The sequence below is a fragment of the Candidatus Dadabacteria bacterium genome, assembly GCA_026705445.1.
In the GTDB taxonomy this organism is placed as follows: Bacteria; Desulfobacterota_D; UBA1144; order Nemesobacterales; family Nemesobacteraceae; genus Nemesobacter.
The window spans coordinates 1-57,671 of the sequence record JAPPAR010000013.1; the positions used below are offsets into that span (position 1 = coordinate 1).

A 57,671-nucleotide genomic window follows, 5' to 3' on the forward strand; every position below is an offset into this window, starting at 1 on the left:
CATGGCTGCTGACCCTAAAAACCCTTCCATATCCCTATGCGGTGAGAAATGCGGGTTAGTTGGAATTTCCCGTAATAACCGTAAGGCGACCATAGCTAGCTACGGTGAAATCCGGATAGTCTTGGCGAATCTGCGAATGTACATCCTTGTTGTCTTCAACAAAATACACGAATTGGTCAGAGAGGTAAGGAACAACACATTTCATAGTGCTCATGATAGCCTCGGAATCATGAATACCATCATCGATAAAAATATCGATCCTGTCATCTCCCAGAATGTTTCTCAAATATTCGTGATTGTTTTTATACTGATCAAAATAATACAGCTCCGGGTAGTTGTGTATAAAAGCACCTAAGCGCCTTAAGTTGCCGACATTTCCCCTGAAATATTCCAGATCAATATCAAGACCTATCACCCGTCCATTTTTAAACAGGTCACACCAGATAGCAAGCCCTGTACCCCTTAAGATACCAAGTTCTATAAGGGTGACAGTGTGGGAAAGACAGCCGGAAACAAAGGGGGCTAAATGCTCTGCATACTTCTTTCCGTAACCATGATACAACATACGATCCCCACCCTGCAGAAATCGCCGAAAGAGCTTAGCCCTTTCATGTGAATCATGGTGGTCACTTATAACTTTACGTTGCAAACCTCGTATGTATCCCCCATATTTTGCCTCGGTTTCGATCAGCCATTCTACTTGCCCGGGTTGTCCAATGTTCTTTTTGGAAAAATATCTCCGCCTTTTTGCCCAAATCCTAGCAAAGTAAATTTTACGTTTAACAAAACTTTTAAGACCCAAAAAATAGTTCCCCCCTTGAAGTTAAATAAAAACGCCAATCTTAGTCGACTAAGTCAGGCAGGTACATCGGCGAGAAAACAGACCCTGTTGTTCCGAGAGGTTACGGGCAGAAACCTCTTCTTTCTATTTGATTAATTCCCTTATAATTCATGTCGCAAAAATTACCTGACAAGGAAAAATACTTATGAGGAAGAATAAAACTACTGATTGACGTAAAGCCTGCAACTCTTACTGACACGGTGTAGCCATACAAATCCGTATCCCTCGAAGAATTCGTCAACAGCTTTCTTGGATCCCGCCCAGCGCCCATAATCATCGATTATAAGCACACCTCCTTTTTGAAGACGAGGAAACAGAACTTCAAGCTCTACTTTCGTACTTTCATACCAATCCGTATCCAACCTCAAAATTGAGATTTTCTCAGGAAGATTGCTTTCTACTGTGAGAGTATCTTCAACCTTGCCACTGATTAATTTGAAGTTGTTTGTACCAACTTCCTTGCTAAAATTACTCGCGACTTTATCTTTTGTCACATAATTCCAGTCCGTTATTCCCTGCGGCTTCTGTTTAGCCAACCATTTATCTCTTACGAGCGAAGAGTTCTTTAACTCGGGGTTTTTTTCTATCAGGTAGTCGTCCTCGGTTGGTTCACTCATCCCGGCAAAAGTGTCATACCCCCATATTAACCTATCAAGATTAAACGCTTTCAGCATCAGACCACAAAGTATCAGGTTTCCCCCTCTCCATACCCCGCATTCAACTATGTCACCCTCTATGTTTTTTTTTGCTATCCATTCGACCGACTGTATTAAGGCCCACTGACGACTCCTTGAAGTCATAGTGTATTTTGAGCACGTGGCCATAATATCAAGGTGTTCGTTCGTCGCTTCCGGTGTAAATTCACTTTTTGGTGTACCGAAAAGATGTTCCTTGAGCATTTTTTTGACTTTCTTTAACATACTTTATGTGATCACCCTCCATGCTCATGCACAGAAAAATTTCCATCTTCAAGTTCAATAAGATCGTGCGACCTACGCCGGACCCATATTCCATTTTCCACCAGAAGAACGACCAACTGATCGCCGTTCATTAATGCCACGGGCGTGGCGTCTTTTCTGTCCGCATCTTCTCGCGCCCCTTTGGCGAAATCACTGGTCGTAATAATGAGCCCCTGTTCATGGACCGCAAGGCTTCCTCTGACCTCCCGAACTACATGCACCGGAACATTGTTTTTCCACCTCTTTACCTGAACTGCCATTCGTGTACGAATAACTCCACCCACAAGCAGCGTCCCACGAACATCAATGCCACCGTCCCCAGTCTTGTTTGTAACCTCGATCTCCTCAAAACCCATTTCCCCAAGTAGTCTTGCGACCAGTTTCTCAAACGCCTCCCATTCCATTTTAAGGAGCTTTTCATGCAGTTCCTTCCGTACCTTCTTATTATGCCTTTCTATTTTAAGAGGAAGACTCGTGGACATCCATTTTGAAAGTCCAACCAGCCCACTTCCGTGTTGTGTGAACCGAGGCTGCTCACCTCTACGCCTAGACCGCTTTATTGAAGTCAATATCTGCGCATTCATGGATAACTCGGGAGTTTTTCCCTTGCTCGACAGCCAACCCATTTCAACGGCCTTATCGGTTATTTCCCGGTAATGCATCGGCTGGCGGTCGGCGAAGCGCTCAAGAACCATCTGCGCAGAGTCCATAAAGGAAAAAGAAGTTTCTCTTTGTGTCTCTGCAACCTGGTCACCAGCAGTCTCAGTTATGGTTTCTGGCCTAGTTTCGCTTGAATAATCCGCTTTCCTCAGTCCGAAGGTTGCAGGCGCATGGAGAACAAACGGGGATGTATCTCCATTTTTCTTGATATGCGAATAAATTGTAGCACCTACTGTTGCCTCCGGGGTTTTCCCCGAGATCTTCCAGAGTTTTCTTGAGAGGATGCGCTTCGTTATCTCTTTCACATGGAGCGGCGTGCTCGAGTTTTCCAGTACAGCTATGATTGCTTCACGTATGCTCATCGTCTTGGATCATCTTTCACAATGCACCCGTTACCAGTGACCACGTTAAACACAACCCCTTTTAAGCCAGACATTAATCCTTGCACCCTTGCCTGCCCGCCCCTCAGTTGCTATCCAGCAGTATGTCTCTATTGTCCAAACGCCACTTGGCCGCTTCAACAACGCCTTTGGAAAAGAAATGTGAATATTTTACTGTCAAGGCTTCAAAACTATATTCAAGCTTTCCGCAGTCACGGAGAATTTTGAATCCTTTTTGGAGTTCTGAACTGCAAACCAGCTTAGATAATGCCTTTATGTAACCTTCCCGTTCAATCATCTGCCGGGTCCGCACAGCAAAAGACCCGATGCATTTTTCATAAACCTCTATTGTCTCATCAACTTCCCGAAGAAATTGTTTCTGTGATAACATCGCACTGCAAAGTTTACCTTATTCGGCAGTGATGAGTGAATATCAGCGGACATGTGATTGCATGTCAGCCTAGCAATCAGTATCATTCTTGCCAGTTTGCCTCCGGACATACGTGGAAAAAGACACTCTGTAGACAATCCTAAAAACTGATGGGCCATCCATTAAAACACATATCCATCCGGGTTCCTTGGCATGATTCCGGGTGGGACGGTAGTGTCTGCTCCGCGCCAAAACTAAACGGTTCCTGTCTCAAACTGAAGCAAATCGCTGAAAAACGAAACGACGATGCAGAAGAATCAATAGCAGGAAAAAGCATAAATGATATGCCGGAGAAAGACTGGCCACCGTGCATCGCCGAGCGTGCGGGATTTATGGCGCCATTTGAATATGCTTCCTCTCGCAACCATCCTTACAACTCCGGCCCCGAAAGCAGCCACGGGCACTTCAGGCCGACTCAGTTGCGTCATCCGCCCTACTCAGCAGCGACCGTTCCCTTCAAGTGGATGCTTGCCGAGGAAATGGAGTCTATCGGAAAAATCTACGAAATTGATGTCCGAGAAGACCGCGAACCCGATTTAGGCTTTAAGACTCCGTGGGTTCAGAATCACCTGAACCAGACTGCCCTGCTTGACTGTTTCGCCGACCATGTAAAACCCGAACGCTCACTCTGCTTTTTCTACGCCAAGCAGGTGCCTTTTCTGGAAAGTCAGGCAAATGGACGCATTCTGATCGGTCTCGGGCGAGTGCTGCACGTAGGCGACGTGCGGGAGTATGACTACTCTACCAAGAAACTTCAAGGTAAATTACGCTCGGTTATATGGGAACGCATGGTGCAGCACTCGATCCGCCCGGACTTTAAAGACGGGTTTTTGCTTCCATACCACGCGGCCATAAAAAAAGCGGCTGAAGACCCGGAATTTGATCCTGCCGAAATAGTCGCTCTCTCGCCCGCCGACCGGATTTCCGAGTTCTCATACGCCTCAGAGATTGTAAGCCATGACGGCGCCATAGCTTCACTTCTTTCATGTACCGAGTCGCTCAGGAAGGCGAAAGACGTTTTGCCGGGACCGTGGGAGCAGTGCCTGCGGTGGATTGACGCGAGGCTCGGGGAACTATGGAAAGCAAGAGGCCCCTGTCCAGGCCTCGGTTCTGCACTGACCGCGTTCGGACTGGAGCTTGGCACTTTTGTTGCCCGTGCCGTAGCGGAAAAAGCGGGTGACAACGCCGACCCCTGGCCGTTGATTGAAAAGACATTCGCCGAACCCGAAAAACATCTGCCGAAAAAACTGGCGAAAAACATCGGAGAAACTCTGCAGAAAAAATGGTTTCGCCTGCCTGACGAACGCCGCGCCCTGCTCAAACTCGTAAGCCGCTTCGAGATCAGTTCGGAGCAGGCTACGAGGCTCTATGTTCAGGAAGAGCGCTCCAAATCCGGGATAGATGTTTCGGACGCGACGATCCTTGCTAACCCCTACCTGCTCTACGAACTGACGCGCCTGACCCCTGAACCCGTAAGCGTCTACACGGTCGACCGGGGTATCTTTCCTGATGACGTAGTACGCAAGGAACACCCGCTCCCGAAACCGTCGGCCCTGGATGCCGGAACGGATGCCCGTCGCGTGCGCGCTTTCGCGATCAAGGTTCTTGAAGACGCGGCCGCCACGGGCAGCACGCTGTTACCAAGGGATCAGATCGTTCTCGGTATCCGCGGACTCGCTCTCCAGCCATCTTGCGATGTGGACGCCGACCTCATGAATGTCGCCAAAGATGATTTCGGAGACGCGATAAGCGAATTCACCATGGCTGACGGAGCTCCCGCTCTCCAGCTGGGCAGGCTGACTGAGGTAGGAAGAACCATCAGAACGGCTATAGAAAAGCGCATCAAGGGTAAACGCCTCACCGTAACAGCAGATTGGAGAAAGATGCTCGATGAAGCCCTCGAAAACCAGTCGGACGCAGGCACCGGCGAACCTGATGAGCCGGAAGAACTTGCCCGGAAAGAGAAGACGAAAGCACTTGAAGAACTTGCTCAATCCCGTTTTTCCGTGCTGATCGGCCCCGCGGGGACCGGCAAGACCACATTGCTTTCAGTCCTCTGCTCCCATCGGGAAATAAAAAACGGCGGCGTCCTTCTTCTCGCTCCTACGGGAAAAGCGCGAGTGCGGATGGAGCAGTTTACTAAAGTTCTTGATCTTAAGGGATACACAATCGCCCAGTTCCTGAGTCCACACCGCTACGACAGCGCGACCGGTCGCTATCGTCTTTCGGATAAACCAACCGATGTCGGCGCGCACACGGTAATTATTGACGAAGCATCCATGCTTACCGAAGAAATGCTCGCCGCGCTCATCCAGGCACTGAAGGGCGTTCATCGGCTCATCCTGATCGGCGACCCTCGCCAGCTCCCGCCTATCGGAGCAGGTCGCCCGTTTGTTGACATCGTCAAGCATCTCGCGCCGGAAAACGTCTCCAGAGAGTTCCCCCGCACAGGCCCCGGTTACGCAGAATTGATCATTCGCCGCCGCCAAACAAGCGAAGAGCGCGAGGATACGCAGTTTGCCGAGTGGTTCAGCGGTTCACCGATTGCGGCAGGTGAGGATGATGTTTTTGACAAAGTGACAGGAAACGTCCAGAACCCCTATATCAGGTTCGTTCAGTGGGAAACGGCGGACGATATGCGCTCACGGTTAATCGACATACTGGTAAGTGAACTTAAACTCCCTGGCGGCTCTCAGGCACTGAAAGGAGCCGATGACATCGCAGGCTTTGACGCCACCCTTGGAGGCAAGGACTGGAACGGCATGCGATTCTTTAATCCCCGAAGAAACAATAACCCCGGCGCTGCGGAGACTGCGGAGAGCTGGCAGATACTCTCGCCGGTACGATCGGCGACCCACGGTGTGCCCGATCTGAACCGCTTCATTCACAAGCAGTTTCGTCATGCCATGATCAATGAATCACGCAAAAAAGGATGGCAACGGAAGTACCCTGAGCCCAAGGGGGAGGAGGAAATAGTTTACGGAGACAAGGTAATAAACCTTGTGAATACTGACCCTGGGCTCCCGTGGAACAAACATCGCGGGATTTACCCGAGAAAGGATGATCCTTATATAGCCAACGGCGAAATCGGCATGGTTGTCGGTTTCTTCAGAAAAAAGGGAGCTCCTGATTTCCGCTGGAAACTGGAAGTGGAATTTTCTTCGCAGCCCGGATTCAAATATGATTTCACCAGTCGCGACTTTGACGAAGAAGGGAATCCGGTACTTGAGCTTGCCTACGCGCTGACTGTACACAAATCCCAGGGAAGCGAATTCGGCACCGTCATTCTCGTGTTGCCGAACCCCTGTCGCCTGCTTTCACGCGAGCTGCTCTATACAGCGCTTACGCGCCAGAAGGAACGGATTATCATCCTTCACCAAGGCCAGAGATCAGAATTGCGAAAGTATTCCTCGGATGACCGGTCCGAAACAGCGCAACGCCTTACCAATCTTTTTGTCTCTCCATCGCCGGTCGAGATTGACGGTCGTTTCTTTGAAAATCACCTTATTCACCGCACCACCCGGGGGGAAATGGTACGTTCCAAGTCCGAGGTGATTATCGCCGATCATCTTGCCAACAAAGGCATTGAATATGCCTATGAACAGCCCCTTACAATAGACGGGATCACCAAATACCCGGATTTCACCATTGAGGACATGGAATCAGGCTTGACATTTTACTGGGAACACTGCGGAATGCTGCATGTGCCAAGGTACCGTCTCAGATGGGAAGAAAAACTCAAATGGTACCGAAACCACGGCATTTTACCGCAGGAAGAGGGGGGCGGTCCGAATGGCACGCTGATCATTACCGACGAAGAAGATGGAAGCATTGACTCGGCGAAAATTGCTGCCATTGTCATGGATATGCTCTATTAGCCCCCTGAACGAAAAAGATGCATCTTCAGTACGTTTTTACTCTGCGTTATCAGGTCTGGAATCCAGCATAGGAGGAAAGCTCAGACTTTTAAACTGCGAACGGTTACATTTTGTATAATCCAACTGAGGATTTATGTGAAAGCAGCTACCTTTAAGACCGCCTGATGCCACGTATCTTCGACAATATTAAGCAAAATCTCCACCCGGCGCTGGCCGAAACCATGGAAGTTTCCGACCGCGCAGACTTCTGCGTAGGGTACTTCAACCTGCGTGGCTGGCGAACGATTGATCAGCACGTCGAAAAATGGAAGGGGGGAGAAGGTAACTGCTGCCGTCTCCTGGTCGGAATGCAGCGCCTCCCCCAGGAAGAACTGCACATCGCAAAAAGCCTCTCGGCAGAAGAAGGACAAATGGACAACCAGACCGCATCCCGGCTTAAAACGAAGCTTGCGGAGGAATTCAGGGAACAGCTTACTATAGGCGCTCCGAGCAACCAGGACGAGGCGGGGCTCAGAAGACTGGCCAGACAGATAAAAGAGAAAAAGGTGATCGTCAAGCTGTTCCTCCAGTACCCTCTTCACGCCAAGCTCTATCTGCTGTTCCGCCCGGACCCCGTAAACCCGGCGGTCGGCTATCTCGGTAGCAGCAACCTTACCCTGCCGGGTCTCTGCAACCAGGGCGAGCTGAATGTCGACGTCATGGACCACGATGCCTGCCAGAAGCTCGCCAAGTGGTTCGAAGACCGCTGGAATGACCGGTGGTGCGTGGATATTTCGGAGGAGCTTGTCAAAGTCATCAACGAGAGCTGGGCGAGGGAAGAATTGATTCCGCCGTTTCACATCTACGTGAAAATCGCCTACCACCTCTCGCAGGAGGCGAGAACCGGCCTGAGCGAATTTCGCATTCCCAGAGATTTCGGCGGCAGACTCCTTGATTTCCAGACGGCGGCCGTGAAGATCGCGGCGCATCATCTGAACCGCCGCGGCGGGGTCATTATCGGCGATGTCGTGGGGCTCGGAAAGACGCTCATGGCAACTGCCCTTGCCCGCATTTTCGAGGATGATTACGGACTTGAGACGCTGATCATCTGCCCGAAGAATCTGGTCCCGATGTGGGAAAGTTACCGGGAGGAATACCGGATGCGCGCCCGCGTTCTTTCAATCAGCCGCGTGATCAGGGAACTGCCCGACACACGTCGCTACAGGCTCCTCATTATAGACGAAAGTCACAACCTCAGGAACCGCGAAGGCAAAACGTACAGGGTTCTGCATGAATATATAAGGAAAAACGACAGCAAGTGCATCCTGCTCTCGGCGACTCCTTACAATAAAACATACTTGGACCTCTCAAGCCAGCTCCGCCTGTTCGTACCGGAAGATGAAGAGCTGGGCATCCGGCCCGAGAGACTGCTGCAGGAAATAGGAGAGACCGAGTTCCTTCGCCGACACCAGGCACCCGTCCGCTCTCTGGCGGCATTCGACAAATCGGAATACGCCGACGACTGGCGGGAACTCATGCGTCTCTACCTGGTGCGCCGAACCCGAAGCTTTGTTCGGGACAACTACGCGATGACCGACCCTGAAGACGGGCGGAAGTACCTCACGTTCGCAGACGGCACCCGCTCCTACTTTCCGACACGCGCTCCAAAGACAGTACACTTTGACACAGACGAGCAGTATTCCCGGCTTTTCGCCGACGACACTGTGGACACGATAAACGGACTGGAGCTGCCGCGCTACGGATTGGGTAATTTTATAAATAATGTAATACCCCCCCCCGTAGCGGTCCGGGGCCGGATGAGTCGAGAGTTCTAGATGACCTCTCGCGCGCAGGAAAGCGCCTCATGGGGTTCTGCCGCACCAACCTCTTCAAACGGCTTGAAAGCAGTGGCCACTCGTTTTTGCTTTCGGTAGAGCGCCACCTGCTCCGCAACTTCATCTACATCCACGCCATTGAAAACAAAAAGCCGCTTCCGATCGGAGCGACCGACGCGGGACTCCTTGACTCCCTCTCTTTTGACGGGGATGCGGAAAGTGTCAGTGGCGGTCTTTTTGACGACGGGGAAGGAGAAGTATCCTCTGAACTGAATGCAGCGGAGATGCCACGGACGGAGGAGGAGTTCCGAAAACATTCTGCCAAGGTTTACGAAGTATACTCCGACCGGTACAAGGGGCGGTTCCGATGGCTGGGTTCCCATTACTTCACGGAAGACCTGGAAAAGGATCTCAAGGCCGATTCCGCGGCCCTGCTCAAACTGCTGAAGCGATCCGGCAACTGGGACCCATCCTCAGACGCCAAGCTGGACGCACTTCACAAGCTGCTCGCCAGCAAACATCCCGACGAAAAGATATTGGTCTTCACCCAGTTCGCCGATACGGTCCGTTACCTTGAGGATCAGCTAAACGCCCGAGGCATGGAAGGGTTAGCCGCCGTCACGGGGGACTCGGCAGACCCGACAAAGCTTGCCTGGCAGTTCAGCCCCAGAAGCAACGAGAAAGAGGGAAGCGTCTCACCCGAAGACGAACTGCGTGTGCTGGTGGCCACGGATGTGCTGAGCGAAGGGCAGAACCTGCAGGACTGCGCCATTGTCGTAAACTACGACCTGCCGTGGGCCATTATCCGCCTGATTCAGAGAGCCGGGCGCGTCGACCGCATCGGACAGCGAGCCCCTGAGATATTGTGCTATTCCTTTCTCCCGGCCGAGGGAATCGAGCGCCTGATCCGGCTTCGGGCGCGCGTGCGGAGCCGTCTTGACGAAAACGCCGAAGTCGTGGGAACAGACGAGGCTTTTTTCGAGGACGAGGGACACCGTGTAGTTTCCGACCTCTACAGCGAACAGGCCGGAATTCTAGACGGCGACGACGATACCGAGGTCGATCTCTGTTCCTATGCCTACCAGGTATGGCAAAACGCGATAACGGCCGACCCGTCCCTAAGGAAAAAGATCGAGGATATGCCGTCCGTCGTCTACTCATCGAAGCACTACAAACCGAAACCCGACCGGCCAGACGGCGTTCTGGTTTACATGCGGACCACCAGGGGATACGACGCTCTCGCCTGGGTTGACCGCCATGGCAGAAGCGTTACCGAGAGCCAGTTCGAAATCCTGCGGGCGGCCCGGTGTCCGCGCGACGCACAGGCACTTAACCGCAGCGACAGGCACCACGAACTCGTGCGGAAAGCGGCGGAACACATCTCAAGTGAGGAAAGTCAGGTAGGCGGCCAGCTCGGACGCCCTTCCGGCGTACGGTTCCGCGTTTACGAACGCCTAAAGAACTACTCGGAAACCGTCAGAGGAACGCTGTTTGACACCAAGCCGCTGCGAAGAGCGATACAGGATATCTATCGCTATCCCCCGCTTCCGACCGCGATAACCACGCTTAACCGGCAGCTGCAAAGCGCCATCTCCGATGAAGACCTGGCCAAGCTGGTCATCGCCCTGAGAGAGGAAGAGCGGCTTTGCGTAGTACATGAAGAAGACGAAAGCCGGGAACCGCAGATCATCTGCTCCCTCGGGCTGGTTAACCGGGAGGAGGGTTGAAGATGCCGATCACCCTCGACAGAGACAAGGCCAGAGAGCATCTTGAGAATTTCAATCTCCGGGCACTTTTCATTGAGGAGCTTGGCTGGGACCACAGACGCGGAGACATGGAAGTCCGAATAGACGACCGCTCTTTTACCCTTGAGAAGGTCGCCCACAAGCGAGGCATGGTCGCCTACCAGTACACCACCGAATCGGACGAGAAGTTTCCAGATTACTCCACCCGACGGAAAATTGAGAGGTTTGTCGCCAGAACAGTCCGAGAACATTTAATAGTCTACGCTACCCAAGAAAGAGACGCACAGTACTGGCAGTGGGTAAAACGCGAGCCGGGGAGACCGGATCAGAACCGCCTTCACATCTACAGCAGAAACCAGTCGGGAGAAGCCCTGATCCAGAAGCTTGAACATATAGCCTTCACGCTTGATGAGGAAGAAGATCTCACCATAGTGGATGTCTCCGGCCGGGTGCGTGCGGCATTCGATACGGAGAAAGTCACCAAGAAATTCTACGACCGCTTCAGGGAAGAACACAAGACCTTTCTGGGATTGATCGACGGCTTCAAGGCATCGGACGACCGGGAATGGTACGCTTCGCTGATGCTTAACCGGATGATGTTCATCTACTTCATCCAGAAGCGCGGATTCCTGGATGATGACCGGGACTATCTGCAAAATCGCCTGAACCGCATGAGGGCATCCCGCGGCAAAAACCGATTCCAGACTTTCTATCGCTTTTTCTTGTTACGCCTGTTCCATGAGGGACTTAATCAGCCGGAGACTGCTCGTGACTCCGAACTTGCGGAGCTTCTGGGGAAGATTCCATACCTTAACGGCGGTCTTTTTGATTTGCATGAACTGGAACGTGACAACAAAAACATCGATATTCCAGACGAGGCGTTTGAAGGGATATTCAAGTTTTTCGACGCTTATCAATGGCATCTTGACGACAGACCGCTCCGTGACGACAGAGAGATCAACCCGGATGTGCTGGGCTATATTTTCGAGAGGTACATCAACCAGAAGCAGATGGGCGCTTACTACACCAAAGAAGATATCACCGGATACATCTGCCGCAACACCATAATCCCATTCCTGTTTGATCAGGCCAAAAAAGAATGCCCCATAGCTTTTGAACCTGGCGGCGGTGTCTGGCGCCTTCTGACTTACGATCCGGACCGCTATTTCTACGAATCGGCACGCCACGGGATAACTCATGACATTAACGAAAACCGGGATCTCGCTAAAACGCGCGAACTTCCGGATGATATCGCTGCCGGTCTGAATGATATATCGAAACGCACAGAATGGAACAACACGGCTCCTAGAGACTACGCGCTACATACCGAGACCTGGCGCGAACACATCGCCCGCCGAGAGCACTACAATGAAATCCGAGCTAAGATCGTTGCCGGGGAAATCGTATCTATAAACGATCTCATCACTTACAATCTCGACATCGAAAAATTCACCCAGGATGTTATCGCAGGAAGCGAAGGACCGGAGCTGGTCCGGGCCTTCTGGAAAGCTATTTCGGAAGTTTCCGTTCTTGACCCGGCTTGCGGTTCCGGAGCGTTTCTGTTTGCGGCACTCAATATTCTGGAACCCGTTTACATCGCCTTACTAGAAGCCATGCGGGGCTTTCTAGATGATCTGGAGCATTCCAGACGCAAGCACCATCCCGAGACTCTGAGCGATTTCCGCAAACTGCTTGAGCGCATCGATACGCATGCGAATGAACGCTATTTCATCCTGAAGTCTATAATCGTTGGTAATCTCTACGGCGTTGATATCATGGAAGAGGCCATAGAAATCTGCAAACTGCGTCTGTTCCTGAAGCTGGTCGCACAATTAGAAGACTATGACCAGATCGAACCACTGCCAGACATTGATTTCAATATCCGCCCTGGCAACACCTTAGTCGGCTTCACCTCCCTTAAAGAAGTAAAACGGAATCTATCCGCCGATATGATCAATCAGTTATCGCTTCCTGAGATCGAGCAGCGGGCCGAAATCGCCGGACAAACATACCAAGATTTCCGCAGAATGCAGACTGATTGTGACATGGATGTCCTTGCGCTTGCCAATACGAAGTTAAGACTGCGAGAACAACTCGAGGGCTTGCAAACGAAACTGGACAATTATCTGGCGCGCATATACGGCATAGACACCGAAGACGAGGCCGCCTACGTGCAATGGCGCTCCAGTCATCAATCCTTCCACTGGTTTGTTGAATTCTACGACATTATGCAAGATGGGGGTTTTGACGTGGTAATTGGGAATCCTCCTTACGTTTCCGTCAGAAAAATTCCCTACGAAATTCTTGGTCCCTTAGCGCAAAAATTTTCCGATATTTATGGCCATTTCCTATCAAGGTCTCTGGTTCTTACTGTTCCCGAAGGACGATGCGGAATGATCGTCCCGTTGTCCATAACCTTCAGTCGAGACTTCAAGGCACTTCGAGAAAATCTTTCCAATTGGGGAGCCGCTTGGTTCTCATCCTATGATAATATACCGGCAGCACTATTCGCAGGAGTCAGTCAACGTTGCACGATCTGGATCGGACATAACTCGGGCACCGAGATTTTTGCTGCTCCAATGTACCGATGGCGTACATTCTGCCGTCCACACCTTCTGACAAATTTATCCTATGTTCCCGTGAAAAACCTAAATATTGAGGAATTGGGGTTACCAAAAGTCGCGGAATTGTCGCATACATCTGTACTGAGCGCAATATCATCGACAAAACTAAGAAAGTATCGGGCAGCTATCTCCGAAGGCAGCGGGAATAAGGCGTATCTTAGTTTTTCACAGTCAGGAAGGAATTTTATCTCTGTGTTTCTTGAAGATCCACCGTGTGTTGATGCTGTTTCGCTTAACAACATCACCCCATCGAAAATAGGGCGGTTAACTTTTGCAGATGATGAGCCAACATACGCTGCATTGGCCGCCACAGCCGGGGAATTTTATTTCTGGTATTGGCTTGTGCGAGGTGATGGTTTTGACGTCACTAACTGGGTAATTAGTGACTTTCTCAGAGTTCTAGATTTCCTTCCGCCCGAGAATTATGAATTCCTGATCGAATTGGGGCACATGCTTCACTTTGAGCGCAACGAGTGGTTAGTGTTCAAGAAAAACGCCGGGCGATACGTAGGAAACTTTAACTACAGAAGGGCGTTCAAGATCACGAGGCGAGCAGACTTGTTAATCTTCGACGCCTTGTCCTGCAACCGGAAAGAAGCACTTGCAATTTTCGGCTATGTGCAACGGATACTGGCAATAAATGAATACGCTGGAGAAAAAGGAATACCCGGAACAGTGAAAGCGCGGTTTACTGCTAGCAAGAGAAAAGCGGTGGAAAACGATCAGCTGTTCTCAAAAATTGATTCTCACTTGGCAGAAAATTTTTCCTTCACAGAAAAAGAAATGGAGTTCCTTATCAATCATGATGTGAATTTGAGTGCCTATTACGAACCAAAAGGACGGTAATTCCGAACGAAAAGGGGCGAATTCAGTCGTAATATGCACCAGATAAAAAGTTGGACAACTTACACTCTTTCAGCCTCGGTACCAACGAAAATGGAAACTTAACTCACACGCAATCGGTTTATTCCTGCATCCACTCTACAGCACACTTTTTGCGACCTTCCTGATAAAACTCGTCTTTTGCCTTTTTCATTGCGCACACAATGGTCAGGTTTTCTTGTTGTCTCGAAACCGCTTCTTCCCAAGACTGCACCTTCTTCTCGTAAGGAACCTGATCTTCCTTATCTAAAATACTTCTGGCTTTTTCCAATTCCCTTTCGGCAAGTTCCAGCGTATATCTATAGTCTTTCAAACGCTTTCCTACACTATACAAATGGAATTCGGCAACTGTCCATGACTCGGACCTGAAGGGGAAAGCTTTCTCGGTTCCAGTCATTTCTTTTACTTCTTCGCAAAACCTCTCTATGCCTCTGGGAGTAGATGTATCTTTAGCTTTAACTCTCTCTTTTCTTTTAGACCACCTATTTAGCTCGCTGCCTAACTCTTTCTTCCCCTTTTCAGATAAGACTTCTGCCTTAAACCCGCAAGGGGAGACAAACTCGTTGGAAGCAAAAGCCGTATGGGGAAAAATCACTCCTGCCAGTACCAGCGCAAGTATTGTTCTCATATGTTCACCTCTTTCGGGATGCTACCCGATAGGCCTCCCTTCATTCTGTAATATGCAACCAAGATAAAATTTGTGTACTCCAATACTACCAAGAAAGATAGCAAGTAAACCAGCTACAGTTTTTACTCCTCACCACTTGAATTTCAGGCATAACACAAACGAAATCGAATTACTCTCCTTTAAAAGCTTCATTTCAGCCTTGATTGCTTCCATCTTCTCGCGGATATCCCGAAATGCCTGATCACGTTCACTCACCGGCAGATAACACAAATCAATGTCCACGGAAAATCTCGGACAGTCATGAAAGAAAAAATTAATAGCCGTGCCGCCCTTCAATGCAAACACCTCCTTTGTCGCGGCAATTCGCAGCGTCTCAAGCAGCAAAGCAGATTGCTTTTCATAGCCTCGCATCATGGATTCACCCAGGTCTCGGGAACTGTTATCTTGAATCTTGAGTTCCAAAGCCCGCCGTTTACGACGTGACGGCCTCCCGAACCAAGTTCAATGGACTCCAGATTCAATTCGCCATACCATTGGTAATCGACAATTTCGGCAAGCGCGAGGAACAATCGCTTTGCCTTTACCGAACGACATGCGCGCAGAACGCTTTGCAGAAGCCCGGGACGCAGCGTGGACAAACCTTCCATAAGCTGCCTGGCCTCTTCAAAATCCGCACAGTTCGGCAGCAGATAGCAATACTCAAGCATGGCCCGTTCGGGCGCACTCGTCCTAAGCGAAAACTCTCCGACACGCAAATCTTCCAGACCCTCGGAAACCGGATCAAATAATGCGGGGGCATTGAAAACCTGCAGATTCCTGGCAAACCGTTGCTGCCTGAACCACCGGGGCAGACTAGTGTTCTGTCCGATGCCGAGATACAGGACAGGACTCTCTCCAAGCGGCAGGTAATGCAGGCGCCCATAATACCCAAGCGCCGTGCACGCCGCCGGATAAACCTCTCCGGGCCGTTCCCGCTGCAGGGCGTAGAGCGACCCTGACAAGGTAGGTTCCGTGCCCGCCCTTACCCAGGCTCCCCGCCCAAGGGAACTAAGCCAGCCGCTGCTTTTATATCCCTGAAGCAGCTGCGGAGAAACCCGTCGTGAGGACAGCCACTTGCTGGTCATGGGAACACCCGCAGGATTCTCAGCGAGAATGCGGTTGATTCTTGTTCCCCTGAGTGTATCTTCACCTGTTTTTAAGTAATCCATATCAATGACGCTGCAATTAGTGTAGCCCCGTGAACTAAACCATCGTAATTTAAAATCTGGAATACAGATAAAATTATATTTTATTTAAAAAGAACATTCTGGTCAAATGTCTTCACTTCCAAGTACTGCCTTTCCAGTATTCAATCTGAATGAATCGTAGTCTTTACGGTAATCACAACCCGGACAGAACACCTCGCGTTTTTGCGAATCTTCGTTTAACCGCACATCTAATCTGACAGTTTCACCCTTTGTCAGACATGTGGGACAGGGCGCTTCTCTTTCCGTGTAGCTACAAAGCCCTTTTCCGAAGTTCGTGCACCCAAGAAATATGGAATACGGCGGAGGATTGCTCCTTACCCTTCTTACAAGACCTCCCATCCATCTCCCCTGAACAAGTCCCTTGCTGAAACACTCAGGACACGGTCCGACAACATCCTCCCTCAAAACAGCATCATTGAACCTGACATCAAGACACCCGCATATCTCTTTTATCTCCGCTGTAAAGGATGACGGCTGAACAGACTGGTTAACCAGAAAGACTTTCTCTCTGGCCCTGGTCATGGCCACGTACATAACCCGCCTCTCCTCCGAATTCGGGTAGCCGTCTCCCGGAGGCAGAAAGACCGAGAGCAAGGGATCCTCCTCTCCGCAGCCCGGAAAGCCCTTCATGCCCGAATCCATTCCCAGCACGATAACGATATCATCCTCAAGACCTTTTGACCTGTGGATCGTCCTCCTGGATATCCTGAGATCGTCCCTGAAGGCCATAAGTTCTCTGTGGCTAAGGGGTTCAATTTCCCTGTTCTTCCGCCCCAGGATAAAAACCCCTTTTCTTTTGTCCGACCTTGGAATCAGGTTAAGAACCCTTTTCAGGTTATCGCTGTCATAACGGTCAACGGAACATATGTTGACGGCGGGAAAGTCGTCATCCGGCGGGCGGGAGCGAACGGATTTTCTGATCTGGGCCGGGTTTTTCTGGATAAACTCAGAAGCAACGTCGGATACCGGTCTGCACGTACGGAATGTCTCCTGAATCCTGTAAGTCTGCGGCTTAAACAGACGGACATCCCGCCCCGACATCCCGTCTTCCGCAACCAGAGGGCTTTCAGATTCGGAAAACTCTTTCATCGCCATGCTGTCTGAGCCGGTAAACCTGTAGACCGACTGCCAGTCATCTCCCACAGCGAAGAGACGGGAATCCGCAGCAAGTATGCGGGCGAGGAAATTCTTTCTGGCTTCCGAGATGTCTTGGAACTCATCCACAAGGACATACTTGTACCGATCCGGAAGCGCGCCATCCATCTCGGCGCCGCTTAAGTGGCGGACAGGCCCAAGGATCATGTCCTCAAAATCTATGGTGCCGTTTTCACGAAGAATCTCCTCGTAGGTCTCAAGTACCGGAAGGAAAAATCTTTTGAAAAGGCCGCTTCTGAACTTGTCGCGAAGGGAGTCAAGCCGCACGGAAAGACCCCCCGGCGAAAGATCGTTCGCCTTGGCAAGCTTTATGCATCTTGCGATCAGGCTGTACGTATCGTCCGAGTAAAGGGACTCAAGGCGTTTCTCTGTATATTCTTTTGAGGGAGGGTCATAGGAGATGCCCTTTTCCTCAAGCTCCCGGAAAATTTTCTCAATCACGGTGCCCTCGTAATATTCGTAGCTATAGGTAAAAAGAAAATCCCCTCCCCGCTCCTCATAGAATTTCTTTTTCTGTCGCACTGTCTCCGCGTAGCCTTCAAAGGGGGAGCTGCCGTCCCTCTGGATCGCGAAATGTTCATGCCAGAGATCTATTTCCGGATAATAGAAATCCGGGGTCATTTCTCCGTCGGGATGCGGCCTTTCATACTCGACTTTCACTCCCCTTATTATCAGGCTGTTTATGATAGCAAGCTCCTGCTGGGACCTGACCCAGTATCTTGCGTCAAGACTCGGTATGCGCTGCGCTCTCAGTTCCCCACCGAGCCGGAATGATTCTCTTTTGTAGGGATAGCTTGTAACAGTTTCGTTGTATTCCCTTTCATCCCGGACAAATTCTTCTATCTGGTGGTACGGACACTCGGCCCTGAACTCAGAAATCCATTTCCCGATCTCAGGATGCTTGACCTTTGCCCTCTCGATTATCCCAAGTACGTTTGCCGTGTCGAGAAGACCGTCTGAAGAGGATTCCGCAAGGGGGTCAAGCTTTCTTCTCCCCCCTATCCTCTTAAGCAGTTCAAGACCGAACCCGTGGAATGTGTAGACTTCGGGGCGGCCGACTCCGGGGACAAGCTTTTTTATCTTTTCTCCAAGCTCCTGCTCTATCGACTTGTTAAAGGCGAGAACCAGAATCTCCCGCGGGGCAGCGAGTTCTTCTCTTATCAGAAAGACATACTTGCCAAGTAGCGTTGTTGTCTTCCCTGAACCGGCTGACGCTATTACAAGCGTCCTGTAGGAATCATCGACTATGCAGAGTCTCTGCTCCTGGGTAAGGGGATGGGCAAACAGGGAGTCAAAAAGTTCTTTGTGCTTAAGCAACATAATCCCCTCTTTACTCATCAGTACTGACATCAATCACGCAGACTGATATTTTGCGGGATTCATCTTCTGACAGGACGGATTCTATGCTTTTTTTCAGTTCCTGAAAATCGCACGGCCGCATACCGGAAGGCAACGGGCTAGAGTACTTTTCGCCAAACCAGAACACCAGATAAATACCGTATCCCCCGGTGGCCGGGTCTCTCGTGTACAGGGCGATCAGCTGATTCCTTAGGGAACTCAGCAAATCCCTGCTTCCGTTCTTTTTAATCTCTATGGGAACACGAAAATCCCCGCATGAAGAAACCAGTATATCGGTTCTCCTGTCATTGACATACTGACCTTCGGGCTGGGCATCGATCCCCTTCGGAAGAAATCCTCGCAGATCCGAAAGCAGAATATCGCGACAGGAATTTTCATGCCTTGGGTTGTGCGGTCTCCCATGGGAATCTTCGTTCCAGTACTTGCGCCACTCATCCGTATTGTCCGTTCGAACTCTTTTGGCGATCTCGTTCAGCCTGTCCACCAGAAGAGCCGCAAGGTCAGCGACGTTGGCTGGCGCTTCGTTACTGAATGTCCGGCAGACCCGCTCGATGTCAGGATGCCGGTAACCGGCATCATTGCGGGTTGTCCGATGGACTTCCGACATCCTGGCCAGAACGTGATGACAACGTTCCAGAATCGGGTCGGCTTGAAGTCTCCTGAGCGCATCGCCTGATCCCTCATCGGCGGCAAGGTGTTCTATCAGGTCGTAAACAAGGCCTGAGAACTGCTTTTCAGGCGTAGTGACCCCGGGCTCAGGACTCAAAGCAGGTTCAAAGTAACTTCCGATAAGGCGGATCAGCAACTCCAGTTCGGGAATTTCAAGTTCATTCAGCAGGAACCGCCGAGGATTTCCAAGCGCCAAAAAGGCCGCCAGATGCCGAACCCTGGCTTCCCGACCCTGCGTAAAATTCTCTAACCGGTCTTTATATATTTCCGGGCTGACAATCAGACCCGCAGCGAGCCAGCGCGAGCGCAGGGCGACGTTCAGGCTCCCAAGCTTGAGCTTCCTGGCGACAAGCTCCCCAAGGGCATCCCTGTCGGCATACTTAAGGGCCGCCCAGAGCAGATAATCCATATTCCGAATCTGCTTCAGATTGCACTGAACCGGAAAGGATTGAAGCAGGGGCAGGCTTACAATGCGGCTGACCTGAGCATGGCTGTTATTTCGGGCGAGTTCCCGAAGCTTGCGAATATCCTCCATGCCGCTTCGAAAACCGGAAACGGCAAATCGTGCCTGAGTTTCGGCCACGATCTCAGGACGCGTCCTGACAAGCCGCAGGTACCATCTGGGTTCATAATTTCTGACGCGCGCGAGATAATAAAAAAGAAGCGCCCTGCTAATACAGTCTTCTCCCCATAGTGAGGAGTCTTGCGGCTCCGTTCTTTCGACTTCCGCCAGACCCGCGAGCAAAGGCAGTCCGACAGGGTGCGTTCTGCCTTTGCTCAGAAGATCGAAAATCTCATCGGCGCAGGGGATATCCTCCCGTTCAGTTGTGCCGCGAAGTCCCGCAAGCGCAGCCCTGGCCAGATCGCCGTGGCCGGGAAACCGTTTCCTGATATTCTCCGGACCGTAGCAATCCTTCCAGAAGTAATAGTTTTCAAAATATATCTCAGCGATTTCGTGAAGCAGTCCAGGGTGAGCGACGTTTGCGCGCAAGGCATCCCTGTTGGCATAAACATGGTCTATCCACCGGCTGTCTTCATTTTCTTCTTTTTCCACATGACTCCCCCCATCTTCTCTCCACGGAAGCCTGTTCTCCTCCCCCGTTTCCGCAAACAGACACCTCAGGACGTCAGATAAATTTTCACTGTTTCTCGTGGTTTCCCGGAGAACTTCAAGGGACAGTCCTTCGTTGCCGTTTTCATACTTGTGCGCCTGGGCGGCCTGCATGAGCAGAAACCGGGATGCTTGCGGGCGGCTCTCCTGCATTGCAAGAGCTCTTTTCAGGCACCAGAGACCAAAATCGGGTGGAGGAGTCGCCCCATACAGCCGCCCTTGCATATTGAGCGCGTGATAACTGAATTCAGCGGATTCGGGGCATCGGCGAAGACCTTCTTCAAAAACAGTCTTTTGAATATCAGGGGACTGTTCAAGCCAGGCACGTATCTGACTAGCCGGTTCCAGACAATATTCATCATGCTTTACATTCTCGGACAATCCGACACCGAGCCAGTCATAAAGACGCCCTCGGCCTATTCGGTTTCCATGCATCTGCAGGCCGCAAACCAGAAGCCTGAGGGGAAGATCATTGAGGAGCCAGGCGTCAAAAGCGGTTCGCAAACCGGAAATCCGCCGCCACAGACTGTCTAAAAGTTCCTCCACCTCAAGTTCATCCACCTCTGGATTCTCTAAAAATCTGTCACAAAAAGCAGATTGCCAGAACTGCCAGTATGTGCCTTCTGACTCCCGGCCTGTCGGCTCGTAAAGGTAATCCCAAATCTCAGATGGAGACAATTGCCGGGGGTAGAGTTTCAAAAGCAGCGTCCCGAGGAGTTCGTTGTCAGGGTCGGAGATGCTTCCGTCGTGAATATCCGCCAGCAATGCTTTGAGTCCACCCGTAATCTCCGAATCTCTCTGATAGCTGGAGATATATGCGTCAAGGGCTGATTTGTTAATGTAAGGCAGCCAGGTGTTGTCACGGACGATTTCCAGCAGAATCTCGGAGGAATCCGGCATGAATTCATATTGTTTCAAAACGTCTAATACGAACTCGGTTAATGCCTGATGCCGTTCGCTGCGGCGTGGGCTGGTCAGAACATCTCTGAAAACAGACTCCATTTCAGGAGTGGTAAGCGTCCTGTACACATTGACCACCGTGAACGCGGAACCTGGTCGGTACCTCTCACGGCACAGGGCTTCGAGAAGCGCCATATTCTCTTCATTCGACAATGCGCTGATATCTCCGTAGAGAAAGATGCCGACAGGATTGCGCTTGATGAGTTCCGCACGGATTTTCTCGCAATGGACCGCGAGCCACGCGCAAAGACCTCTCATCTGCGAGACCACGATTCCGTATTCTCCGGTAACCAGAGCGAGTATCCGCCGGGGTGGAACTCCTTTGTCAATCAGGCGGGCGAGGCAGCGCGCGCCGAGAAATTCGGCAATGCATTGATGAACGGGAACAAAACGACTATTATCGGATTCCGCCTCAAACAGCCCGGTTGAAAGCGCAGCACCGAGCGCCTCATCGTGGTAGTAGCTGAAACGGTCAAGATCCAGATAATATTCATCCGCGGAATCACAGCCCCGCGCGAATCCGGCGGACCCGCAAACCAGCGAAACGGCGCAGAGATACCCAGCGGCGTCAAGAAGCTGGCAAGTGGTAAACTGTTGTCCCTCCCTGTGTTCTTCATTATGCTCCCGGATCATCTGTGAACAGGCCTTCTCAAAAGTCTCAAGAAGATTTTCCGGCCACCCGCCATCTTTGACAACACTGCTGATCAGCAAGTTAAGATTCTGCGGGTTTGCCAGCAGTCCTCTCACTCCCCGTTTCCAGGCCGACGCGATGAATTCCCGGGCGTCGCGGATGTCCGGATGCCCGTCCAGGATACTGACGACATCCGAGTCCGTCAGGGGATCAAGGAGCAGGACAGTTGCTGCGGAATCTTTCGACACGCGCGCCAGGTGTTTCAGGTCGTTTTCCCCCAGCCAGTCCGCGCCTCGGCACGAAATACGAAAGCGTGGCCTTCCAAGCTTGTCAATGCGGCTGCGGATTTTATCAAGAGCAGTACGCGTGTTGTACGCGCCGGCGCGAATTTCATCAAGTCCGTCAATAAAAAGAGCCCTGTCCCGCCACTCGGGATGACTGTCCGGGTCAAGAGCGAGGAAATCGCGCGCAGTGATAAAGCACGCGTCGTCTCCGAGTGCTCCACATTCGGTCTTAAACGCAGTCGTTTTGCCGGAACCGGGGTTGCCCAGCAGCACATAGGCCGCGACGGAGCGAAACTCTTCCAGGGGCAGGGAGCCATTATTCCGGTCCGAATCCGGCGGCAGTATCTCCTTGCACGTGCGTGGGACGATCTTGTTCATCTTTCCTCAAACCACTGATTCACGGGCACCGTCAGAAACTCATGAAGCGGTACGCCGCCTTCTCCGACAAGAAGCGAACGATGGACACCGAAATTCCGCTTAAACGCTTCAATTCCCCCGAGACGCGCGGACTTCCGGCCGCTTTTCACTTCAACGGGAATAAGATGGGGGCCGCGCCTGAGGACGAAGTCGACCTCAAGCGATTTGTCCCGCCAGTAATGGACGCTGATATCGGGTGTCGCGGTGTTTGACATGTGAGCACCGACCGCACTTTCAACAATGCGTCCCCTGAATGTCCGGTCCGCCATGGCTTCTTCAAAGGAATACCCGGAACCGACAGTCATCAAAGCGGTGTTGAGCACGTTTAGTTTGGGGCTTGATCCCTTGCGAAGATGAGGTTTGTTATGATACTTCCCGAAACCTGCGAGGAGACCCACGTCCGACAGCAGGTCAAGGTAGCGCGCCAAGGTGGTCGTGTTGCCGGCATCCACAAGTTGGCCCAGCATTTTGGTGTACGAAAGAATTTGCCCTGAATAATCCGCTCCGTGTTCGAAAAGCCGTTTGAGAAGTTCCGGCTTGTCCACCCGCGTCATGGAGAGAATATCCCGGCCGATACTGGAACTGACGATAGCCTGGAGAATATGAGCGCGCCACCGGTCCATGTCCTGAACGAACCTGGCTGAGCCCGGGTAGCCGCCGAAATACAGGTACTCGTCCAGACTGAAACCGAAGGCTTTGGACATTTCCTCGAAGGACCAGTGCGCGACGCGCACAGGTTCAAAACGCCCGGCAAGACTCTCGTTAAGTCCTGACTGCATGAGCAGAGGCGCCGAACCCAGAATAACTGCGTGCAGAGGGCAATCCCTGGCGCGGTCGGCATCCCAGAGACCCTTCAAGGTCTGTGACCACTGGGGAATTCTCTGAATTTCATCCAGCGCCAGAACGAATCCCCGCCCGGATCGCTGTGCTTCGCGACGGGCCTCCTCCCAGTTCCGCACCAGCCAGTCTGTGCCGCGCTCATATGAAAAAACCGGAATTGTTTCTGATTCATCGTACGAACCACGCGGCCCCGGAGGCCGAGGTTCGTCAACCGCCAGGTAACGGCTCCCGAGATCTATCTGTCGAAGCGCCTGGCGCACTATGGTGGTTTTTCCGGTCTGGCGAGGCCCGAAAATGGTAATGATGTGATGGGGATGTTCGGCCAGTCGATCGCAAAGCGTGGCAACCTGAGAACGCTGAAAAGATTTCATACAGATAAAATTATACTATTGAGTAAAAGTAGTCAAGAGGACATTTCATTAAAGAAGAACAATATTCCATCAGGAGAGCGCCGTATCTCCCTGATCTCTGCATACCACTATGATGATGTCCTCAATGACCACTCTGTGGACAATTCAGTTAAAGCAGTAACTGATATGATAGAATAGAATAGTTCCCCGAAAAAAAGCGAACATGGAAAACATCGAAAAACAGACAAGGCAATCCTTTCAAAAAACAAAAAAACGGAAAACATACCTGCTGACGAAAACCTGTGTCGCCTTGACCCGGAGAACACGCTTGCCCGCGAAACCAGGGCGACGTCCAGGAAGGTTCATCAACAGGAACAAAGAAGCAGACGATGATCTTGCAAGCGTAACCAGCTTTCTACTCGGGATTTCGCGCCGAAATACGGTCCATCAGCCAGTACCGCCGAACACAGCAGCAACCGGGGATTTGCGGAGCCGGACCTTATGGTGTATGAAGGAGCGGTAAGTGAAAAACGAAGAGACGGGGGTGTCATGAAAACGGAGGAGAAAGGGGCGAAAAACGGGGCTGTCTTAACGGCCCTCGTGATCCTGAGCATTTTGTTTTTTCTGCAGGTTGCGGGCTGTGACCTGGAAGAGGACTGCCCGGTAAACTGCACGACCAAGGTTACGGACACAAGCGGGAACGTTATAGAATGCCATTGTCCTAACAACTGAGAGAATCCCTGTCACGGAAACCAGCATTGTGGCCGGAGCAGTATCCCGAGAGGCGGCAGAGACAAGCGAGGAGTGGAAAAAACCGGGCAATGGAAAAAAACATCTGATGCAGGCGACGCTGATCGGATTTAGCGCAATCCTTATGTGGTCGCTTCTGGCCCTGCTGACGGCCCTGTCAGGAGAGGTACCACCCTTTCAGCTCGCCGCCATGTGTTTTTCGGTCGCCACCGCCGTCGGGCTGGTCTCGCTTGCCGCGAAGCCGTCGGGTTTTCGAAACCTGCGCCAGCCCCTGCATATATGGTGTCTCGGAGTCGGAGGGCTGTTCGGTTATCATTTTTTCTACTTCACAGCTCTTCGCAACGCGCCGGCTGTCGAAGCGAGCCTGATCGGCTACCTCTGGCCCCTGCTGATCGTTGTCGGCTCAGCGCTCCTTCCCGGAGAGCGGCTAGACTGGCATCACGTAACAGGCGCACTCGCGGGTCTTGGAGGAACAGTGCTTATCGTCTCGAAAAACGGCCTTTCCTTTGATGACAGCTTTGCCCTTGGGTATGGCGCGGCCCTGCTTTCCGCCTTTACCTGGGCCGCCTACTCGCTTCTGTCGCGGCGCTTCGGCACGGTTCCGACCGATACCGTCACCGGGTTCTGCGCGGTAACCGCCGTTTTTTCACTCGTCTGTCATCTGGCTCTTGAACAGACTGTCTGGCCGCACGGGGCCGGACAGTGGCTCGCCGTCTCGGGCCTCGGCCTGCTGCCGGTGGGCGCAGCTTTTTACGCATGGGACTTCGGCGTAAAACACGGCGATATAAGAGTACTGGGCACCGCGAGCTACGCGGCGCCGCTTCTCTCAACCCTGATCCTTGTCGCATCAGGCGTCGGCCAGGCCGACTGGCGCATAGCTTGCGCCTGCGTCCTGATAACCGGGGGCGCGGTGCTTGCCGCAAAGGATATGCTGTCTTTACGAACTCGCCGGGGACAGGCCTCTTGACACTACATGCCTGTCATGGATACTGGCATGCAGCGCATCTCTTGGCAAAAGGAGGCGGAAATGAAGAAAAAATCCTCAAAGAGAAAAAACCGGAAAAAAAAGAATAACCCCGCCGGGAAAAAGCCGGCAGGATCATCAGTCAGCCGGGAGCAGACAGCCGAAGAGTCTTCCCGAAAACCCGACATCACAGATATCGACCTGCTTGAAGAAACAGACCCTGAGTACCACGCAAAAGCTCTCTTGATACTTAACGAGACAATCAGGGCTGAGCCTGAGAATTCTGACGCCCTGTATGACCGGGCGATAATCAACTCGGAAATGGGGCGTTACGAAGAAGCCTTTGAGGATTTTGACAGGGTAATACTCCTTGACCCTGAAAACGATCTTGCGTTTCTGGGGCGCGGAACCGTCAAAAGATGCCTCGGTCCCGACGAGGACGCACTCGAGGATTTTGACAGGGCCGTGAGACTTGATCCGCAAAACCCGGTCGCCTACCACGGCCGGGCACTCCTAAAAGACGGTCTCGAGCGTTACGAGGAAGCCATCGAGGATTTCGACGAGGTGCTGCGCCTTGACCCCGGATCCCCGTTTGTGCATCTTGACAGGGGCAGAACGAAATTCGGCCTCGATCGGTACGAAGAAGCAATTGCCGATTTTGATGAGGCGCTGCTCCTTGATCCCGAAGACGCGGAAGTCTACGCATCTAGAGCCCTTGCCAAAAGCAGGCTCGGACGCGATGAGGAAGCCATCGAGGATTTTGACGAGGCGATACGTCTTGACCCGGGTCTGCCTTGTATCTACAACGACCGCGGACTCTCAAAGCACAATCTCAAGCGGAGTGAAGAAGCTATAGCCGACTATGACAAGGCCATACGCCTCGACCCCGAAGATACGGAGGCCTACACCAACCGCGGGGTCGCGAGAACGGACTTGGGCCTCTACGAAGAAGCTCTGCCCGACCTTGAAAAAGCGGTGCTTTTTGAGCCCGCTTCCGCAGAAGTTTATTACAATCGGGGATTCGCCAGACTGGGGCTCATGCGGTTTGAGGAAGCGGTGGATGATTTCACGGCCGCGATCGATATCGACCCCGGGTTTGTAGAGGCTCACCGCGGACGCGGATACGCAAACGTTTCTCTTATGCGCTTCAAAGAGGCTGCCGGGGATCTGGATTATGTAATCGACGCAGACGGCGGAGAGGTCATGGATTACGCCCACCGCGGAGCGGCGAGAATCTGGCTTGAGATGAACGAGGAAGCCATAGCCGATTTTGATCTGGCAATAGGTCTTGACCCGGAAAATGCGTTTGCATACAGAATGAGAGCGGAGGCCAAAAAGCGGGTCGGCAGGAAAGAAGAAGCGGACGAGGACCTTGCGCGGGTTATGAGCCTTGATCCCGGCTTCCTCGACGAGGACACCTGATCCCTGCGTGTTCAGGACGGATTTTCCAATGTTCCGCACAGAACCATTTTCTCAGGTACGGCACAAGAAACAATGCCATAGGCAAAAGCATATGACTGTCTGCTCCCTGCGTTGTGTGACTTTCAGTGCTGTGGTATGGTTGACGTAACGTGTACATATGACGGAATCAAAACCGGTGACTGCCTATGTGATGCCAGGTTCCGGCGATGCCAGATTTCGATGGGAGGATCAAGATGCAATCTGCAATCCGTCTGCTCGCAACAGCGGGCTTGATGTGCAACCTTCTAGCCGCACTTGCAAGCGGATGCGGCACGACTCCCGCCTCGCCCGAGAGAACCGGTGATCTTGTAGCGGGCCTGATTACCAAGACCGACACCAACCCGTTTTTCGTGACGATTAAAGAGGGAGCTCTCAGGCGGGCTAAGCAACTCGGTATCGAATTGCGAACCTTCGCTGGAGAGTACGACGGAGATTCGCAAACACAAATTCAGGCAGTCGAGAGCCTGATCGCTGCGGGAGCGAAAGGCATTCTGATCACCCCTTCGGACCCTGTCGCACTTGGCGAGGCAGTCAGAAAAGCGCGAGATGCCGGAGTGCTGGTCATCGCGCTTGATACCCCTTTTCCTTCGGCGGATTCAGCAGACGCCACATTCGCCACCGACAACTTCCGGGCCGGGGAACTGATCGGCAGGTGGGCGCGGGCAATAATGGATGCTTCGGCAAAAGACGCGAGTATTGCGACGCTTGACGGGGCCGCCCGGCAGATAACGGTGGAAGTGTCGCGAAACCAGGGCTTTCTCAAGGGCTTCGGCATCGATATCAAAAACCCGAAAGAAATGTATGACGAGGACGACCCACGTATCGTCGGCAGTGGTGCAACCATGGGAACAGAATCAGGCGGACGCAAAGCCATGGAGAGCCTGATACAGAAGGATCCGAATCTGGTGTATGCAATCAACGAACCGGCTGCGGCAGGTGCCTATTCGGCACTCAGAGAGCTGGGGCTGGAAGAGAATGTTCTCATTGTTTCCATAGATGGCAGCTGCTCAGGGGTAAAAAGCGTCGCCAGAGGCGAGATCGGGGCCACTTCCATGCAGTATCCCCTAAAAATGGCGTCACTCGGGATCGAGGCGGTGGCTGAATACTCAAAGACGGGCAGGAAGCCGGAGAACACTCCCGGTCTCGACTTTCATGACACGGGAGTGTCCCTTGTAACGAAGCAACCGGTTCCGGGGATTCGTTCCCTCGACATCGATCAAGGCTTAGCGGAGTGCTGGGAATAACGAAGCTTTCGGAGCTCGAGGAAAACAGGTAAAAGCTTGGGACTGCCGTCAGCAGAACCCGTTAAAGTGAAGCCCCAAGAGGCGTCTTTTCCATGTTCTTCACAGTATCCGAGAAAAATCTCTGCCGTCACTTGAAGACCATCAGAAATAATACTATAATATTGATAAATATAAAAACAGGCTGTTTTTAATATTGTGGTATTACTTTTTACGCTTTCAAAAGCACAGGAAACAATCGCGGCGAACATGCGCAACCGACGTCTCGCAACGGGGCTCACCCAGCAGGGTCTTGCAAAACGCTCGGGGGTCAGTCTCGCGACCCTGCGAAAATTCGAGCAGAAAGGAGTTGTTTCCCTTGAATCCTTCCTTAAGCTTGCCATGGTTCTTGACGCACTTGAGGACATTGTAAAGGCGAGCGAATCGCCCACCCCCGCGTATTCATCCATCAATGAAGTGATTGAGGAGAAAAGCAGGAAGCCGCGCCGCAAGAGAGGATGGCGCGAATGAACTATTCTCCCGTTTCCGAGATAACGGTAAGCCTTGATTTCGGGCGGGAGCCTGTCCACGCAGGAACGCTCGCACTCTCCGCCGAGGGCAGAATCTATTTTGAACACGCTCCGACTCTCCCCCGCAGCCTTGAGATTTCGCCGCTGCGTCTTCCGCGGAAGCCCGAGCTCATCACGTTTGATCCCATGCTGTTCGAAGGTCTCCCCGGTGTTTTTCATGATAGTCTTCCAGACGGATGGGGGCGCCTACTGGTAGACCGTCTCGCAAGATCAAGGGGAGTAGAACCCGGTCGCCTTACTCCTCTCGACAGGCTGGCTCATGTCGGACACAGAGGCATGGGAGCTCTTGTCTACGAACCCGACCTCAGCAGCCGAAGGCTTTCCGGCGCTCTTAATATTGATGATCTCGCGTTAAAAACGCAGCTGGTACTTAGAGGTTCCGCTGAGGACGTGCTTGAAGAACTGGTGGCGCTAAACGGGTCCTCTGCGGGAGCGCGTCCCAAGGCGATGGTGAGCATCAATCAGAGCGGCAGTCAAATCATCCATGGTGCGACCGGTAAAACATTCAGAAACTACGCTCACTGGCTTGTTAAGTTCCCGAACACCCAAGACGGCCCGGATGCCGGCGCCATTGAATACGTTTACTCCCTTATGGCCAGGGAAGCGGAAGTATTTATGAGCGAAACGCGCCTTCTCCCGGCAAAGAACGGGCCTGGGTATTTCACCACCAGGAGATTTGACCGCAAAGAATCTGAAGGTGGAATGACCCGGCTTCATGTCCATACCGCAGGCGGTCTGCTTCATTCGGATTTCCGTACGCCGTCTCTTGACTATGAAGACCTGCTTGCGTTAACGGAAATAATGACCCGCGACATGCGGGAAGTCGAAAAAATGTACCGCCACGCGGTTTTTAACGTCATGTCGCACAACCGCGACGACCACGCGAAGAATTTCTCATTTGTTATGGATTTTAAAGGCGGGTGGAAACTGTCCCCCGCCTATGACATTACTTTTTCTTCCGGTCCGGGCGGCCAGCAGAGCACGACGGTGCTTGGCGAAGAGAAAGATCCCTCATCCGCGCATCTTGTGGCTCTCGGGCAAAAAGCCAAGCTTGATGATAAAACGATCACGGAGACCATCGAGCGCACACGACATTCCCTCGCGGGATGGGAGACGCTTGCGATAAAGTACGGGGTCGGTATAAGCAATATAAAACTAATTAGCGACGCTATCGAACGGCTTAACCGGAGTTAACCGGAGAACTGCGCAAGCCGACGGAACAAGAACGAATAGCCGGCAGAGCCTCCGGGGTAACGCAACGAATCTTCCCGAAGGATCTGACATGTCTTCAGCTACTGCCAGAGGGCGGAGAGAGGAACGGCAAGGAACCTCTCGCCGAAAGGAACCACATCCTCTCCCGGGTAAAGAACGACTCCGCAGACAAAATCATCTTTTGCCAGGTCCCGAAGCGCTTCCATGCCTTTAAAATCGGATGAAACAACCCGTTTCGAAGCCTTTACCTCGATACCGGCAACCGAACCGTCCGGGCGCTCCAGAACGAAATCCACCTCCTTGCCGTCAGCAGTACGAAAATGAAAGAGTTCCGCCCGCATATCGGAGAAGGAAAGCAGCTTTCGAAGCTCGGAGGCGACGAAGTTCTCGACCGCGTGACCGTAAAAATCGCTCCATCGGCCGCTCGGGCCCTCAAGGCTCCGGCCAAGCAGATGACAAAGAAGAAGAGTATCGACGATATAACCTTTGGATGACTTCACGAGCCGTTTTCCGACGTTTCGGTACCATGGCCTGACGTCAAAGCTGAGGAACATAGCCTGAAGAATCCCGCGATAGCTTTTGCCGGTAACCTGGTTAAGTCCCACGTCGCGCGCAATCTCGGCATCATTCATAAGTTTGCCGGCGCGGGCCGCCAGAACCCTGAGCAGTCTCGGCAGAATGCCGATTTTCTCAAGCTCGGTAATCGTGCGCACATCACGCTGCAGTATGGTTGCAAGATAGCCGTCAAACCACTCCTCTCGTTCGTGTGCGGGTTTTCCCGATACTTCAGGAAACGTGGCTGACTCAATAGCTTCGCTAAGCGCATATTCCTTTCCCATGTCGGCAAAATCGGCTGAAAAAAGTCTCTCTGGAAAATTTCCTTCCGCAGAGAAAACCTCGCAGGCTGAAAACGGATAAAGGGTTCTTACGCTCATACGTCCGACAAGGGAATCGGAGAGCTTCGGCAAAACCATTATATTCGCCGAACCCGTAAGCAGGAACATGCCGTTGCTCCTCCCCTCCCCGAGGCGCGCTTCGTCAACAACAATCTTCAGGGCGCGGAACAGGTCGGGAACCAGCTGAACCTCGTCAATAATCACCGGTCCCCCGCGACGGCCGAGAAAACTCTCGGGAGAGGCGTAGGCGGCCTCCATATGAGTAACGTTGTCAAAAGATACGTACTCGGCGGGATACTCATTGCGGGCAAGCTCCCGCACAAGCGTGGTTTTGCCCGACTGACGCGGGCCATTGAGAAACACCACGGGATTCTGCTTCAGGGAAAACAGAACCTTCCCGGACAATTTCCGTGCCTTGTAATTCATACCTGCTCCTTTTGATATATAAATTTAATCTTTATGATTTCTAAAGGCAAGCTTTATTTTTACAAAATTTGTTCATTACGTTTGAACGAATTTTTCCTTGCTCTTGTCCAGTAACCGGGACGATCGGATGAAGAACCTTTCGTTTCCTATTCGGGAGAGGACCCGAGTATTTCCCCCTGTCGGCATCACCCAAAAAACACGAAAGCGCAAGATTCAAAATCCGGTTTAAATCCGTAAATCGATATTCAGATGGTAGCGCGTGGACTTGCGCTCTCCTGTTCTTGCAAGCGCACCTTTAGCAACCAGATCCGAAAGATCCCGAGTGGCGGTCGGTCGCGTGGCCTTTGTGATGCTTATATAATTCTCCGCGCTGAGACCACCTGCAAAACCCTCAGGGCCCTCCTCGAACATCCGAAGCAGGCATTTTTCCTGCCGCGGATTCATTTTTCCCCGCATACGCTCAAGCAACTTGGCCTTTTTTATAAGAAATTCCACGTAGATCCGCGTATACGAAAGCGCATCTAGCACGGTACGGGCAAAATAGCAAAGCCAGCCAGTTATCTCGTTTTTCGTGTTCGCCTCCCCTAGAGCCCCGTAATAAGCTTTCCTGTTCCTGCTGATCACTGTGGCGAGCGCAATCAGCGTAGGGTGGCCCAGAGACTGGGCAAGCGCTTTCTCGGACACCGCACGGCCTATGCGACCGTTTCCGTCCTCAAACGGGTGAATGCACTCGAAATAAAGATGCGCAGTGCCGGCGCGGGTAAGTGCCGGAAGTGGCGTCGCAGCGCCCGGAGCGCTTCGGTTAAACCAACGGACAAATCCGTCCATCTCCCGCTTTACTCTCTGTTGCGGAGGCGCTTCGAAATGAATCCTGCGTCTGTGAAGAGGCCCCGAGACCACCTCAACACCGTGCTCACGGTAACAGCCTACGCACCTCAGGTCAGTGCGCCCGAGCGTGAGCATCCTGTGCCAGCGGTAAAGCGTTTCGTGGGAAAGCGTACCTTCGTAAGTGCCGTAAAGGTCAACCATGAGGTCAGTGATCCCGGCTTCGGCCGAACTCACTTTCCGGTCGTCTGTCTGCAGGCCGAAATGCCGGCGAAGAGACGACTGTAAGCTTTCGCGGTCAAGATACTCTCCCTCGATTTCAGAAGTCTTAAGGGCTTCATCGCCTATAATCTCCACCCTGAGCAGGTCCCGCTCCTGTTCGTCAAGATGCATGTAAGCTCCGAAAAGCAGGCCCGTCCCTCGCAGGAAATCATGCTCCGAACCCTCGAGAAGTTCCGGTTCGTAGGTAAAATCAGGCCACTCGGGCCGTTGCCAGTTCCATCGCATGAGGCATAAGCATACCATTTATAAATCATTTTACACCTGTTTTATGATTAATAATGTGCCGTTAAAATGGAGACCCAGGTAAGGAAAAGTCATGGAAGGAAAACATTTTCCGGGTAAGGCAGCAGTGACTCCGCCTGAAGTCCGGAGTACTGCCGTTTATGGATTTGAAAAGCTCTCCCTGCCTTCCGTATCAAAAAACTGCCGGCTCACCTGCCCTTAACAATATTTGCCTTATCCCTTGTCCAAAGCAAATGAGCGTATATATTTCAAAATAGATGAACGAACTGACCGAAAGCTTCATAAAGCACCTCTCGTACGAAAGAAACTACTCGGAACACACGGTAAAGGCCTACAGGGGCGATCTTGAGAACTTCCGCGATTTTCTCGTAAGGGAAGAAAAAAAGATCGAGGACACAGACATCGCGACCATAAACGCGTACGTCTCAACCCTCTACGGAAAAAATTCCCCATCCTCTGTAGAGAGAAAGGTATCGGCGATAAGATCCTTTTTCTCGTATCTGGTAAGAAAAGGCCTCGTGGCGCAGAACCCCGCAAAACTCGTGCGCACCCCTAGAAAGGAAAAACGCCTGCCCATATTTTTAAGCGTGGACGAGGTGTTTAATCTTGTTGACGTAAAGGATTCCGGGAAAAATCCGCTCCGCGTGCGCGACAGGGCGATTCTCGAGCTTCTTTACTCAAGCGGCCTGCGGGCAAGCGAACTCGCGGGAGCCACGCTTGCCGATCTCAGCATGGGAGAGGCTGTAATAAGGGTTCGCGGAAAGGGGAACAAGGAGAGGATAGTTCCCGTGGGATCAAAGGCGCTTTTCGCCCTGGGTGAGTATCTCGACATAAGGGGAAAGCTTAAACCCTCATCCAGCCATGTATTCCTTAACTCCCGGGGAGGCGGGATAACCACGAGAAGCCTTGCGCGGATAATAAAGAAGTACGGCCTTGTATCGGGAATATCGAAAAACGTGAGCCCCCACGTGCTCAGGCACTCGTTTGCCACCCACCTGCTTGCGGGCGGCGCGGACCTTCGGGCAATCCAGGAGATGCTCGGTCACGCGAGCCTCTCGACGACCCAGAGATACACACACCTTTCGGTCGAGAGGATAATGGAAGTGTACGACAAGACCCACCCGAACGCCTAGCGGCATCGGAAGGAAAAGATGATGAGCCAGTTTCACGGAACCACGATACTCTGCGTTAAAAAAGACGACCGGGTGGCCCTTGGGGGCGACGGCCAGGTGACCATGGGAGCAACCGCGGTAAAACATAACGCGAACAAGATAAGGAAAATGTACGGCGGGAAGATCTGTGCCGGATTCGCGGGCTCTACAGCAGACGCGATGACCCTTTTTGACAAGTTCGAGGGAAAGCTTGAGGAGTTCCGGGGAAGCCTTGAGCGTGCCGCGGTAGAGCTTGCGAAAGAATGGAGAACGGACAGGATACTCAGAAGGCTTGAGGCCCTGCTCATAGTCGCAAACTCCGAAACCATGCTCATAATTTCCGGAAGCGGAGACGTGATAGAGCCGGATGAGAGCGTGATAGCAATAGGCTCGGGAGGCCCCTTCGCCCAGGCGGCCGCTTTGGCACTTGCCAGGCACTCGGAGCTCTCCGCCCCGGAGATAGTCGAGCGCTCACTTGAGATCGCGGCCGGAATCTGCATTTACACAAACACCCACATATCAATAGAGGAAATAGATTAATGTCCCAGGAATCCTATCTCACCCCGAGGGAAATAGTATCGGAGCTAGACAAGTACATAGTCGGGCAGAACATGGCCAAAAGGGCCGTGGGCGTGGCGCTTCGAAACAGATGGAGAAGGCAGAAAGTATCGCCCGAGCTTCGCGACGAGATATCCCCGAAGAACATACTTATGATGGGACCCACCGGCGTGGGGAAAACAGAGATAGCCAGACGCCTGGCAAAACTCGCCCAGGCCCCCTTTGTAAAGGTTGAGGCGTCGAAGTTCACCGAAGTCGGCTACGTGGGCCGGGACGTTGAGTCAATGATACGGGACCTCACGGAGATAGCCGTCAACATGGTAACAGAGGAAGAGACCCTTTCTGTTAACACGAGGGCAAGGGAGCTTGCTGAGGACAAGCTCATTGACCTGCTCGTCCCGACTCGCCCCGTCACCGGGACGGAGGAAGATATGGAAGAAGCCAGGAAAAAAATGAGCGAGACCAAAAAGAAGATGAGAAAGCTTCTTTGGGACGGAAAGCTTGACGACAGGGAAGTCGAGATAGAGATAACGGCTAGGTCTCTTCCCATACAGGTGTTCAGCCAAGCGGGGGTCGAGGAGATGGACCCCGGAATCTCGGAGATGATCGGCAGCCTCATGCCCAAGAAATCGAAGGTGAGAAAGGTCAAGGTTCCCGAGGCTATGGACATCCTCACCGAGGAGGAAGCCCGAAAGCTGATAGACATGGACAAGGTCACCCATCTGGCTCTCGAGAGAACCGAGAACTCGGGGATAATCTTCATAGACGAGATAGACAAGGTCGCCGGAAAAAACGGCGTCTCGGGCCCCGATGTTTCAAGGGAAGGGGTGCAGAGGGACCTTCTCCCCATAATCGAGGGAAGCAGCGTCACCACGAAGCACGGGATGGTGAGAACCGACCATATACTCTTTATTGGAGCCGGAGCGTTTCACGTCTCAAAGCCGTCCGATCTCATACCCGAGCTCCAGGGGCGCTTTCCGATAAGGGTTGAGCTTGAGGCGCTCACCAAAGACGATTTCATACGAATCCTCACCGAGCCCAAAAACGCTCTTATAAAACAGTACACCGAGCTTATGAGGACCGAGGACATAAAGCTCTCTTTCACCAGCGAGGCGATAGAGAAAATAGCCGAGACCGCGGCTGAAGTTAACAGCTCTACCGAGAACATAGGGGCAAGGAGACTTCACACCGTTCTTGAGAAGCTGCTTGACGAGATATCCTTTAACGCTCCCGACATGAAGGAGAAGAAATTCGCCATAGACAAGAACTACGTTGAGGAGAAAATAGCCGACATTGTCAAGGACAGGGATCTCAGCAGGTACATACTCTAAGAAAATGCTTGGGAGCCACACCCCGTCTGTGTCCCGCCTCCAATTTAACCCCGAATACGCCCTTGTCATGAAAGAGGCCGTTAGAGTATCAAATATCGATTCTTCGGAATTTCTAAAGAGCCTCAGGTAAAAAAAGGAGCGCGGGCGGTCACGCCAGAAAATTCCTTTTCAAGCTGCGCACTTGTCCGAGAATCGTTATACAAACCAAAAAATCTTTTAAAATACTCTTATTTGAAGGGTGAAAAATATCTTTATTTAGATGAATTCAAAATTAACCTTGCTAAAATTTTAAAAATATATAATATATATGGTTATGAATAGTCAAAAGAAACCAAGATTAAAAAACCTTATAGACAATGTTCCGCCTGGTTTCATAGTCGATGCCGTATGGCTTCGCGACCATGGCATAGATTCAAAGTCAATACACGGCTACGTAAAGCGAGGGTGGCTTGAAAAACTGACCCGGGGAGTCTATCGCCGCCCCTTGTCGGCACTTTCCGTTCCGACGCCTTGGGAGTGGCAAATGCCACTCATATCCATCCAGAGCATCATGGGCTATGGCGTTCATCTTGGAGGACTCAGCGCGCTTGAATTTCACGGTTACTCCCATTACCTGCGGCTGGGCGGCAGCACCGGCATATATCTGTACGGGAAGGTTCCGTCCTGGTTCGGGCGTCTGCCGTTCAAAACCCGATTCATTGTTCAATCGCGCTCCCTGTTCGGCAACGACACCACGGGCATTGAGAACGAGGACGATGAGCTTGCCGCCGAAACGGACAGCGACGGCGGGCCAACGGTAAGTCCCTGGCGATGGCCGATCAAAGTATCTTCTCCCGAGCGCGCCATACTTGAAGCACTGCACGATCTGCGTGGCGAAGCAGGCTTTGACAATCTGAATATGGTTTTTCAGGGACTTACGACATTGCGACCTGGGAATCTGGCATCTCTGCTGCGCCTTTGCCGAAGCGTAAAGGTAAAACGTCTGTTTTTCGTGTTCGCCGAAAGACATTCTCACTCCTGGCTCAAATACCTGGACAAGTCCGCAGTCAATTTCGGCTCAGGACCGCGCGCCTTGGTCAAAGGAGGCAAGCTACATCCGGTTTACAGAATTTACGTGACAGAGGAACTCCTGCCTTCGTCCGAAAGTGTCGAAGGAGCACGCCATGTGTAACTACAAACATTACGCTGAACAGGTTCGTCTGCTGGTCCGCCTGCTGCCCACTATTGCTGCAGAAAAAGTATTCGCACTGAAAGGCGGTTCCGCAATCAATCTCTTTTACCGAGACATGCCGCGCCTCTCCGTTGATATCGATCTTGTCTATTTACCCGTGGAAAGCCGGCCTATATCTCTGGGCAATATCGACTTAGCACTGAAGCGAGCAATGAACTTCTTCGCCCGTAGCAATAGGAATGTACAGTTTCAACGCATCGCAGGTGGAGGAAATCTCGACACTCGTATCATGGCCATAAGCGGTAACGCAAAAGTGAAAATCGAGATATCTCCTGTCATGCGGGGAACGGTTTTACCACCCGGACTGCTCAAGGTTACAGATACCGTTGAGGAAACTTTCGGTTTCGCCGAAGCCCAGGTTGTCTCTTTTGAAGACCTGTATGGAGGTAAATTGCATGCAGCGCTTGACCGACAGCACCCACGTGATCTTTATGACATAAGACTGCTCTACGAAAACGAAGGTATAAGTGACGATTTGTTCCGTGTTTTTATGGCTTATGTCTCTTCTTCCAACAGGCCACCTCATGAATTGCTGTCGCCACTTCCTTTACCGATCAAGAAGCTGTACATGGAGGAATTTTCAGGGATGACGCGCGAAAGAATCACGCAACCCGAGCTCGAAGCGGTGAGAACACATCTCTTTACCGATATTAGAAAACGCCTTACGGGTGATATAGCAGCGTTTTTGTTTTCCCTTCACGATACGGAACCCGACTTTGAACTGATCGGCCTACCTGAAGCCTTATATCTTCCCGCAGTCCAGTGGAAACTGCTAAATCTGCGGAAGCTCAGAGCCGAAAATCCGAAGAAACACGCACAGCAACGGGCAATGCTTGAAACACTCTTCATATGAAGTTGAGAAGCGCCTTTCTGCGTCCTTATTCCCGGCACAGATTAAGACAACCTATCAAAGAAAACGTTTTTTTCCTAGAGGTCAATCAAGTTCAGCCAAGAGTTCCTCAATAGGCTCATCCCCGGGCCACGCGCCTGCGAGACTTTTGGGATCAGCTATCTTGCCAGAGGTTTTTATAACTCTCTCCATATCCTGATTTCCAGATGGCATTTCTTCAAAAACATCGTCACCTTCAACGCGAGCACTTATCTTGCGAGCTTCAATCAATCTGGGCTGTCCGTTGACTTTGAAGTGAACCATTCCTTCCACGGTCGTCGGCTTACCCCAGAGAAAACGTAAAGTTTCAACGTCCAGAAAATCAGTGTTCAGCCGTCCGAGAATGTATGAATTTTTCTCAAGCAGAAGACGGAAGCGTCCCCCACCGTGTTTGATTTCGTCAAGCATACCTGCCACTACAAACGCTTTGGGATGGGGGATGTTTTTGACCTGTTCTTTAACCCGTGCACTCATCTGGTCATCAAGCGTGAAACGACCCCTAGCCGAATCGCGGGGAATTAACTCGTAACTAACTCCAGAAGCTCCCCCAGAGCTGCTGAGCTTGAGAATCGAATCGAGAACGGAACTGTCGAACCGATCGCCCTCGGGACAGTCGGTTCCGGCTTCTTCAATGGCAAGTGCCGCAAGATCAAGTGCTGTGTCGTCAAGGCTTGGTTGCTCACGCCAAAAATCAAGCTGAGCAAACACGTCATAGGCAGTATCACCAAGACTTGGAGCTTCAAGGTCGATAACCGTAGAACCCGTTTTCAAACCCGTTATTGTAAAATCGACGGTTGCATTCAACCATCCAGGCTTTGACCCTCTGCTCTTGCCCTCCCCGGTAGCTGACAGCCGCGTAGTTCTCTCCGCCGTTTCAACAAGGGCTTCCACAACGCGCAAGAGCCTCTTGGCCTTAATCTGCCCCTTGTTTTCCGGAAGGCCGCTGAGTTTTAACTGGTAGCGTTTCATGCTCATTGCAATCACTCCTATTACAAAACCTTTAGACGATAAAAATTCTGAACAATCCAGACTGTTTTGGCAAACTGCATCCGGTTTACAGAATTTACGTGATAGAGGAACTCCTGCCTTCGTCCGAAAGTGTCAAAGGAGCACGCCGTGTGTAACTACAAACATTATGCCGAGCAGGTTCGTCTGCTGGTCCGCCTGCTGCCCGCTCGTTTTTTTCTTAAGAAGTCAGCGGGGAAGCCTTTGTTATGATCCCCGCTTTTAGTTAGATTCTTCAGGAGAAAGGCATTGGAGCCGAGATGAATTTCACAAACTACGATACGGAAGGCTTTTACGACGAGGTATTTAAGGACAACTCCACCCCGCATGAATGGACCCGCTTTTTAACCGACAGGATAGAAAGTCTCTCTGACGGAGAGCTGATCGAGAGGCAGAAAGCAGCCGAGATGAACCTGTTCGAGATGGGGGTCACCTTCACACTTTACTCGGAAAAAAAGAAAAGTTCCGAGGAGAACATTTTCCCCTTCGACATAATTCCGAGGATAGTGTCTGCCGAGGACTGGGAGCTCATAGAAAGGGGTCTCAAGCAGAGAATCCACGCGCTTAACCTCTTCATAGACGACATATACAACGACCGGAAGATCCTTAGGGACAAGGTGGTTCCCAAGGAACTCATCCTCTCAAGCAGGGAGTTTCGCCTTGACTGCGTCGGCTTTTCCCCTCCGAAGAACATCTGGTGCCACATCACGGGAACGGACCTGATAAGACATTCGGACGGAAACTTCTACATCCTCGAAGACAACCTTCGCTCGCCCTCGGGCGTCTCCTACGTGCTTGAGAACCGCGAGCTTCTAAAGCGCACGTTTCCCAAGGTATTCGGCACCGTAGAGATAATGCCCATAAGCGATTACGGACTCCACCTCCATGACACCCTCCAGTACCTTCTCTCCGACAGAACAGCCAACCCGAAGGTGGTGCTTCTCACCCCGGGGATCTACAACTCGGCCTACTTCGAGCACTCGTTTCTGGCAAAGGAGATGGGAATAGAGCTTGTCGAGGGCAGGGATCTCGTCGTGGTAGAGAATTTCGTTTACCTAAAAACCACAAAGGGACTTGAAAAAGTGGATGTCATATACAGAAGGATAGACGACAACTTCCTCGACCCTCAGGTGTTCCGCCCGGATTCAGTGCTCGGAGTTCCGGGGCTTTTCAGCGCGTACAAGGCAGGAAACGTCGCCATAGCCAATGCCCCCGGAGGAGGGGTGGCCGACGACAAGATAATATACGCCTACGTAGAGAAGATAATAAAGTACTATCTGGGAGAAGAGCCCGTAATCCCGAACGTGCCGACGTATATATGCGAGGAGGATGAGGCCAGAAAATATGTGCTCGACAATATAGAGAAGCTGGTCGTAAAGCCCGCGAATGAATCCGGAGGATACGGGATAGTGTTCGGGCCCAAGGCGACAAAAGAGGAACTCGCCCAGGCAAAAAGAAACATAAAGGCGGACCCCAGAAACTACATAGCCCAGAAGACCATGTCCCTCTCCCGGGCCCCCGTGATAGCGGGTGATCACTTCGAGGGACGCCATGTCGATCTTAGGCCCTTCATTCTCTACGGAAAAGAAATATTCGTCCTGCCCGGAGGCCTGACCAGGGTGGCCCTGCGCAAAGGTTCGATGATAGTCAATTCGTCCCAGGGCGGGGGAAGCAAGGACACCTGGGTGCTTGCTCCCGCAAAGAACACCAAGGGCAAAGGAGGCGGAAAATCCTAAGCCGCGTCGCAGAATCTATATACTGGATGAGCCGCTATGCAGAGCGCGCCGGCAATACAGCGAGGCTTATAAGCGTAAACCTGAGCCTTGCCATTGACACCCACGACTCCGTTGAGCAGGAGTGGGACCCCATAGTGAAGGTGACGGGAGACATGGAGCTTTTCAGAAGCCTTTATGACAGCACAACCCGGGAGAACGTCATAAACTTCATGGTCCTTGACCGCAACAACCCGAACTCCATCATCTCCTGCGTTAACTGCGCCCGTGAGAACGCAAGTTCCGTAAGGGAAATAATCTCCTCTGAAATGTGGCTTCTAATAAACCGCTTCTACCACAAGCTAAACAACGAGGATGCCAGACAGAAGCTGCTTGACAACCCCGGCAAATTCTGCGAAGTGGCAAAGGTGCAGAGCCTTCTTTTCCACGGTTCCGGGTACATAAGCATATCCCACGGCGAGGCATGGCATTTCTCGGAACTCGGAAAGCAGATGGAACGGGCCGACAACACTTCAAGAATCCTCGACGTCAAGTACTACACCCTGCTTCCCAAGGCGGAACTCGTGGGAACGTCTATAGACAACATGCAGTGGATAGCGCTTCTTAAGTCAACAAGCGCCCTTGAGACATACAAGGCGAAGCACCAGCAGATATCCATAGGCAACGTGATCGATTTCCTCATCCTTGATAACCAGTTTCCCCGTTCAATAATTTACTGCATTGCGCAGGCCGACGAGTCTCTTCACTGCATATCCAACAGCCCTGCGGGCTGCTACAATAACGAAACCGAAAAAGAAATGGGAAGGCTTCTGTCTGACCTTCGGTTCATAAGCGTCGGGGAGATAGTACAGCACGGAATGCACGAGTACCTAAGCGGTTTCCAGTCCCAAATAAACGAGGTCGGAAACCGCATATACGACGATTACTTCAGCTACGGGATAACAGACAGCGTCCTTCAGGACTTTGACGATATCTGAGAAGGAGAAAACAGATGACTTTCTGCGTGGGAATGAGACTCAAGGAAGGAATAATCGGGCTAGCCGACAACCTCATAATAACGGGAAATGAAGCCATACGGGCAAAGAAGGTCACCACCCACAGGGCCGGGGACAACTCGTTTTTCCTTATGACGTCGGGGCTTCGCTCCGCGAGAGACAAGGCTATTACCTATCTTGACGAGGCGCTCGAACAATCCCAGGAATCGTTTGACCGCCTCTACAAGGCCGTGAATCTTTTCTCAAGGGAGCTTCGCAGGGTGAAAAAAGAAGATGGAGAGGATCTTTCCGAATCGGGATTTCCCTTCAACATATACTCCATAATAGGAGGGCAGTTCGAAAACGACGCCGAGCCCCAGCTTTTCCTCGTTTATCCCCAGGGAAACTGGATCAACGTGGGGACCACTTCCCCCTACGTTATAATAGGCGAGTCGAAATACGGAAAACCGATAATAAAAAGAACGCTTACCTACGACACGAACCTTGATACGGCGCTTCGCATCGCATACCTCGCGTTTGATTCAAGCCGCATAAACGCCATAGACGTCGATTTTCCGATAGACATCGTAGTCTACAGAAGCAATTCATTTTCCCTTGAGCAGTACAGATTCAACGAAAACGAACTGGCGGACATATCGGAGTGGTGGCAGGAGAGGCTCAGGAAATCAGCCGAGGAAATGCCCGCTGAATGGGTAAGAAAAATCCTTAACAGAAGCCCGAAAAGTGCTGCTTAGCATAGATCACAACACGACTTACTCTTACGGAAAAAAAGTGGTCCTGGCCCCACACACCGTGAGGCTTCGCCCCAGAGACGGCGGGGGGCAGATGACCCATATGTTCTCGCTCAGGACGGATCCCCCCGAAGCGGGAAGAAGCGTGAACTCGGATCTCGACGGAAACACTACCGTTACCCTTTGGTTTACGGGCGAGTTCGAGAGCCTCACAATTGGTACCAGCTGTGTCGTCGAGACGCTTCGGGAAAACCCTTTTGACTTCATAGTCTCAGACGTAAGGTTCCTTGACCTGCCGATGCAATACCCGCGCGAGCAGAAGATGGCCCTTCGCCCGTACCTCGCGGTAAGCAAAAGAACTGCCCTGGCGGTCTCGCCGCTTCGCGAAACGATTCTCTCGCAAACCATGGGAAGAACCACGGACTTTGTTCTCTCGCTCTGTGAGCACATACACGATAACTTTCCTCACGTCGCCAGGGAGCAGGGCGGCCCCTGGTCCGCGGAGAGAACTCTCAGGGAAAAAAGAGGGTCCTGCAGGGACCTCGTGGAACTTTTCTCAGCCGTCTGCCGCTCGGTCGGCCTTGCGTGCAGACACGTAAGCGGCTATGCACTCAGCGCAAGAAGAAAAAAAGGAGACGAGCTTCACGCCTGGGCCGAGGTCTACATACCGGGCGGAGGGTGGAGAGGCTACGATCCCTCCTCGGGTCTTGCGGTCTCGGACCGCCACGTGGCTGTCGCGGGGGGCGCCACCCACGGGCTCATCGCCCCCGTGTCGGGAAGCTTCTACGGGGACGGAGCCGGAGTCGAACTCCGGTTTCGCGTAAGGGTAAGAAAGACGGGGAAACGCCAGAAAAAAGCCCTGGGACTTCTCTGAGCAACGAAAACCCCACGGTAAACACTTCTTAAAAGTCGTGCAATCGCGATTTAACTCATGCTATAATTGATTCTTAGAGGAAGGCCAAGAAAATCAACGGGCCGCAACGGAAAATTACAGGTCATGTTATCGAAAAAAGGGGAGGGTATCCATATGGTTCGCGGGAAATTTAAATCCAGATTAAAGGCGCTCTTAGGCACTTTCGTAGTGGGCGCGCTTTTTACCCTTGTAAGCGGCGTCGCGGCAAACGCCCAGGAAGCATTCGGCGTAAGCAGCGTCCTGCTTGAGAAGATCACGGTCACGGCGCGAAAACGGGAGGAGCCGATTCAGAACATCCCGCTCTCCGTAACGCACTTCAGTTCCGAAGAGATTGACGCCCTTAAGGTAAGAGACCTTGAGAGTCTCGCCGTAAAGATGCCCAACGTCGCGCTCGACGACATCGGCACAGTAGGAGGGATCGCCAACTTTTCCATTCGCGGACTAGGGGTAAACAGTTCAATACCGTCTGTCGACCCGACTGTGGGAGTGTTCGTCGACGGCGTTTACTTCGGGGCAACAAACGGCGCCCTGTTCGATACGTTCGATATCGAGAGCATCGAGGTGCTCAGGGGCCCGCAGGGAACGCTTTTCGGCCGCAACGTGACCGGGGGCGCAATACTCGTTAACACGAAAAAGCCCGGAGATAGTCTGGAGACAGCCTTTCGCACCTCTTTTGAGGGGGGAGGAGAGGGTCTTAACAGTTACTACATGGGCACGGTGGGAGGACCTCTCGGCGAGACTGTACGCGCCAGGGTGACCGCGTACACAAACCAGGATAACGGCTGGTTTGAGAATCTTCACACCGGCGAAGCTTTCGGCGAACTGGACGTCCGGATGGTGCGGCCCGTGATTATCTGGGACCCCACAGACGACCTGAGCCTTGTGCTCCGATACCAGTACGACAGCGTTGAGGGTGACGGCCCCGCAGCGCAGAGCCACACAAACGGGTTCGGCGCCACGAACCAAGCGGCTGACTTTGACCGAGACAGCCACGACTTCAGCATTAATGAGGAAGGCAAAAGAGAAAACGAAGCTCATTTTTTCACCGCCCGGGCGGACTGGGACGTGGATTTCGGCGACGGCACGATTACAAACATTTTCGGCTGGCGTGATTCAGAAACCTTCTCGGCTCTTGACCTTGATTCCTCGCCGCTTGACCTGATGAGCGGGCAGGCATGGACCAAGTACAGGCAGTGGAGCAACGAACTTCGCTACGCGGGCAGGGTTCTCGAAAGCCTCCACGCAACCACGGGAGTCTACTATTTCAGCAATGAAATCAACTATCACGAGCGCCGCTCTCTTCTTGCCGGCGTTCTAGCGGCATCCGGTCAGCCGCTGCCTCCCGGAGCGGATGTTTCCCAGTCTGGAGGCGGAAACTACGACATCGAGACCCTGGGCCTGTTTCTGTCTCTTGATTACGACCTTACAAACCAGATTGTCCTTACCGCCGGCACGCGCTACACGCGCGAGAAAAGAGACGCCGAAATAGCACTGATTGCTACCAAGACTCCCCCCGCTTCATTAGCGCCGTCATGCAATATCGTCGAAGGTCCCGACTGCGAGTTTGACTTTACGGGCGGGGAAACCTGGCACAGCTGGTCTCCGAAACTCGGCGCTGCCTACTACATAAGCGACAGGGCCAACGTTTACGGACACTGGACCAGGGGATTTCGCTCGGGAGGCTTCAATCTCCGCAACGTCTCGCCCGTCCATCCCCCGGGACCGTATGATGAAGAAACGGTCGACAGTTTCGAGGCCGGATTCAAGGTCGCAAACAATCGCGGCCGCCTCTACGGAGCGGTTTTCTACAACATGATTGATGACCTGCAAAGGGAGATCAACTTCCCCGTTGAAGGACTCGGCATAGTCCAGCTGATCGACAACACCGCCGACGTCGAGACCTACGGTTTTGAACTAGACGGACTGTTCGCCGTCGCGGAGAACGTGCTTCTGGTCGGTTCGGTAGGGTATGTAAACCCGGAGTACACCAAGGTCAAGCATGATCTTAATCTTGACGGCAGCGTGGATGGAAACGACGAGACCCTTGATCTTCCCCGGGCCGCGAAGTGGACCTACAGCGTGGGACTTACCCACGACACGGGAGCAACCAGCTGGGGCCGGGTAACGTCCCGCATAAGCTACTCTTACCGCGACAAATCATACTTCAGCGACGACAACAGGGGCTACATACTGGAGCAGAACATACTTGACGCCGGAGTTGACATCATCCCCGGAAACGGCCGGTTCTCAATTGGCCTCTACGGCAAGAACCTGCTTGACGAAGTCAAGCATGGAGGGGACAGCCAGCTGCCCAGCATGCTGGGCACGCCGCCGCTTGCGGCTCCTCTTGGCGGCACGTTCTCCCCTCTTGCCAAAGGCAGGGTCTTCGGAGTTCAACTGACTTACAGGCACAGGAGCTGACAGGCAGGCAGGCGAGGATTTCCAGGCGGAAATCACTTCTTTACCCCTGAGGTGTTTTTGCACCTTTAGAAGATTTCTCAATCCCGGGAACTGCCATTTTCCTTTCGACCACCTGAAATCCAAATCCTCATACATGATTATTTCGGGTGTTGTAATAAAACCCTTGGTTGCTATATAATGTTTTTCTTCGCAGAAAGGAGTTTTTTATGAGCAGTTCAGCCCAGAGGGCGGAAATACTGGTCGAAGCCCTCCCCTACATAGAGGCGTTTCACGGCAAAACCGTCGTTGTCAAATACGGCGGAAGTGTAGCAAGCGCAGATCTTTCGAATTTCGTGCGCGACCTCATACTGATGAAGTACGTCGGGATAAAACCGGTAGTAGTCCACGGAGGAGGGCCCCAGATCCAGGAGCATCTCGACACTATGGGAATAAAATCCGACTTCATAGCCGGACTCCGAGTTACCAGCAGGCAGGTAATGGAAGTGGTAGAAATGGTGCTTGCAGGAAAGATAAACCAGCAGATCGTGACGTCGATAAACCGCCACCAGATGGAAACGGTGGGACTCTCGGGCAAGGAAGGGGGGCTTATAAAGGCTAAGAAGTTCGACCTTCACACCTTCGCCGCCAAACACAGTATAGATATTCCCGAGAACGCAGACCTCGGCTACGTGGGCGAAGTTCAGGAAATAAACCCCGAGGTAATCAGGGCGCTTGAAAGCAAAAATATCATTCCGATTATAGCTCCCATAGGGTTGGGGGAAGACGGAACCACCTACAACATAAACGCGGATCACGTGGCGGGTAAAGTAGCGGGAGCGCTTCGCGCTGCAAAGTTCATACTGCTGACCAATGTTGACGGCATCCTGGACAAAAAAGGAGAACTCATATCCTCCGTGACTAAAAAGCAGGCCGAGAGGCTTATCAGGAACGAGACAATAAACAGCGGAATGATTCCCAAGGTAATGTGCGCGCTTGAGGCTCTTGAAGAAGGGGTAAGCAAGGTGCACATAATAAACGGGGGAGTAAAAAGGGCTCTCATACTCGAGCTTCTTACCGATTCCGGAATAGGGACGGAGATAACCCTCTGAGGTAAGGGAAAATGGAAGATCCACGGGGAAAATACCTGATGAAGACCTACAGCCGTCTCCCCATAACGATGCGGAAGGGAAGCGGTTCGTGGCTTTGGGATACGGAGGGGAAAAAGTATCTTGACTACACAAGCGGGATAGCCGTTAACAACCTCGGGCACTGTCACCCAAGTATCACAGACGCCATAAAGTCCCAGACCGCCACCCTGATTCACACCTCAAACCTCTTTAACATAGAAAACCAGAGTGCGCTCTCCGAAATGCTCGTTTCAAACTCGTTTGCGGACAAGGTGTTTTTCTGTAACAGCGGAACCGAAGCCGTTGAAGCCTCGATAAAGCTCGCCAGGAAGTGGGGAGCGGAAAACGGCGAGAAATTCGCGGTCATCTCAACCGAAGGGGCTTTTCACGGAAGGACTTTCGGGGCACTCAGCGCCACGGGATCTGAAAAATACAAAGAAGGGTTTTCCCCTTTTCTTGAAGGATTCCACTTCGCTCCCTACGCAGACCCCGAGGCAATAGCCCGCCTGGCCGCCGAGATAAAACCCTGCGCGGTCATTCTTGAGCCGGTGCAGGGAGAAAACGGAGTTATAGTTCCACCCCCAGGGTATCTAGGGCAGGTAGAGGAGATCTGCAGGAAAAACGACATGCTGCTCATACTTGATGAGATCCAGGTCGGGATGGGAAGGACGGGAAAACTTTTTGCCTACGAGCATGAGGATGTAATGCCCGACATAGTGGCTCTCGCAAAGGCTCTTGGCGGCGGGGTGCCGTGCGGAGCGGTTCTGGCTACGGAGCATGTGGCAAAACATTTCACTCCCGGGGCGCACGGAAGCACTTTCGGCGGAAACCCTCTGGCCGCGGGGGCGGCCTGTGCCGCTATCGAAACGATACTTCGGGAAAACCTGCCCGAAAGGGCGGAAGAACTCGGATACTACTTTCTCGGCAAGCTTGAAGATGTCCGGGAAAAATATCCCGAGCATATAATGGAGGTAAGGGGAAAGGGGCTTATAATCGGAGTTGAGTTCTCAGAAAGCACCTTCGCGCGGAACTGTTTTTCGGCCTCGGTTAAAAACGGACTTCTGGTAATACTTACTGTTGAGCGGGTTTTTCGGATTCTTCCCCCGCTTAACACGAACAAAGAAGAGATTGACATTGCCGTCGCCCTAATAACGAAATCGATTGAGGAGGTAGCTTCAAGTGGGTAGGAATCTTCTTGCCGTCAGAGATCTTGAGAAAGACGAGATTAGGGAAATAATCCGTCGCGCCGGCGAACTCAAGGAACTGAAAAAACGGGGCGAGAGCCCAAAAAGCCTCAAGGGCATGTCGGTGGGTCTTCTTTTTGAAAAACAGTCGACCAGAACGAGGCTTTCCTTCGAAGCAGGCCTTTTCGACCTGGGCGCCCAGGCGATTTACATGAATCCGTCGGATACACAGCTCGGAAGGGGGGAGACCATAGCTGATACGGCGAAGATTCTCTCCTCCTACCTTGACGGGATAATAATAAGAACCTACGGACAGGAAAAAGCCCTCGAGCTCGCGGAGAACTCTACAGTCCCCGTGATAAACGCTCTTACCGACCTTGAGCATCCAACACAGATAATCTCCGATCTGTTTTCAATTTCGGAGCAGGGAATAAACCCCGAGAAGTTCAAGCTTGCTTTTCTCGGCGACGGAAACAATATTGCCAATTCCTTCGTAGCCGTCTCCGCGATAATGGGTTTTGACCTTTCGGTGGCGGTTCCCGAGGGATATGAGCCAAGCCCGACAATTATAGACGAGGCCACGGAACTCGGAAACTCGGAAATTGAAGTCATCCACGACCCCGTATCCGCAGTAAGGGAAGCTGACGTGATCTACACCGACGTCTGGGTAAGCATGGGGGAGGAGGGAAAAGGCACCGAGATTTTCAAGGGCTTTCAGGTAAACGAGAAACTTGTTTCGTCCTGCCGCAAAAAGCCCCTGATAATGCACTGTCTTCCGGCTCACAGGGGAGAAGAGATAACCGCGGAGATAATGGACAGTCCGAACTGCATCGCCTTTACGCAGGCCGAGAACAAGCTTCACGCGGGAAAAGCCATACTTGAATTCTGTCTTCTTGATTAGCCGGTAAGAATTCCCAAATGGAGTACTGTTTTAGAACAGAGAAAAAACGGGCCCTAACGTCCGGTCAGCGCAGAAATTCCTTTACGTTGCGTGCGGCCTGTTTCGTCATACCCTTTATAGATGCGAGCTCTTCGGCCGTGGCCCCCTTTATTTTCTCCACGCTTCCGAAGTGGTTAAGAAGCAGAAGTTTTCTTTTCTTTCCTATGCCCGGAACGCCGTCCATCTGTGAAGTCAGAGCCTTGCCCTTCCTCAGTTCCCTGTGATAGGTGACTGCGAAGCGGTGAGCCTCGTCCCTTACCCTCATCAGAAAGTAGACGCCTTTTTTGTTTGACGAAAAATCGCAGGGCTCGCCCTTTCCATGCAGGTAAATCCTGTCAATGCCCGCCCGTCCCTCGGTTTTCGCTATCGAGGCAAGATCGACCTCGTTTTCCACTCCGCAGTCCCGAAGAGCGAAGTGGGCGGCGTTCAGCTGCCCCTTCCCTCCGTCTATAAGAATGAGGTCCGGAAGGTCCCAGTCCTTTTCCTCGGCCCGGCGAGCCCTTCTGTAAACTACCTCGTACATCGACCGGAAATCATCCGGGCCCGATGGGGTAGTAATTCGGTATCTTCTGTACCTGTCCCTTTCCACCCGGGCGTTTCGAAACCTGACCAGCGACGCGACCGTATGCTGTCCCTGGATATTCGATATGTCGAAACATTCTATCGTATAGGGAACCCGCTTTATCCCGGCTGATTTTCTTATGCTTCGAAGAAGCGTGCCCTGTCTGGCTTTTTCCTCGGCTTTTCTCGAAAAACTCTCCCGCGCGTTTTTCATCGCGAAGCGCACAAGTTCGCTTTTAGGCCCCCTAACAGGCACCTCGACGTAAACCCTCTTCCCCCTTTTGCCGGTGAGCCACTCCGAGTATCCCTCGCGGTCTCTTATGGAAGCAGGAAGCAGAACTCTCTTCGGGACGTAATGATCAGAGAAGTAAAATCTGCCGAGAAACTCCCTCACGCATTCCGCCTCATCGCCGTGGGGGCTCTTTACTGAAAAATCAAGCTTGTCGACCACCGAGCCGCCCCTTGAGAGCAGAACGGTAAACTCATAGTTCTCGGAGTCTCTGTAAAAACCCACTACGTCCATGTCTTCGAATCTTGAAGATGTAGACCTTTCGATCTCGGCATTTTCCTTAAGGCTCACGAGCTGGTCCCGGTAATAGGCAGCGTTCTCGTATCTGCCCTCCTCAGATGCTCTCTCCATCATCTCCCTGATCATCCTCACAAGTTTGCTTTTCTCCCCACGTAGAAACGATGTTGCCTGTTTCACAAGCTCCCCGTAGTCCTCGTCCGAAATCCTGCCCGCGCAGGGGCCCGAGCAAAGCTTCATGAAATAATTGAGACAGGGCCGGGTGCTGTGCCTTTCGAACTTGCTCTGGGTGCAGTCCCTGAGAGGAAAAAGCCTGTGGACGAGGTTCACCGTGCTCTTAAGAAACTTGCCCGAGGCAAACGGACCGAAATAAAGCGCACCGTCGTCCCGTATTCTCCTCGTGCGCGAAAGCCTGGGGAACTTCTCTCCCACCGAAAGGCGAAGAGAAGAAAACGTCTTGTCGTCCTTAAGGCGTATGTTGTACTTCGGCTTGTGACGCTTTATAAGGGAGTTCTCGATGAAGAGGGCTTCGCTTTCCCCCTCGGTCACCACGTAGTCGATCGAGTCGACTTCCCTTACCAAGTACGGTATCTGTCCCCTGTCGCTTTCCCCCTGGAAATAGGACATCACCCGAGTGCGCAGGTTCTTGGCCTTGCCTATGTAGACCGGGGTGCCACCCGCCCCTTTCATTATGTAAACCCCGGTTGTAGAGGGAAAAGATTCGGAAAGCTCGAGGATTTTTTCGCGCATAAGATGCAGAAAATCAAAAGCCGTTATAAAAACAGGACTGATCCAGCGGGGGAATTGTCGGAGATCTGCGTTGAAAGGAGAAATTCAGGCGGGACAGTTTTTTGATAATTCTCGGTTTCAAGACATTACTGGAATGTTCTGTTGTTTTTCCTCGGTTCGATCAGGACCACCAAAATCGTAATCAGCGCATTTATGGCGAGCAGAATAAGATCTATGCGTAACCCCATCATCATTTTCGGTACGAGTCCGAAAAGCGACATTAAAAACACAATCAGGCTTACAACCGTAACAACCGGGATTACGGAATTGAAGGTTCTTCCCTTGCACAGAATTGCGGTAAGAACCATAGGTGCCATGAGAGCAGTGCCCATGAATCCCGACACGGCAAGAGATATAATTCCCTGAGAACTCTTCATGGCAACAATGAAAGAAGCTATGCAAAATACCAGTATAACCAGCTTCACAAAAACAACAGGAGATACTTTTAACTTTCTGCTAAACCTTCCAAGGGCATTGTTAATCTCAGATCCGAGAGCGAAAAACTGGGAGTCAGATGTGGACATGGCTGCCGCCAGAATGCCTATCAGGGCAACGGCACCTATAACAGGATTCTGCTCAAGTATCAGTTTGCCAATGAACTCCGGACCCGTTTTAGCCGGTATTGCGATCGCACCGTACAAGCCAATTATAAGCCCCGCTATCAGAAGCAGAAAGGTGAAAGACGCATGCAGAACCGGGATTTTGCGCCTCTCGTTCAGACCCTTCAGAATGCTGAGCCTCGAAGTCAACTGAGGCTGCGACACAGGCAGAAGCACAATTGACAGAAACCCGGCAATAAGCCACTGAACGGACAACAGTCCCTTGGGACCAGGAGCAGACAGAAGCGCAGGCTCCTCCGCCGCCACGGCCTGAACCAACTTTCCAATGCCTCCAAAGTTATCCAGGACAATAAATGCCATTATCCATATAACGGTAAACAGCACAATCCCCTGAAGTGAATCACAATACATAATGCCTCTGAGCCCCCCTATGGAAGAGTACAGGTACATAAGAAACAGTATGGTGACAGCCCAGCCCCACTGGGGAACCTCATAGGGAACAATGTGGGCCAGAATGCCCGACGCTCCTTTTATCTGAATTGCTATGTAGGGAACGAGGAATATGGCAAGACCCAGAACATATACGAAAACTCCATGGGAACGAAAAGTTTCACGCAGCAGATCCGATATGCTGCGAAAATCCGTTGAAGAGATCCTTTCCCTTAATCTAAGCGAGAGCCAAAGCGTGAAAACGGCTAAAGCCATATCGGTAACGCCAAGGAATATCCACGTTCCCACGCCGTGTACGCGGAAGAAGTTGGGCATCCCTATCAATATGAATGTACTGTAGAGGGTAGCGAAAAAGGTTAAGAATCCAATTATAGTCCCAAGACTGCCGCCCGCAAGAAGGAACTGGTATTCATCCCCCTTGTTTTTCCGGTTTCCTATGACAGCAAGGGATATCAGCACTGCAAGATACACTAGTGCGACTGCAATAAATGCTGTTCCCCTGTTTGTGTCCATTTCTTCCTCTTATATAAGCAGACTACCCTTGGTCACCGGACTTAAACATTGCCCAGACAAGCAACACGTATATAGCGAGTGATATTCCCAGTCCGGCCCACAGGGTCCTGGGAAGTCCCAGAAAATATGGCTCCGCCACCCCATATGGGATTACCAGGGGAGTGAAAGACAGCGCCGCCAGAACAGATACCGCCACCCCAAAGAATATCCAAAGATTCTTGTTATTCATGCCAAAAACACAACTGCCCACTAACGTTAGAACTTCTGAAAAAGCTAACCAAATCCACAGGAAAGTGTCAAACAGGCTGAGATCAACCGTAGTTTTTTCGCTCCAATGGGTTCACAGGAGAAATCCAAACCCGGCTGTTCCTTCCACTCCCCCAAGAATCCTTCCTTCGACCTAACTTGATACTTATGTCACCATGCGTTACGATTCCCAACTGTCATGAAAACCGACACCCTTTACCTTGAGACCTACGGCTGCCAGATGAACGAGTACGACTCGGACAGGATACAAAACGCTCTCGGAGCCGGTATCACCGAAGACCCGAAAGAGGCCGACATAGTGATCGTAAACACTTGCGCCATAAGGGAAAAGGCCGACCAGAAAGCCCTCAGCAGCCTTGGGCGCTTCAAGCATCTGAAGGCGAAAAACCCAGAGCTTATAGTCGGGGTGTCAGGGTGCGTAGCGCAGCTCTACGGAGAGGATCTCATCCGCAGGATCCCGCATCTTGATTTCGTGCTCGGACCCCGCGCGATTCCGGAACTTCCGCGTCTTATAGAAGAAATAAAGGAGAAAAAATCAAGGCCTGTCGAGACGTCTTTTGACGTCCAGGAACCCTTCGACGTTCTCCCCTACCACCAGGAGGGAAAACCCACGGCGTTTGTCTCCATACAGCAGGGATGCAACAAGAAGTGCGCTTACTGCATAGTGCCCACGGTAAGGGGCTCCGAGGTTAACAGGCCCCTTGAGGACATAATCACAGAAGCCCGCCACCTTATCGCTAAGGGAGTAAAGGAAATAACCCTAATAGGACAGACGGTTAACTCGTGGAAGCTCGGCGGGCTTAAGTTCGGAGACCTGCTTCGGGTACTCGAAGAGCTTGACGGTCTTCAGAGAATAAGGTTCACGACCTCTTACCCGAGAGACATAACGAAAAAAATGGTGGAGGCAATGGCAGACATACCCAAGGTATGCCGTCATATTCATCTGCCCGTGCAGTCGGGCTCTGACAAAGTGCTCAGGCTCATGAACAGAACCTACACAAGGAGCTGGTACTTAGATTCGGTTAACAAGCTCAGGGACGCCATGCCGGACATAGCCGTGTCTTCTGATATAATAGTAGGGTTCCCTGGAGAAACAGAAGATGATTTCGAGGAGACAATAAGCCTCGTCGAGGAGGTCGGGTTTGACAGCTCTTTTTCGTTTAAGTACTCGCCACGCCCCGGAACGGTGGGAGAGGAGCTTTGGAGATCGGGAGAAAGGGTGGAAGATTCGACTGCAGGCAAGAGGCTCGCGCGCCTTCAGGAATACCAGCGGGCAATCACTCTTTCGAAAAACGCGCAGAGAATAGGCAGATCCGAGCAGGTGCTGGTTGAGGACGCAAGCAGAAACAACTCCTCATGGCTTTCCGGGAGAACTGAGCACAACAGGATAGTAAATTTCCCCGGAGGAAAAGAGCTTATCGGAAAAATGGTGGACGTGAAGATAACCGAAGGGCTTGCGAATTCGCTTAGAGGACAATACCTGAATTAACACAGGGAGGGAGAAAAAATGTTTCTTGAGATGAAGGTTTCCTGCATAGTAGCCGACCCGTTTACCGATATGCCTGTCGTCATTCTGAATGAAGAGGAAGGGGAAAAGAGTCTTCCGCTTTGGGTAGGATTCGAGGAGGCAAGTGCAATAGCAATGGAGATCAAAAAAACTCCGAGACCGAGACCTCTCACCCACGATCTTCTGAAAAACGTAATCGCCGCCACCGGTTACGAGGTTATTGAAATAGAGATCACGGAACTTCGGGAAAACACTTTTTACGCCCGCCTTCGCATCAGAAAAGACGGAGAGGAGCTGCTGGTGGATTCCCGCCCGAGCGACGCTATAGCGATAGCGCTGAGGACCGGGTGCCGAATCATGGTCAATGAAGACGTTATAAAAGCCGCTCTCAGCGTAAAAGTCGGTGATAAAGGCCAAAGCGCGGGCGACGTGCTGGAAGAAATGCCGGATGAGGATTTCGGCAAGTACAAGATGTGATCAGCGGTTTCGGAGTATATACTCCTCAAGGAATTTCCTGTCTCCCTCGATCACATCGAAAACCTCCCCGCAACGGTCACACTCTATGTTGATCCGCTTCGGCGGGTAGCTTATCCCGCAACTCATCACGAACCAGCCAAAAAGAGAGTATCTCTGCCTCGGAACCACCCACGGATCTCCGACGGAGTACCCGCAGGCACAGACCCTTGAGTCCCGAGTGTGAGTGCTCATGCGTAAACCATGCGTGCGCAGACCTCCACCCGCACTCTAGACGTCGTGGTAACCCTTTTCCCCGTGGTCCGTTATGTCAAGACCCTGGCTCTCTTCATCCTCATTCACCCTGAGCCCGACGAGCATGTCGACAATCTTGAGCACTATATAGCTTACTACGGCGGTGTATACGATCGTGAATATTCCCCCATAGAGCTGAACGCCGAGCTGCGCGCTTATGTCGAGATCCACAATCGAACCGCCGTAAGCGGTTGAAGCGAATATCCCGGCAAGCACGATTCCCACAAACCCGCCGACCCCGTGAACCCCTACGACATCAAGCGCGTCGTCATACCTGAAACGGAACTTGATATAGGTCGCCGCTATGTAGGCAAGAATCGAAGACGCGCATCCTATCGCTATGGCTCCAATCGGTCCCACGGTGCCCGAAGCGGGGGTTATGGCCGCGAGACCAGCGATAGCTCCAGTCGCGAAACCCAGAGCACTGGGCTTGCCCGACCTCACGTTTTCAATGAATATCCAGGTGAGAGCGGCAACGCAGGGAGAAATCTGGGTTACTACAACCGCCATGGCCGCCTGCCCTCCGGCCGCAAGGGCGCTTCCCCCGTTAAATCCGAACCATCCGACCCAGAGCATCGCGGTACCTATCATGGTAAGAGTGAGATTGTGCGGAAGCGGAAGCTGTCTGGGGTAACCTCTCCTGACCCCGATCATTATCGCTGCCACCAAGGCCGCGGTACCCGCCGTGATATGAACGACTATTCCGCCCGCAAAGTCAATCACTCCCATGTCTCCGAGATAGGAGCCCTCTCCTCCCCAGACCATGTGCGCGATCGGGAAGTAGCAGAATATCACCCAAAGGGCGGTAAACAGAAGCATAGCTGAGAATTTCATTCTCTCGGCGAACGCCCCGATTATAAGTCCCGGGGTAATAATCGCGAAGGTAAGCTGGAAGACGAAGAACAGAAGCTCGGGGATCGTTCCCGAAAGAGTGTCGATTCCCACCCCATGCAGAAAGGCCTTCGAGAAGCCTCCCACAAAGGCGTTCATCCCAAGTTCTCCAGCTGCCATGCCGGTGGTATCGAAAGCCATGCTGTAACCGAAAAATGTCCATATAACCGTTACGACTGCGGTAATCGAAAAGCACTGCATCAATACTGAAAGAACGTTTTTCTTGCCGACCAGTCCCCCGTAGAAAAGCGCAAGCCCGGGAATCATCATGAAAAGAACAAGCCCGGTTGAAATCAGTATCCAGGCGGTATCGCCTGTATCAAGCTCACTCGCCGACGCGGGGTCGGTAAAAGAAAAGAAAGCCAAAACAAAAAAGAAAGCCAAAAGTGAAAGCGTTTTTTTTAAACTCATCACGTACTCCCCTCCTCCTATTCCGTATTCAACTTTCCAAGTATATCACATAATGGGACCGTAAAACGAAGTTTCAGAAGGCCTCATTAAGCATGCGTAACTGCTCGGGGGAAAGTCTCCATCCCGAGGCCCCGCAGTTCTCGACCGTTTTCGCCACCGAATCCGCCTTCGGAATTACGATGACATTCTCCTTGCAAACACACCAGTTAAGGGCGACTTGGGCCTCCGTCTTCCCGGTCTCAGCGGCTATCCGGGACAAATTTCCGCCCCCGGGGCGACAGAGCCTCCCGGCGTCAAGCGGAGTGTACGCCATTATTGTCACGTCCTTATCCAGGCAGTAGGGAAGCAACTCTTTTTCTATCTTCCTTGATCTGAGGTTGTAGAGCACCTGGTTTGAGACTATGGGGTAGTTGGGAAAACAGTGCTGAGCCTCGCGCATCTGACTCACGGAAAAATTGCTCACCCCCACGTAGCTAACGCATCCGCGGTCAACCAGCTTCTCAAGCGCCCTCATTGTTCCTTTTATAGGATAGTCGGGATTGGGCCAGTGTATCTGGTAAAGGTCTATGCAGTCCATGCCAAGCTTCTCGAGGCTTGCCTCGCAGGATGCAAGCACGCTGTCGTGGGCAAGATTCCTTCCCGAAACCTTTGTGGCTATGATGACCTCGTCCCTGAAGGACCGCACGGCTTCTCCTACTATATTCTCCGTGTAGTACCCCTCGGCGGTGTCTATAAGCGAGGCCCCAAGTTCGATTCCCGCCCTCAGAGGTTCCACTCCTCCCTTGTAACTCCAAGTGCCGAGCCCGATCTCGGGAACGAGAACTTCCGTGTTTCCAAGCTTTTTAAAATTCATGCCGCGCAGTCCTTACGCTTTATGCCAACAAGTTATTCGTCCAAGTGGATGAACCTGCAGACAAGGAAAAAGGTTTCTCTGAATTCGACAAGATATTTTTATCTTCCGTCAGTACGCTTTTTAATCCGTCACGTGAAAAGTCCCACAAGCCTCTTATCCCGGAATTCTTTTTCCGTAACCGTCCAGATGAAAAACCTCTTCCTGACTTTTCCTCAACTTCCCGGTAGCAATCTGTCTTTTGTCGAAGTAACCGAACGGAAGCACGGTAAGGACGTCTAGATCTTCCGGCACTCCAAGATACCTTTTAAGCTCATCCTTCTCTATTCTTCCTATCCAGCAGGACCCTAATCCGTGGCTCCACGCCACTAAAACCATGTTCTGCGCAGCCCTAGTGCCGTCAATCTGGTGCCACTTGCTTGTCGGATCCACCAGAAGCACCACCGCGAAAGCCACCTGCACGATGAAGCTGCCGCTTGTACAGTATTTTCCCATTTCCCGGAGCATTGCGCGGTCCTTTATAAGCACGAATTCCCACGGTTGATTGTTGTGGGCACTCGGCGAGAGCCTCCCCGATTCCATGACCTCCATGATGACTTCGTCCGGAACTTCCCCATCGAGGTAACTCCTTACGGAACTAAGCGATCTTACGCACTC

General features: G+C 52.1%; 43 protein-coding genes and 2 pseudogenes (1 of these 45 running past the window's edge). 24 read left to right on the forward strand and 21 right to left on the reverse strand.

The window, feature by feature from the left end:
- Positions 1-55 precede the first annotated feature (55 nt).
- The 4 genes from OXG75_02765 to OXG75_02780 all read right to left on the reverse strand — a co-directional run bounded on the left by OXG75_02765 (position 56) and on the right by OXG75_02780 (position 3,231).
- Positions 56-802 carry a hypothetical protein gene (locus OXG75_02765; protein ID MCY3624912.1) on the reverse strand — a complete coding sequence of 249 codons (747 nt, stop codon included), beginning with the start codon at positions 800-802 and terminating at the stop codon, positions 56-58.
- A 200-nt stretch (positions 803-1,002) separates the two neighbouring features.
- Complete coding sequence (locus tag OXG75_02770; protein MCY3624913.1) at positions 1,003-1,761, reverse strand: class I SAM-dependent methyltransferase; 759 nt, start codon at positions 1,759-1,761, stop codon at positions 1,003-1,005.
- Positions 1,762-1,772: 11 nt separating this feature from the next.
- The gene (locus OXG75_02775) at positions 1,773-2,822 is read right to left on the reverse strand and encodes an HTH domain-containing protein (GenBank protein MCY3624914.1); all 1,050 of its coding nucleotides are present in this window, start codon (positions 2,820-2,822) and stop codon (positions 1,773-1,775) included.
- A gap of 103 nt (positions 2,823-2,925) precedes the next feature.
- On the reverse strand, positions 2,926-3,231 hold the full coding sequence (locus OXG75_02780) for a hypothetical protein (GenBank protein ID MCY3624915.1): 306 nt from the start codon (positions 3,229-3,231) through the stop codon (positions 2,926-2,928).
- Between the two features lie 323 nt (positions 3,232-3,554).
- Here OXG75_02780 and OXG75_02785 point away from each other — a divergent pair, with 323 nt between their 5' ends.
- The 3 genes and pseudogenes from OXG75_02785 to OXG75_02795 all read left to right on the forward strand — a co-directional run bounded on the left by OXG75_02785 (position 3,555) and on the right by OXG75_02795 (position 14,177).
- A complete protein-coding gene (locus OXG75_02785; GenBank protein MCY3624916.1) occupies positions 3,555-7,148 on the forward strand; it encodes an AAA family ATPase in 3,594 nt (1,197 codons plus the stop codon).
- A gap of 164 nt (positions 7,149-7,312) precedes the next feature.
- Positions 7,313-10,689, forward strand: a pseudogene (locus OXG75_02790) (helicase-related protein).
- A 2-nt stretch (positions 10,690-10,691) separates the two neighbouring features.
- Complete coding sequence (locus OXG75_02795; protein ID MCY3624917.1) at positions 10,692-14,177, forward strand: Eco57I restriction-modification methylase domain-containing protein; 3,486 nt, start codon at positions 10,692-10,694, stop codon at positions 14,175-14,177.
- 118 nt (positions 14,178-14,295) lie between these two features.
- Here the strand turns inward: OXG75_02795 and OXG75_02800 are convergent, their stop codons facing one another.
- From OXG75_02800 to OXG75_02830, 7 genes and pseudogenes are all read right to left on the reverse strand, one after another.
- Positions 14,296-14,841 (reverse strand): hypothetical protein, encoded by a 546-nt coding sequence (locus tag OXG75_02800; protein MCY3624918.1) that lies wholly within the window; start codon positions 14,839-14,841, stop codon positions 14,296-14,298.
- A gap of 21 nt (positions 14,842-14,862) precedes the next feature.
- A pseudogene (locus OXG75_02805) lies at positions 14,863-14,955 on the reverse strand (NINE protein).
- A gap of 15 nt (positions 14,956-14,970) precedes the next feature.
- A complete protein-coding gene (locus OXG75_02810) occupies positions 14,971-15,255 on the reverse strand; it encodes a nucleotidyl transferase AbiEii/AbiGii toxin family protein (GenBank protein MCY3624919.1) in 285 nt (94 codons plus the stop codon).
- Positions 15,252-16,049 (reverse strand): type IV toxin-antitoxin system AbiEi family antitoxin domain-containing protein, encoded by a 798-nt coding sequence (locus OXG75_02815; GenBank protein ID MCY3624920.1) that lies wholly within the window; start codon positions 16,047-16,049, stop codon positions 15,252-15,254. The genes OXG75_02810 and OXG75_02815 overlap by 4 nt, the downstream gene beginning before the upstream one ends.
- Positions 16,050-16,151: 102 nt before the next feature.
- The gene (locus OXG75_02820; protein MCY3624921.1) at positions 16,152-18,563 is read right to left on the reverse strand and encodes a UvrD-helicase domain-containing protein; all 2,412 of its coding nucleotides are present in this window, start codon (positions 18,561-18,563) and stop codon (positions 16,152-16,154) included.
- Positions 18,564-18,573: 10 nt separating this feature from the next.
- On the reverse strand, positions 18,574-22,635 hold the full coding sequence (locus tag OXG75_02825; GenBank protein MCY3624922.1) for a hypothetical protein: 4,062 nt from the start codon (positions 22,633-22,635) through the stop codon (positions 18,574-18,576).
- Positions 22,632-23,885, reverse strand: coding sequence for an ATP-binding protein (locus OXG75_02830; GenBank protein MCY3624923.1), 1,254 nt, complete (start codon positions 23,883-23,885; stop codon positions 22,632-22,634). Before OXG75_02830 ends, OXG75_02825 begins: the two co-directional genes overlap by 4 nt.
- 480 nt (positions 23,886-24,365) lie before the next feature.
- Here OXG75_02830 and OXG75_02835 point away from each other — a divergent pair, with 480 nt between their 5' ends.
- The 6 genes from OXG75_02835 (at position 24,366) to OXG75_02860 (ending at position 30,043) form a co-directional block, all read left to right on the forward strand.
- Complete coding sequence (locus OXG75_02835) at positions 24,366-24,596, forward strand: hypothetical protein (GenBank protein ID MCY3624924.1); 231 nt, start codon at positions 24,366-24,368, stop codon at positions 24,594-24,596.
- Between the two features lie 106 nt (positions 24,597-24,702).
- A complete protein-coding gene (locus OXG75_02840) occupies positions 24,703-25,581 on the forward strand; it encodes an EamA family transporter (protein MCY3624925.1) in 879 nt (292 codons plus the stop codon).
- Positions 25,582-25,641: 60 nt separating this feature from the next.
- Positions 25,642-27,000: a tetratricopeptide repeat protein gene (locus OXG75_02845; protein ID MCY3624926.1), complete on the forward strand. Its 1,359-nt coding sequence runs from the start codon at positions 25,642-25,644 to the stop codon at positions 26,998-27,000.
- Between the two features lie 233 nt (positions 27,001-27,233).
- On the forward strand, positions 27,234-28,283 hold the full coding sequence (locus tag OXG75_02850; GenBank protein MCY3624927.1) for a sugar ABC transporter substrate-binding protein: 1,050 nt from the start codon (positions 27,234-27,236) through the stop codon (positions 28,281-28,283).
- A 195-nt stretch (positions 28,284-28,478) separates the two neighbouring features.
- Positions 28,479-28,790, forward strand: a complete 312-nt coding sequence (locus OXG75_02855) for a helix-turn-helix transcriptional regulator (protein ID MCY3624928.1) — start codon at positions 28,479-28,481, stop codon at positions 28,788-28,790.
- Positions 28,787-30,043, forward strand: a complete 1,257-nt coding sequence (locus OXG75_02860; GenBank protein ID MCY3624929.1) for a type II toxin-antitoxin system HipA family toxin — start codon at positions 28,787-28,789, stop codon at positions 30,041-30,043. The genes OXG75_02855 and OXG75_02860 overlap by 4 nt, the downstream gene beginning before the upstream one ends.
- Before the next feature lie 98 nt (positions 30,044-30,141).
- Here the strand turns inward: OXG75_02860 and OXG75_02865 are convergent, their stop codons facing one another.
- A complete protein-coding gene (locus tag OXG75_02865) occupies positions 30,142-31,383 on the reverse strand; it encodes an ATP-binding protein (protein ID MCY3624930.1) in 1,242 nt (413 codons plus the stop codon).
- Positions 31,384-31,608: 225 nt separating this feature from the next.
- Complete coding sequence (locus OXG75_02870; protein ID MCY3624931.1) at positions 31,609-32,715, reverse strand: Fic family protein; 1,107 nt, start codon at positions 32,713-32,715, stop codon at positions 31,609-31,611.
- Between the two features lie 275 nt (positions 32,716-32,990).
- On the opposite strand from OXG75_02870, the gene xerC reads away from it, so the two are divergent.
- From xerC to OXG75_02895, 5 genes are all read left to right on the forward strand, one after another.
- A complete protein-coding gene (gene xerC, locus OXG75_02875; protein MCY3624932.1) occupies positions 32,991-33,866 on the forward strand; it encodes a tyrosine recombinase XerC in 876 nt (291 codons plus the stop codon).
- A 21-nt stretch (positions 33,867-33,887) separates the two neighbouring features.
- The gene (hslV, locus tag OXG75_02880) at positions 33,888-34,424 is read left to right on the forward strand and encodes an ATP-dependent protease subunit HslV (GenBank protein MCY3624933.1); all 537 of its coding nucleotides are present in this window, start codon (positions 33,888-33,890) and stop codon (positions 34,422-34,424) included.
- Entirely contained in the window at positions 34,424-35,773 is a 1,350-nt protein-coding gene (gene hslU, locus OXG75_02885; protein MCY3624934.1) for an ATP-dependent protease ATPase subunit HslU, read from the forward strand. Before hslV ends, hslU begins: the two co-directional genes overlap by 1 nt.
- 313 nt (positions 35,774-36,086) lie before the next feature.
- The gene (locus OXG75_02890; protein MCY3624935.1) at positions 36,087-36,944 is read left to right on the forward strand and encodes a type IV toxin-antitoxin system AbiEi family antitoxin domain-containing protein; all 858 of its coding nucleotides are present in this window, start codon (positions 36,087-36,089) and stop codon (positions 36,942-36,944) included.
- On the forward strand, positions 36,937-37,857 hold the full coding sequence (locus OXG75_02895) for a nucleotidyl transferase AbiEii/AbiGii toxin family protein (GenBank protein MCY3624936.1): 921 nt from the start codon (positions 36,937-36,939) through the stop codon (positions 37,855-37,857). The genes OXG75_02890 and OXG75_02895 overlap by 8 nt, the downstream gene beginning before the upstream one ends.
- A gap of 81 nt (positions 37,858-37,938) precedes the next feature.
- Here OXG75_02895 and OXG75_02900 read toward each other — a convergent pair whose 3' ends face one another.
- Positions 37,939-38,868, reverse strand: coding sequence for a hypothetical protein (locus OXG75_02900; protein ID MCY3624937.1), 930 nt, complete (start codon positions 38,866-38,868; stop codon positions 37,939-37,941).
- A gap of 290 nt (positions 38,869-39,158) precedes the next feature.
- Between OXG75_02900 and OXG75_02905 the strand changes: the two genes are divergently transcribed.
- From OXG75_02905 to argF, 8 genes are all read left to right on the forward strand, one after another.
- Complete coding sequence (locus OXG75_02905; GenBank protein ID MCY3624938.1) at positions 39,159-40,634, forward strand: circularly permuted type 2 ATP-grasp protein; 1,476 nt, start codon at positions 39,159-39,161, stop codon at positions 40,632-40,634.
- Positions 40,635-40,660: 26 nt separating this feature from the next.
- Complete coding sequence (locus OXG75_02910; GenBank protein MCY3624939.1) at positions 40,661-41,608, forward strand: alpha-E domain-containing protein; 948 nt, start codon at positions 40,661-40,663, stop codon at positions 41,606-41,608.
- Positions 41,609-41,622: 14 nt separating this feature from the next.
- Positions 41,623-42,360, forward strand: coding sequence for a peptidase (locus OXG75_02915; GenBank protein ID MCY3624940.1), 738 nt, complete (start codon positions 41,623-41,625; stop codon positions 42,358-42,360).
- Positions 42,350-43,231: a transglutaminase family protein gene (locus OXG75_02920; protein ID MCY3624941.1), complete on the forward strand. Its 882-nt coding sequence runs from the start codon at positions 42,350-42,352 to the stop codon at positions 43,229-43,231. The genes OXG75_02915 and OXG75_02920 overlap by 11 nt, the downstream gene beginning before the upstream one ends.
- 153 nt (positions 43,232-43,384) lie before the next feature.
- The gene (locus tag OXG75_02925) at positions 43,385-45,691 is read left to right on the forward strand and encodes a TonB-dependent receptor (protein ID MCY3624942.1); all 2,307 of its coding nucleotides are present in this window, start codon (positions 43,385-43,387) and stop codon (positions 45,689-45,691) included.
- 206 nt (positions 45,692-45,897) lie between these two features.
- Complete coding sequence (gene argB, locus OXG75_02930; protein ID MCY3624943.1) at positions 45,898-46,779, forward strand: acetylglutamate kinase; 882 nt, start codon at positions 45,898-45,900, stop codon at positions 46,777-46,779.
- 11 nt (positions 46,780-46,790) lie between these two features.
- Positions 46,791-47,984 carry an aspartate aminotransferase family protein gene (locus tag OXG75_02935; GenBank protein ID MCY3624944.1) on the forward strand — a complete coding sequence of 398 codons (1,194 nt, stop codon included), beginning with the start codon at positions 46,791-46,793 and terminating at the stop codon, positions 47,982-47,984.
- Positions 47,977-48,882 (forward strand): ornithine carbamoyltransferase, encoded by a 906-nt coding sequence (gene argF / locus OXG75_02940; protein ID MCY3624945.1) that lies wholly within the window; start codon positions 47,977-47,979, stop codon positions 48,880-48,882. The genes OXG75_02935 and argF overlap by 8 nt, the downstream gene beginning before the upstream one ends.
- 64 nt (positions 48,883-48,946) lie before the next feature.
- On the opposite strand, the gene uvrC is transcribed toward argF, so the two are convergent.
- From uvrC to OXG75_02955, 3 genes are all read right to left on the reverse strand, one after another.
- The gene (uvrC, locus tag OXG75_02945) at positions 48,947-50,758 is read right to left on the reverse strand and encodes an excinuclease ABC subunit UvrC (protein ID MCY3624946.1); all 1,812 of its coding nucleotides are present in this window, start codon (positions 50,756-50,758) and stop codon (positions 48,947-48,949) included.
- Between the two features lie 125 nt (positions 50,759-50,883).
- A complete protein-coding gene (locus OXG75_02950; GenBank protein MCY3624947.1) occupies positions 50,884-52,320 on the reverse strand; it encodes a hypothetical protein in 1,437 nt (478 codons plus the stop codon).
- A gap of 22 nt (positions 52,321-52,342) precedes the next feature.
- Positions 52,343-52,549 carry a hypothetical protein gene (locus tag OXG75_02955; protein ID MCY3624948.1) on the reverse strand — a complete coding sequence of 69 codons (207 nt, stop codon included), beginning with the start codon at positions 52,547-52,549 and terminating at the stop codon, positions 52,343-52,345.
- Positions 52,550-52,765: 216 nt separating this feature from the next.
- Between OXG75_02955 and miaB the strand changes: the two genes are divergently transcribed.
- On the forward strand, positions 52,766-54,076 hold the full coding sequence (miaB, locus tag OXG75_02960; protein ID MCY3624949.1) for a tRNA (N6-isopentenyl adenosine(37)-C2)-methylthiotransferase MiaB: 1,311 nt from the start codon (positions 52,766-52,768) through the stop codon (positions 54,074-54,076).
- 18 nt (positions 54,077-54,094) lie between these two features.
- Positions 54,095-54,571 (forward strand): bifunctional nuclease family protein, encoded by a 477-nt coding sequence (locus OXG75_02965; protein MCY3624950.1) that lies wholly within the window; start codon positions 54,095-54,097, stop codon positions 54,569-54,571.
- On the opposite strand, the gene OXG75_02970 is transcribed toward OXG75_02965, so the two are convergent.
- The 4 genes from OXG75_02970 to OXG75_02985 all read right to left on the reverse strand — a co-directional run.
- Positions 54,572-54,802: a hypothetical protein gene (locus tag OXG75_02970; protein ID MCY3624951.1), complete on the reverse strand. Its 231-nt coding sequence runs from the start codon at positions 54,800-54,802 to the stop codon at positions 54,572-54,574.
- A gap of 36 nt (positions 54,803-54,838) precedes the next feature.
- Positions 54,839-56,164 (reverse strand): ammonium transporter, encoded by a 1,326-nt coding sequence (locus tag OXG75_02975; GenBank protein MCY3624952.1) that lies wholly within the window; start codon positions 56,162-56,164, stop codon positions 54,839-54,841.
- A 73-nt stretch (positions 56,165-56,237) separates the two neighbouring features.
- Positions 56,238-57,017: an aldo/keto reductase gene (locus OXG75_02980; protein MCY3624953.1), complete on the reverse strand. Its 780-nt coding sequence runs from the start codon at positions 57,015-57,017 to the stop codon at positions 56,238-56,240.
- Positions 57,018-57,170: 153 nt separating this feature from the next.
- On the reverse strand, positions 57,171-57,671 hold the 3' portion of the coding sequence (locus OXG75_02985) for a nitroreductase family protein (protein ID MCY3624954.1). The gene runs 12 nt beyond the window's last position; 501 of the gene's 513 nt are visible here — the last part of the coding sequence; the start codon falls outside the window, past its right edge — the gene reads right to left on this strand; its stop codon occupies positions 57,171-57,173.

Bases quoted from the DNA above. Each gene is read 5' to 3' on its own strand.
- OXG75_02910 (MCY3624939.1), top strand. From the start codon at position 40,661: ATGAGCCGCTATGCAGAGCGCGCCGGCAATACAGCGAGGCTTATAAGC.
- OXG75_02815 (MCY3624920.1), bottom strand. From the start codon at position 16,049: ATGGATTACTTAAAAACAGGTGAAGATACACTCAGGGGAACAAGAATC.
- OXG75_02970 (MCY3624951.1), bottom strand. From the start codon at position 54,802: ATGAGCACTCACACTCGGGACTCAAGGGTCTGTGCCTGCGGGTACTCC.
- argB (MCY3624943.1), top strand. From the start codon at position 45,898: ATGAGCAGTTCAGCCCAGAGGGCGGAAATACTGGTCGAAGCCCTCCCC.
- OXG75_02870 (MCY3624931.1), bottom strand. From the start codon at position 32,715: ATGCGATGGAACTGGCAACGGCCCGAGTGGCCTGATTTTACCTACGAA.
- OXG75_02820 (MCY3624921.1), bottom strand. From the start codon at position 18,563: ATGTTGCTTAAGCACAAAGAACTTTTTGACTCCCTGTTTGCCCATCCC.
- OXG75_02860 (MCY3624929.1), top strand. From the start codon at position 28,787: ATGAACTATTCTCCCGTTTCCGAGATAACGGTAAGCCTTGATTTCGGG.
- hslU (MCY3624934.1), top strand. From the start codon at position 34,424: ATGTCCCAGGAATCCTATCTCACCCCGAGGGAAATAGTATCGGAGCTA.
- OXG75_02890 (MCY3624935.1), top strand. From the start codon at position 36,087: ATGAATAGTCAAAAGAAACCAAGATTAAAAAACCTTATAGACAATGTT.
- OXG75_02965 (MCY3624950.1), top strand. From the start codon at position 54,095: ATGTTTCTTGAGATGAAGGTTTCCTGCATAGTAGCCGACCCGTTTACC.
- OXG75_02800 (MCY3624918.1), bottom strand. From the start codon at position 14,841: ATGAGAACAATACTTGCGCTGGTACTGGCAGGAGTGATTTTTCCCCAT.
- OXG75_02775 (MCY3624914.1), bottom strand. From the start codon at position 2,822: ATGAGCATACGTGAAGCAATCATAGCTGTACTGGAAAACTCGAGCACG.
- OXG75_02950 (MCY3624947.1), bottom strand. From the start codon at position 52,320: ATGGACACAAACAGGGGAACAGCATTTATTGCAGTCGCACTAGTGTAT.
- OXG75_02865 (MCY3624930.1), bottom strand. From the start codon at position 31,383: ATGAATTACAAGGCACGGAAATTGTCCGGGAAGGTTCTGTTTTCCCTG.
- OXG75_02900 (MCY3624937.1), bottom strand. From the start codon at position 38,868: ATGAGCATGAAACGCTACCAGTTAAAACTCAGCGGCCTTCCGGAAAAC.
- OXG75_02795 (MCY3624917.1), top strand. From the start codon at position 10,692: ATGCCGATCACCCTCGACAGAGACAAGGCCAGAGAGCATCTTGAGAAT.
- OXG75_02925 (MCY3624942.1), top strand. From the start codon at position 43,385: ATGGTTCGCGGGAAATTTAAATCCAGATTAAAGGCGCTCTTAGGCACT.
- OXG75_02975 (MCY3624952.1), bottom strand. From the start codon at position 56,164: ATGAGTTTAAAAAAAACGCTTTCACTTTTGGCTTTCTTTTTTGTTTTG.
- OXG75_02780 (MCY3624915.1), bottom strand. From the start codon at position 3,231: ATGTTATCACAGAAACAATTTCTTCGGGAAGTTGATGAGACAATAGAG.
- OXG75_02955 (MCY3624948.1), bottom strand. From the start codon at position 52,549: ATGAATAACAAGAATCTTTGGATATTCTTTGGGGTGGCGGTATCTGTT.
- miaB (MCY3624949.1), top strand. From the start codon at position 52,766: ATGAAAACCGACACCCTTTACCTTGAGACCTACGGCTGCCAGATGAAC.
- OXG75_02895 (MCY3624936.1), top strand. From the start codon at position 36,937: ATGTGTAACTACAAACATTACGCTGAACAGGTTCGTCTGCTGGTCCGC.
- xerC (MCY3624932.1), top strand. From the start codon at position 32,991: ATGAACGAACTGACCGAAAGCTTCATAAAGCACCTCTCGTACGAAAGA.
- OXG75_02850 (MCY3624927.1), top strand. From the start codon at position 27,234: ATGCAATCTGCAATCCGTCTGCTCGCAACAGCGGGCTTGATGTGCAAC.
- OXG75_02825 (MCY3624922.1), bottom strand. From the start codon at position 22,635: ATGAACAAGATCGTCCCACGCACGTGCAAGGAGATACTGCCGCCGGAT.
- OXG75_02840 (MCY3624925.1), top strand. From the start codon at position 24,703: ATGCAGGCGACGCTGATCGGATTTAGCGCAATCCTTATGTGGTCGCTT.
- OXG75_02845 (MCY3624926.1), top strand. From the start codon at position 25,642: ATGAAGAAAAAATCCTCAAAGAGAAAAAACCGGAAAAAAAAGAATAAC.
- OXG75_02935 (MCY3624944.1), top strand. From the start codon at position 46,791: ATGGAAGATCCACGGGGAAAATACCTGATGAAGACCTACAGCCGTCTC.
- uvrC (MCY3624946.1), bottom strand. From the start codon at position 50,758: ATGCGCGAAAAAATCCTCGAGCTTTCCGAATCTTTTCCCTCTACAACC.
- hslV (MCY3624933.1), top strand. From the start codon at position 33,888: ATGAGCCAGTTTCACGGAACCACGATACTCTGCGTTAAAAAAGACGAC.
- OXG75_02830 (MCY3624923.1), bottom strand. From the start codon at position 23,885: ATGAAATCTTTTCAGCGTTCTCAGGTTGCCACGCTTTGCGATCGACTG.
- OXG75_02905 (MCY3624938.1), top strand. From the start codon at position 39,159: ATGAATTTCACAAACTACGATACGGAAGGCTTTTACGACGAGGTATTT.
- OXG75_02785 (MCY3624916.1), top strand. From the start codon at position 3,555: ATGCCGGAGAAAGACTGGCCACCGTGCATCGCCGAGCGTGCGGGATTT.
- OXG75_02770 (MCY3624913.1), bottom strand. From the start codon at position 1,761: ATGTTAAAGAAAGTCAAAAAAATGCTCAAGGAACATCTTTTCGGTACA.
- OXG75_02810 (MCY3624919.1), bottom strand. From the start codon at position 15,255: ATGATGCGAGGCTATGAAAAGCAATCTGCTTTGCTGCTTGAGACGCTG.
- OXG75_02835 (MCY3624924.1), top strand. From the start codon at position 24,366: ATGGTGTATGAAGGAGCGGTAAGTGAAAAACGAAGAGACGGGGGTGTC.
- OXG75_02980 (MCY3624953.1), bottom strand. From the start codon at position 57,017: ATGAATTTTAAAAAGCTTGGAAACACGGAAGTTCTCGTTCCCGAGATC.
- OXG75_02915 (MCY3624940.1), top strand. From the start codon at position 41,623: ATGACTTTCTGCGTGGGAATGAGACTCAAGGAAGGAATAATCGGGCTA.